Here is a 53,585-nt window from a genome sequence, read left to right on the forward strand (position 1 = left end):
AAACTTCATTTGCTGTGTTCTCAAGAAAAGGCACTTTACTTTCCACTCTCTTGTCGAGAAGGTAAATACATTTTCTGCCGGATTTTTCCAACTCCTGCAAAAGATAATCGAGGAGGATCTTCCCACCACTGTCGTTGATGTAGATTGCGTCAATAAGCAGCATCTTATCCATTTAAAATCTCTTTGTATATTTCTAAATATTGTTCTGCAACATTGTCGACAGAGAATCTCTGTACATTTTCGTAACCTTTTTTAACTAAAGCTGATCTTAGCTCAAAATCATTCATTAAACTCAAAAGATTCGTTTTGATATCTTCTGCATCTAATGGATTTACAAAAACAGCTCCTTCCCCCGCTACAGAAATCATTGGTTCCATCTTAGATGTTATTACAGCACATCCACTTGCCTGAGCTTCAATTACAGGCATTCCAAAACCTTCGTATAGAGATGCAAAACACAAAATATCACTTACGGAATAGATTTTTGCCAAATCTTCATCAGATACAAAATCATACTGAGTGATTTTTGCTTTTAAGTTTGCAAGCTTTTCTGAAATGGCTTCATCTGTTTTACCTAATATTGTGAGCGAGCATTCTGTATCTTTCAGTGCTTCAAGAATTTTCGGGACGTTTTTATTTTCCCGCGTTCCGACAATTAAAATTCTAATATCAGATTCTTTTATATCAGCCGGTTCTCTTTTAAAAACAGAAACCGTGAGTGGATTTGGCACCACCGCTATCTTATCTTTTACTTTAGGAAAAACAGCAACCAATTCGTTTTTTGTCTTTTGAGAAATGACTGTAATGTGTTTTAATTTTCTGAGCGGGAGGTAAAACCAAAGAAACATGTACAGATTTCTTTTTATTCCGGCTTGATACTCCTGAAAGCCGACAACATCATGAATAGTGAGAACTGTTTTTTTTGGATCTAAAAGTAAACAAGCCCAATGAATATCTCCAGTAATATGATTAATCTGTCCCTGATTTTTCTTAAAATAGAACATCGACCTCCCAATTTTAGAAAGGGATTGATAAGGATTCTGAAACGTTTTTACCTGCACACCTTTTGTTGCAAGACTAACTTTAATCACGGAAAAAACTTTTTCAATACTTATTCTGTCTGGTATGAAGTATCGTTCAAAAAAATGCACGTTTATCATAGAATTCTAAATACTTTAGGATTAAATAAAATACCCCTGTAAGGATCAAAAAGTTCCGGATAAGAAATAACTGACTGTTTAACAAAAATAATACAGTATGCAAAGAGTCCTAAAGCCATAAAAAACAATACTCTTCGATCTTTTACCAGAAGAAACAGGCAGGATATCAAAATGGGCTCAAAAATATTAAAGTAGAGACTTCCCCGGCTTATCATCACCAATAATGATTTAGAAAATAAAAAATAAAAACACATCCCGACAAAATAGCCATTAAATAAAAAATTGTATTTTGGAAACATTTCTGAGATTTTATTTCTGTAAATAAAAAACAGAGAAAAGAAAAGCAGTCTTTTAATAAGACCAAAAGTAGAAACTTCTGCTTTTGTAAACTTTGCTTCCTTAAGGTATGCATTTGCCTTAAATGCTGCAGCTTCACTAAATCCTCCGAAAAGAGAAAATACTTTTACCGGTAATGATGTGTAACCTATAATAAAACTGGCTGCCAGAATTACAATAATCATCAGGTTACTGATCTTTTTTTGTAGAAAGACAAAAATTACTAAAATAATGGAAGTAACATGAAACTGAGTTGCCATAAAAAGCATGATAACAAACCACAGCCATCTTTTTTCATATAGATAAATAAGCGACAGCAAACCAAATGCAACTGCTAAGAACTGCCTGTTTGCTCCCCATACTCCTAAGAAAGAAACATAGAAGAGAAGCATAACCAATATTGGAAAAGGACTGAAAAATTCAAAACTTTTCTTCAGCAGTAAAAAGAAAATTGCCGCATGTACCACAAGGAAAAAAGAATAGTGATTGGCAATCTTTTTACACAGATAGACCAATATCACATAAGCTTTCTCATAATCGTAATCTATATAACTAAATACTTCAGTTGTATTTTTTTTAGTGAAATGATAAAAATAAGGCTTCCAATCTGTTGCCATTTCCCATCTCAAACCCATTTGACCGACTAAAACCAAAACAACGAAACCTAAAATTATTTTTTTATAGGGAATTTCTCCCCTCAATCTTGGATAGGATGTTTCTATGAGTGCAGGAATGAATAATAATAATATTGTAAAATAATAAAAATACATTAACCTTTTTTTAATAGTTCCTGCAAAAGTTTTTCAGAAATCTTTTTTATGTTTATCAAAATCTAAATCACCTTAAATAAAATCATTAACCAAAGACTGGGCTCTCGAAATATAGTTATGATCTGAGTCTACAGATTTTCTGAATTCGAGACCACATTTTAGTGCTTCATCATAATTGCTTAAAATTGCTTTTGCTTTTTCTACAAGCTCATTTAGATTTTTAAAATAGTACACATGTTTAGCTTCCTGAAACTGCTCTTCAAACTCGGGTACAAAAGTGGCAATCTGGGGAATTCCAGACAGTGCAATTTCGAAAAACCTAAGATTAGAAGAAGGATAATTCAGGTGATCAATAGCATTCAGTGCAATTTTGCTTTTTGAAGTATAATCTAAAAACTCATTAATATCTACCATCTTATCTAAAATGGTAAGATTATTCCGGTTATGAAAAGAGAGTTTTTTCCATCCCAAACCTACTAAAAGGAATTTACTTTGCGGAAAATTCTTCAGTAATTCATTGATGGCATCGTACCTTTCAGGTCTATATGCTCCGATGAAGGAAAAATCATATTCTGCTGATTTTTTTGAATATGCATCAAAACTTTCTGACAGAAGAGTGTCTCCGGCAAATGGCAGCCATTGTGCTTTGACCCCGTTTTTCGCAAAAATATCCACATTTTCTTTTGAATGGGCATATACCTTTGTGTAATGTTTCAGATTTGAAAAAATATTGTTTGACATATTCACAATAGAATCCGGCCAGTAAAAGGATACGTTTTTACAAAAAGTTTTAAAATACTCTATAGTTCCCGGGTATAATTTCACGTGAGTAAAAACAATTATTGCGTATGGTTTTTCTAAAAAAGCTTTCTTGGCAACAGAATGGTTTGTCTTAACGATTGCCGGTGAAATATCAATATATAATCCTAATCTCTGCAGAAACTTTACCGGAATAAAGGCATTAACCATATTGCTGAAATCTATAATTTCAACTTCAAAACCAAGCTTTTCCAGAGCAGACTTATAACTTCTTTCCATTCCGAACTTACTTGCCGAACCCAGGATATATATTTTCTTCATAGTTTACGTTTAAAGTAAGTGCTTTTTAAGAATCACTTTTATTTTCATTTTGAGCAAAATAATTGTAGGTTAAAGCTAAATTTTCAGCAAAATTGTTTGTGGTAATTACCTTGCTCATGTCAGCCTCAATGCTTTTGATGCTTTTAAATAAATTAATTACCGATATATCAACTGTTTCCTGAAAAAAATCAAAAAGTTCATATCCGTTTTCCTTTCGGTTTTGAATTTTACTGTCAATATTTTTGATCAAATCATTAATAAAGAGTAACTGAAGCATTTTGTCGCCATCAATAATCCTGCTCTCTTTCCCCATTACCACATTGTGACAAAAAGTTGCAACTACCGATACATAATTTGGCTTCATCCCCGGTCCAAAAATGCTGGGAATTCTAAGGCAGAGAAAATGGTTTTTCTTTTCAAAATCCAACTTGCTCAGTAAAAACTCATTGTATCTTTTGCTCACCCCATAGATAGTATCTACATAAAAATGTATCGAAGAAAAGTAGATGTACATCTTTTTTTCAAACCTATTGACGAGCAAAAAAAGTTTCTGCGAATAAAACATATTGTACATGAAAAAATCATTTTCAGATTCTGATCTTGATACTCCGGAGGCATTAATTATAACATCAGCAGCTTCTATTTTGCTGAGTAAGGTAGTTTCATCTTCATCGAGTTTCGCTACATCTACCTGGCTATTCTGCGAATAAAAATTCACCAGATTTTTTCCGATAAAACCGCTTGCTCCAAAAATTAAAATTCTCATGAAATGCTAATGTGTTTATTTTATAATTGGTTTTTTAATTTGTTTAAATATTACTTAGAATTGATAATTTCAATTCTGTACTCCTATAAATCATATATAAAAAACCATAGCCGCAAATTTATAAAATATTTAACTACCCTATCTATATATTAAATACTCAACTGCTGAATTTTCTTCTTAAATTTCTGTAAAAAAAGAGAAGAACATCCCATAAAAAATTATCACTGTTACGAAATGATTTTTTAAGAAAAACAAAAGATTCTCGTTTAGGAAATATTTTATAAAAAAGAATAAAATTAAGTTCGAAAGAATTTTTTCGTATCGTACTCATGATTTCAGTACCGAAGTGATCATTCAAAAATTCGTTGTGCCTTAATAGTCTTTTGATATAATCTACATTATAAGCTTTATTTGTAGCGCTGCCTTGGAATCTTCTGTAGACTGCCATCGGACGCTGCGTAACGAAACAAAACATTCTACCATGTTTGGAAAGCTGTAAAAAAAGAGAAATATCTCCAAACAAAATTCTGTCATCCTTTATAAAAAGATCTGGAAATTTTCTATATACTACACTTACTGTAGGTACAACCCAACCATTTACTAATTCTGTAGAAGTATATTCTCTCTGCTCCAGATGGTCAAAAGCTCTTTCTGTCTTAAAATCTTCAAACTTTTCAGTAACATTATGAAAGCACATAGAATATTCCTGATTTTTTTCCAAAAAATCAACCTGTTTTTGAAGCTTGTCTGGTTCGGTCCAGTAATCGTCACCTTCTAATGCTGCCACGTATTTTCCTTCAATATGCTCATGCAGAACCGAATTATTTCCCGCAGCTCCTACATTTTTATCCTGTAAAATCAGTTTTATAAGAGAAGGATGTTTTTTCTGAAATTCCAGTAACAGCTGTCTAGTATTATCTGTAGAAAAATCATCGGCAAGTACAATTTTGTATGAGTACGCTGTGTTTTGAGACAAGATGCCTTGTAAGGCATCCGTAATATACTTTCCATGATTATAGGTAAGCATGGAAATACATATGTCTGGTGTGCCATCAGGTGTCTGATCAATTATCTGATATGCCATAATTTAGAACAAGCCGCCGTTCAAATCTATTGAAGCACCGTTTAGATATGCGTTATCAATAATAAACTTTACTGTAGACAAAATTTCTTCCGGATTCCCCAATCTTTTTGCAGGAATGGATTCTACTAAAGTGTTCATATAATTTTCCGGAACCTGCTCTATCATTCCGATATTAAAATATCCAAGATTGATATTGTTAATGGTAACATTTTTATTTCCGTTTTCCACTGCTAAAGCTCTGGACATACCCCATAAAGCGGATTTTGATGAGGCATAGGCACTCGTTCCGGGAATACCTTTTTGTCCCACTACAGAAGCAAAATTGATTATTCTTCCAAAATTATCTTCGCGCATAACTCCCAGGAATGTATTAATCATATTAAAACAGCCCACCAGATTAACATCAATTACATTCTTCCATTGTGTGAGATCGGCTTTATGCCCGAAAGAGTTGTATGATATTCCTGCCGTGTTTATGAGTACAATATTTTTAAATTTATCCCTGTTTTCAATAAAAAAAGCTTTCGTCTGTTCTTCATTGGTGATATCCAATCTATAATATCCGTCTGTGATCTCTGGTACAGTATTATTATAAAAACCAATAACTTCTTTCCCTTCATATCTCAATTTTTCAAAAAGAAATTTTCCTATCCCCCTTGATGCACTTGTAATAATAATCATTTTGTTTTTGTTTTTTTAAGACCATTTTATTATTGCTGCGCCATACGTCCATCCTGAGCCTACTGCAGCAAACAGTATAATATTTCCTTTTTTAATCTTGCCTGCTCTGTATAATTCATCCAATAAAATGGGTATGGTGCCTCCACTTGTGTTGGCGTATTTATCCATATTTGTCATCACTTTTGAAAAAGGAAGACCTATTTTTTCTGCTGTTTTCTGCAATATTCTTATTGACGGCTGATGCGGAACCATTAAATCTACATCATCAACGCTCAAACCGCTATCTTCCAAAACCTTTTGAATTGCTATTGGCAAAACTTCTGTTGCTGTTTCATAGACAGCTTTTCCATTCATCTGAAAATAGTGTAGATTGTTTTCAACAGATTCTTTGCTGGCAGGAATTTCTGAGCCACCTGCAGGTACTGTAAAATTCCATTTTCCTCTTCCGTCTGAGTAAAGTTTAAAAGCTAAAAAGCCATTATCTTCATCGGCGTGAGAGAGCACTGCAGCACCAGAACCGTCTCCAAAGAAAACAGCATCTCTTCTTGACCAATCTGTGATTTTTGAAAATGTGTCTGCTCCAATTACCAAGACGTTATCGTAAACTCCTGAGGCAATAAACTGTGAAGCTACCGACATCGCATATAAAAAACCACTGCAAACCGCAGATATATCAAATGCTACCGCATTGTATGCCTGAATTTTATCCTGAACAATTGCAGCTGTAGATGGTGCCAACCGATCGGGTGTTGCCGTGGCAACAATGATCAGATCAATATCTTCTTTTTGTAATCCTGCACTCTGAATTGCCGATAGAGCTGCCTTTGCCGCCAAATCACTTGTAAATTCGTTTTCAGATGCAATTCTCCGTTCTTTAATACCTAAATTCTCTTCGATCCACTCTGGTGTCGTAGGCAGAATTTCAGATAATTCTTCATTGGTGAGAATTTTTTCAGGGGTGTAGGAACCTGTGCCAATAATTTTAACATTTCGAACCAGCTGCTTCATGTATTAAATATTAAAAAGTGTCTTAATCTGAGGATATTCGTCTTTCAGAATGCTTAAAACAAATTGATTATGGTATTTTCCGTTCTTAAAAAGAGAATGTCTCTGAAGAGCTTCCACTTTAAAACCCACTTTCTCCATCAGTTTTTTCGCCACAACATGCTCTTCAAGGCACTGTCCTGTACATCTTTCCATATTCAGTTCTTCAAATACAAACTTTAGAATCAGCAAAACAGTTTGCGTACCATAGCCTTTTCCGTTGTGATCAGAATGAATTTTTATTCCACTCCAAAAGCAAGACTTGTTGACATGGTCGATATCTGAAACTGATGTATATCCTATTATTTTCCCTGATGATTTCTCGCAAATTGCCACATAAAATCTATCCTGATAATCATTCATAATCAAGGACTCAAGCCATTTCTGTTCTCTTGCTACGGCAATAAAACGCTTATTTCCTCCGACGAGATTTTCAAACTCTTCATTTTTACGCAGTGAGCTTATAAACTCGGCATCCGTAAGTTCAAATGCTCTAAAAAAAATATCAAATTCCACGATTTATTATTTTTAAAATTCTATTCATGTCATCAACTGTGTATCTTTGATCGACAGGCAAATATATAACTTCTTCTGTAAGCTTTGCCTCCAATGTTTCGGGATTGCACCATTTCAGGACATTCGGCCAATACGTGGCACAGTATATTCTATTATTTAGCAGCTCTTTTTTTAAAGCTTTATTATCTGTCCAAAAAGGGTAAACCATAGGCACGGAGTCATCACCAATATTGAACGTTAATTTATTTTTGTCTGATAAGTTTGTATGCAGCCATTCGAAATTCTGTCTTCTTACCCATTTTACTTTTTCATAATCAATGGAACACATTATTTTTCTTGTCAGTGCAGACATTGTTTTCACTGCATTTCCGGACAATTCTTGATCGTTTAAACAAAAATCTTGGTACCCATCTTCTGCCTCTTTATCTGCTCTTATCAGCAGGTGAGACATTCTTTCATTAGAAAAATCTGCATCGGGTCTCTCACTTAATTTATGATCTGTTGCCAAATAGGCACCGTCACTCACTCCAAAAAATTTTCTTGGAGAATAGAATGTATGCACATGGTTCAAAGGTTTGGAAAAAAAAGACTGGGCGTTATCTACTATGAGATTTTTTATTGAGGAATAGTTCGATTGTATGTAAGCATCTTTCAACCCGAAATAATTGGTATATAAAAATGCTTGATCATCTTTAATGATATCAAAATCAAAAATTGGTTCAAAATCAGAATTTACACGGTAGAATTCAAAAGCAATATCGAGTTTATAAAATGGTTCTAAAATAACATCACAAGTAAAATAAGGTATGTAGACTTTTTTAAAACCCTGTGCTTTCAACAGATATTCCAAGGCATTTCTTGCTGTATTAAGACGCAATAAATCGTGATGATATTCTTTATCAACACTAATCTCAAGCTCGAAATATCCGCCTATAGCTTTCATTTTAAACTATATAGATTTAACATTCCCAACACTTCTTCACGTGAATTATGCATTAAAACATCTACAATTGAGAGGCCTGCGAAAAACTCATCTGTTCCTTGTTTATACTGAGATAACTGTGATTCTATAAATTGTAAAGAAATTCCTTTATCCAAAAAATCTACTTTTGAATATAGCTCTCTGCCTCCCGGAGCATTAATGTAGTAATCAGCATTTGTAGAGTTGCAGATTTCGATTAATCTTGCAGTTCTTTCAAGCCCAGTAATATCCTTAAATTCTACTGATGATTTTAAAAACAAAGTTGAAATTCCGAGATATTCAGACACATTTTTTATGCTATTAATCGCCATCTCACCAATCCTGTTCTCAGTTCCTGCAAAAGTATCTTCAAGTAACGGAAATACATCTGTGAAGTAGGGACTTTTTTTATAAGACTGATTTATTGTTTTAAGAATATTTTTAAAATCTTTTGAATGAGTGTCTATGTAGATCTCATTGATCAATTTATTGGGAGTTGCTTTAAGTAAAGGAATGGTAAAATACTTTACCTGATTTCCTACAATTATTCTGTTTCTGTTAATCCAACCTCCTTTGATGAACTGAACATCATCATAAAATACAAATGTATCTGAAGCATTGATCATCTGAAAATATCCCAAATAGGGAAAAATATATGGTTGCATTACAGCTGTGACCATCAATCAACTATTTTGAATTTCTAATAAAAGTCCTGATATCCAATCTACCTCATCTAATGTAAGATCATAATACAGTGGCAGACAGAGAATTCTCTTGGAAATATCTTCGGTAAATGGCAGTTCCAGTGAGGGTAAATAAGGTAATGATGAAGCCAGACTCGGGTAGAAATATCTTCTTGTAAATATTTCCTGCTTATCCAGGTCTCCTTTCATTTTCAGCAATAACTCTTCGCTTTCGAGCACTATCGGATAATAAGCATAATTTAAATTAGCTTTTGAATGCCATTCGGGTTTATATGATTTTAGACCTGAAAGTTTACAGTCATATCTTTCGGTAAGCCGTCTTCTTTTGTCGAAAATATCATGTACATAATTAAGATTCACCAACCCCATAGCAGCATGGAATTCTGAGTTTTTTCCATTCAGTCCCAGTTCCGCAAAAGAATCAAATCCTGAAATACCGAAATTTCTGACCAATGCAAGCTTTTTCAGCAAATCAAGTTCAGTGGTGATAATCAGACCGCCTTCTACGGAATGATATAGTTTTGTTGAATGCAGAGAGCATGTTGAGATATCTCCATACTCAAAAATTGATTTACCGTTGACTTCTACACCAAAAGCATGTGCTGCATCATAGATCACTTTCAGATTATGCTTTTTTGCTATCGTTTCGATGAACTCTACATCACAAGGATTTCCATATACATGGGTAGCTAAAATTGCAGATGTTTTTTCGGTGATTGCCGCTTCAATCTTTTCAGCATCAATGCATAGCGTTTTAGGATCAATATCTACAAAAACAGGTGTACACCCTTCCCAGACGATCGAACTTGTTGTTGCCACAAAGGAAAATGGTGTTGTAATAATTTCTCCTGAAAGCTCAAGTACTTTTATTGCCATTTGCAAGGCAACCGTACCGTTGGTTACAAAAAGTAAATGACTGACCTTAAGGTATTTTTTAAGATCATTTTCGAGACGGGTGGCGAGAGGCCCCATATTTGTAAGCCAATTTCTTTGCCAAATACCTTGCAAATATTCGTTGTAATCTTCCTGCGGAGGTAAAAACGGTTTTGTAACTGGAATCATTTTTTTAATAATATTCTTTTAATTTCAAAGAAAGTTGAAAATTTCAATATCGCAGACAGAAAAATATAAAATATCAATCCTGTAACAGTTCCTAACAAAAGTACCCAAAAATCAGGTAAGTTGGTCAAGAAATAATTTTTAACAAAATAAACAACTGCACCCATAATAAGAGCAACCAAAAATAATGGTAAAAGATCCTGTAATTGTTTCCACAAATTATATTTCAAAAATACCCCTGCATAATGTGTATTTATAAATAGACAAAGAACAGAAAATATTACCTGCCCCCAAAGCAAACCGTAGAACCCGAAAAAATAAGAAATTACCAAAGAAACAACTGCCAAGATTTTTTTTATTATTTCAAGATACAGAAAAAGACCAGATTTACCTTTTACCTGTAAAATAATCAAATTATATAAATGCAAAGGATAAAGAATTCCGGTAACGCACAAAATCTGAAATACCGGAACCACAGGAAGCCATTTATCTGTAAATAAAAAGACAACTAAATTTTCGCCTAATACAATCATGATAACCATCACAGGTGTCACTGTGTAAATCACCATCAGCATCATCTTTTTGTAAGTTGAGCGTAATTTTTGCTCATCATTCTGCATTTGTGAAAACGTAGGGAATGCTACCTTATTCAGTGCGCCCGAGATATTAGTCACTGGCAACATCATTAAACTATTGGCTCTGGTATAATAACCCAGTAATGTAGCACTGTATATTTTACCTATGACTATCTGATATAAATTGACAAAAATAATATCTAAAACTGATGAAATCATCATTTTATTTCCATATTCAAAATGAAGTCTGAATTTTTCTTTATTAAATATAAGTTTGGGTTTCCAATCTGCGTTAAACCACAAAATTAATGTTGTAAAGAAAGCATTTATCAATGCAGAATACACCAAACTCCACACTCCAAAATTATTAAATGCCATTAAAACGGCAGACAAACCTGACAAAATTACAGCCGGAAAAGTGATAACTGCAATCTTTCTGAATTTCATTTGTTTAACCAATATTGTATTGTGTACTGCAGCAAATGAGGAAATAATGAATGATATTGAATATACTCTTAAGAGATCTGTAAGAATGGGTTGTTTATAAAAATTTGAAATAAAAGGGGCTATAAAAAACAGTATTATATAAATTATAAAACTGGATAAGACATTAAATATGAATACAGTAGAAAAATCGTCATCTTCAAGATCATTTGAACGAATGAGAGAATTGGTAAGACCACCTTCAAAAAGAGCTGTTCCTACCCCTACAAAAATCATAATCATTCCTATGAGCCCAAAATCAGCCGGAGCAATTATTCTGGCCAATATTACAGTTACTAAAAATTGAACAGCCTGAGTTCCAAACTGCTGTACATACGACCATAATGCTCCTGTAATAACCTTATTTCTCAAATGCATCGACGGTTCGCCACTTTAAACTATAATAAAATATTCCTCATGTATAATTTTAACGCAAAATATACTATCTCAAAGTTGACTGATACTTCTCCAGCTGGCTGTAGATTTTCTTTACATCCTGAGATTTTTCCTTTTGCAAAACTAAGATTGCATCTGTCGTATGAACAAAAATGCAGTCTTTCATCCCTACGAAAGCCGTGAAGATTTCAGTACCAATCACCATATTTCCATTTTCGTCAACAGGATGTCCTGTGGTGCGAAGATAATCATACAATGACTCAAACGATCCGAGGTCATTCCATCTGAAATTTGCAGGAACTACTTTGATTTGCTTCGAGCGCTCCATTACTGCATAATCTATGCTGATAGAAGGTATTTGTCTGCATGATTCTTCATCAAGCAAATTGTTTTCAGATTTTTGCCAAGCCTCCAGAGATTTTTCAAATACTTCAGGTTGGTATTTTTTTAATTCATCTAAAAGAACTCCTGCTTTAAAGCAGAACATACCAGAATTCCAAAGAAAAGTTCCTCTGTCTAAAAACTCCTGAGCAGTTTCGGTATTTGGCTTTTCTCTGAATGAAAGTACATCTTTACCCTCATATTCAATGTATCCATATCCGGTTTCCGGTTTTGTAGGAATAACACCAAAGGTCACTACATAATCTTTTTTGGCAAGCTCCACAGCCTCCAGTAATGATTTCTCATAGGCTTCCTGATTTTGAATCAGATGATCTGAAGGTGTGATAATCAACACATCATCGGGTTGTACTGCCAAAGCGGCAAATCCTATTGCTGCAGCAGTATTTCTCGCGATGGTTTCGGTAACAAACGTTTTGGGAAGGTCTATGTCTTTCAATAAATCTTTACTCCACTCGATGTGATCAGAATTTCCGACTACCATCAATTCATCTACTACCTTTTTATTTCTTTCTGCCGTTAATTCAAACAGAGATTTCCCTTCAAAAACTTTGAGAAACTGTTTTGGATGGTTCTTTCTCGAAAGAGGCCAAAGTCTGCTTCCAACACCACCTGATAATATTACGTTGTAAATTTTCATGCTCGGTTATAATCGTCTTCCACTCTCACAATATCGTCTTCGCCGAAGTAAGTTCCGTACTGTACTTCAATGAAAACAACAGGTTCAGCGGTTTTGTTTTCCATTCTATGGTGTGCTCCCAAAGGAATCTGTGCTACTTCTCCAATGCCGTAATCTCTGATCTCATCATTGATTGTAATTGTTCCGGTACCGGAAACAATCGTCCATACTTCCGCACGGTGGTGGTGGTACTGCAGAGACAATCTTCCCCCAGGATAGACCAAAATTCTTTTTACTTTGTGCGTTTCCGCATCTTCCAAAACCCAGTATTCACCCCAAGGTCTTACGTCATGTTCTAACATGTTTAAATCTAATTGATTATGCAAAGATAATAGATTAAGAATTTAATCAAATTAAAAATTCTTAACTAAAATTTAGTGTTTGTGATTAACTTACAAAGAATTGCTCTGTTGATAAAAGGAAACTTATTCTTCAATTATCTTCCAAACCAGTTTCTCCAGTTTTTTTTCTGTTTTGTTCCGTAGCCATAGCCATATTTATTACCATAACCACTGTTTTGTCTGCTGACATCATTCAGAACAAATGCTACATTTTTGATTTTCTTTTGTTCAATCTGTTCATTAGCAAAGCTGATCAACTCCTTTTCGGTGTAATTGGAACGGGTGACGTACATCGTCATATCTGCCACATCAGCAATCAGGAAAGAATCGGTCACCAACATCAGCGGTGCTGTGTCAAGAATAATGTAATCATAATCAGGTTTTAGAGACTCTATTAATTCTTCATAACGCCCGTTTGATAATAATTCTGTAGGATTTGGTGTGATAGCACCTGAGTAAATAACATCGCAGTACGGATTGAAAGTTGTCTGATGAATGATTATTTCTTTCTGCATGGTTTCATCATACATAAATTCAGAAAGACCTGTAAGCCCTTTTCTTGCTTCGTTATATCTTTGAAGCTGAGGATTTCTGATATCTGAACCTATAATAATTACTTTCTTTCTCGGTGTTGCCAAGGTCAGTGCCAAATTCACTGAAGCAAAAGTTTTACCCTCTCCTTTTACGGTGGAGGTTACAAAAATTACATTGCCTTTTTTATTTTTGGGCAGCATAAAGTTGATATTGGTAATGAGAATCCTAAAGGCTTCTGCCATAGGTGAGAGATCATTCAGCTGTACCAATTCTGGCTCTCCTTTTATAAGGGTCGGAAGTTCTCCAATTACAGGTTTTCCACTGGAAAGCTTTTCAAGATCATGCTTAGACTGTACTTTATCATTAAAAAGTTCAATGAGATAAATGAAGCCCAAAGGGATTAAAACTCCAATAACCAAAGCAGCCATATAGATCATTTGTCTTTTAGGAGATACAGGACTGGGTGAAGTAAGTGCATCATCTACAATTCTTGCTTTTGGCGCTGCAATTGCTAGCGAGATTGCCGCTTCTTCCCTCTTTTGAAGTAAGAGAAGGTATAGCTCTTCCTTAATTGTTTGCTGTCTTTCAATACTTCTGAACAATTTTTCCTGCACCGGAACTCTGGAAATTTTTCCTGAAATCCTGTTTTGTTCGCCTACAATAGCATTCCTGCTGATCTGCAATGCGGCGCGGCTTTTATTTAAACTTTCAGAGATAGAAGAACGTAAGCCAGCTATCTGTTTGGTAACATCCTGCACTACAGGGTTCAACGTTGTAGAGCTTTCCAACAATCTGTTTCTCTCTGCAATAAGCTGGTTGTAAATTCCGATATCACCTGCAGTTTTTGAATCTTGCAGACCAACATTTAAAGGTAAGATCTGGTAAGATCCCTGTCTGTTAAGATAATTTGAAAGACTGTTGACCAACTCCAACTGAGATTCTGTCTCCAATTGTGTCTGTCTTGTATCTACTGCCGTTTTCAGCGAAAGTTCAGCTTCCGATTTAATATCTGTGATATTATTTCTTTCTTTAAAATCTTCTTTTTGATTTTCTACTCTTCCAAGTTCTTCTCCAATAAGTTTTACCCTTCCATCAATAAATTCTGCAGTTTTCTGAGCTTCAGAATTTTTATCGATGATGGCCTCTCTGTTGTAATTTACTGCCAGTCTGTCTAAAATATCTTCTGCTTTTTTGGGTACTGGAGAATCCATTGATACTTTTAGTACTGTGGCTTCTTCCTTTATCAATTCAATACTCAAGCTTCCCAAAAGATCACGTGTTCTATTGATTGCGGATGAGAATGCAAGTCTATAAATGGCACCTTTCCAATCTTTAGGATCGTATTTGGGATTTTTCTGAAACATAATTACCCCAAAAGGCATAGAAACTGCCTTATTGAATTCGGCGACAATATTTTTTTTAAAATCTTCAGATTCCAGAATAATCTTTCCATTTTCAATTTTAGCAAAAACCTCGTGACCTGGATAAGATGGATTAGACTTCTCGCTGATGACCCTCACAATAAAGGGTGCTGAATTTTTATATAGTTCGTACTCCTTGATGCTCCCTTTAGAATAAATACTGGTTTCAAGACCTAGCTCTTTTACTACTGACATCATGAGTTTCTTAGACCTCAGAATTTCAATTTCATTATCTACGGAGTTTGTTCCCATACTTCCCATACCACCAATCTCAGAAACAATAGACATTTCAGGAGTTCCCGCAGCCGATTTATTGACCTCTTTGATGAGCAAGGTTGCTTCTGTATTGTAGATGGTATCAGAATATCTCAAAAAAAACCATGCGGCAAGAACCGCCAGAAAACCTCCAATGACAAGCCAATACCATCTGAACAGGTAAGGCTTAAGAATTTCTCTTAAGTTTATTGAATCTTTTTGAGTATGTTGAGGTAAATTATTTTGATCCACTCTTTATGTTTATATTTAGAATTTATTTTGCTTAATTGATGATTTGCTTAGCCGCTTATTCGGCTGTATGCTGATTTGCGAAAGTTCAGTTAAACTATTTTTATCTTCTCGTTAATGAGATAATTCCTATTACCAGTGATGCAACAACAGATGATACTGAAATGTACAGACCTAAATTCGGGTCTACCCTTGCTGCTTTTTCTCTGTTGGCATTCGGCTGTACATAGATGATATCGTTCTGCTTCAAATAATAGTACGGAGAGTTCATAAAGCCTGCACTTGTAAGATCTATTCTCTGTTTTGTTATCTGACCATCTACATTTCTGATCAGCAAAACATTCTGTCTCACTCCATAGGGTGTGAGATCACCTGCCAATGCCAAAGCACTCCAGACCGTCGCATTGCCTTCCGGAATAACATAAGTTCCGGGTTTTGCCACCTCTCCAGCGAGAGAAACTTTGAAATTCACCAGTTTCACATCCACAATCGGATCTTTGATGTATTTCTCCAATAAACCCGAAAGCTTATCTCTAAATGTCTCAATATTTTCTCCTTTAGTATTAATTTTACCCAGCTGCGGGAAAACAATATTGTAGTCCGTGTCAACAAAATAGGTAGGACCTGAAACCGGTAACTGCTGTGGCATGCTGTTGGAACTGGGCATTGAATACTGAGTCACGGTTGTAGATGATGAATAATTCTGATTAAATGGCTTCACTGCATCCATATCACGGGCAGAGATATTTACAATTAACTGATCACCAGGCTGTAGCGTGCTTCGGCTGTTTTTTACTGCATTGTCCAACGCCATATTGTCTATATCAGTCATGTAATTAATCTCCTGCCTCGCAGTACATGACGTCACTACAAAGGCTAGGAAACCATATAAAAAGAATTTTTTACCATTCATTCTGTCTAAAATTTTCACAAAAATAGGATTATTATTTATAAATTAAAATCTAAGGCTAAAATTAACTGTTAATAATTCTTTAACAGCAAAAAATACTTTCATAACTATCACAATTTTGAATCAGTATAAATAGCGTGCAAAAATATTAATAAATATCTCAATACAACGTACAAAAGGTAAAAATCATATTATATCGAGTGCCAATCGGGACACCTACATATAAAACTTTACATTTTACAGCTCTAATTATGATTGCATATAATTAAAGACATTCTTTTTCAATAAGATACCAACAACTCAATGTTGCAAGAAGCATTGCCCTTTCAGACAAGAAATTTTTAATTCAGCTCTTTTCCAATTGTTTTTTCAAAAATCTTTTCCTACATTTAATCATCCAAAAAATCATTAATATGAACAAATTCATTACTACTTTTTTATGTAGCCTAATGGGTGTAACCACATATTCACAGTGGTCCCCAACTGCATTTGAAGGAAGATCTGAGAAATCTTCTAACGTACGAAGCTTTTACAAGCTTGATCTAAACAAAATTCAAACTCAACTTAAAGATGCTCAGGAAATGGGCAGAAATTCAAAACCTGTAGAAATCTCTCTGCCTACTTTGGATGGTAAAGTAGAAAAGTTTGCTGTCTACAGTTTTCCGGTTGTCGTGAAAACCGTCGCAGACCGTTATCAATTGGGTTCTTACGTTGGTGTCGGCGTTGACGACCCATCAAAATACCTAAGATTTTCAGTAGCTCCCAATGATTTTCAGTCTATGATCATCAAGGATGGTATTTATCAGTTTATTGAACCTGCCAACTCTGACAAAACAGTCTACGGCGTTCATCCAAAAACAGATAAGACTCCCGGTGGCTTTCTTTGCAGCATGAATGAAAGTGCTCTATCTAAAAAGCAGATTGATGCACTGTATGCCAAAGGTAAGACTTTCGATAAAAATCCTACTGACTTTGCTAAATCTTCTGACCGGAAATACAGAACCATGAGACTTGCCATGTCTGTAACAGGCGAATATACTCAGTTTCATGGTGGTACCGTTGCAGGCGCTCTTACAGCAATTAATGCTACCATGACCAGAGTAAACGGTGTCTTTGAGAAAGATTTTGCCCTGCATTTATTTGTACAGGATTATCCGGGCGTCATCTATACAAATGCTGCAACAGATCCATATTCCGCAGCTGCAACCGGAGCCGGCGGCGCATGGAATCTTGAATTACAAAACACCTTAACCACAAACGTTGGAAATGCCAACTATGACATCGGTCATTTATTCGGAGCTTCGGGAGGCGGAGGAAATGCGGGATGTATAGGTTGTGTATGTACCGATCCTACAACAGCAGAACCAGAAGGAAAAGGATCTGGATTTACTTCCCCTGCGGATGCTATTCCACAGGGAGATAATTTTGATATTGATTATGTAGCCCATGAGATGGGTCACCAGTTGGGCGGTAATCATACTTTTTCTATGGATCTTGAAGGTACTGGGGTTAATATGGAACCTGGGTCCGGATCCACAATTATGGGATATGCAGGTATTACCGGAGCTACGGATGTTCAGGCTCATTCTGACGCTTATTTTCATGTGGCAAGTATCATACAAATTGAAGATAATCTGAAGGTTACCACGTGTGATGTTGAAACGAATGTTTCCAATAATGCACCTGTCATTGGTGCTCTTTCTGATTACACAATTCCGAAAGGAACTGCATTTGTTCTTACAGGAACTGCTACAGATCCTGAAAATGACCCTATGACTTATACTTGGGAACAGTTTGACAACGCCAGCACCCCTGTAACCGGAGTTACCGGAAATAACACAACTGGCGCATTATTCAGATCGTTAACGCCTACCTCTACCGGAAATACAAGATATTTCCCCAAATTATCTTCGGTATTAGCAGGCAATCTAACTATCCCAGCAGATTGGGAAACCGTATCCAATGTTGCAAGAACAGCCAATTTTGTGCTTACTGTGAGAGACAACAATCCTGTTTCAACTTCACAACAGACTCAAAGTGATATTGTAACTTTAACCGTAAGCAATCAGGGACCATTCAAAATAAATACTTCTCAGGTTTACCACAATGTTGCGTCTCCTGTTACATGGGATGTTGCAGGTACTGCCGTTGCCCCGTTCAATTCTGCTAATGTGAAAATTGATTACACTACAAACAACGGCACAAGCTGGATTACACTTTCGGCTTCTACTGCAAATGACGGAACAGAATCATTTACATTTCCGGTGTCTTTAAACGGACAGAATATTAAAGTCAGAATTTCATCTATAGGAAATATCTTCTATACAATAAAACAGGTTTTGGTTACTACTGCTGCAGATTGTAACGGAAGTGCTCCTACGGGAGTCGTTGTGAGTAATATCACTTCATCGTCAGCATCTGTCAACTGGAACACTATTGTGGGAGCTACTTACCAGATCAGATATAAAAAACCGACAGACGCAGCATGGCAGCAAACAACTTCTACCACCAATTCTGTAGTTTTAAACAGTCTGGAAGAAGGTGTAAAATATGATGTAGAAGTAGCTGCAGTCTGCTCTGGAACTCCGGGAGCCTATTCTACAAGCATTCAGTTTATTACGGCGTCAGCTGTATCATACTGTGCATTGACCTCCGCTGATGCGTCTGAAGAATATATTTCTAATGTAACACTTGCCAACGTTAACAATACATCCGGATCGAATACCTACACAGATTACGGACCCGATGCTTCAAAATTGATTAACTTAGTTGCAGGTTCTGCCACCAACACGGTTTCTGTAACTAAAACCTGGCCTGCAGATATTTATCCCGAAGGCGTGAGAGTATGGATTGATTTCAACAGAGACGGAACTTTTGACACTGCTGAAATGGTAATGAGCTCGGCAGCAAGTACTGTCGCTACTGTAAGCGGAACGTTTGCCGTACCTTCTACAGCAGTTCAAAATAAAACCCTGAAAATGAGAGTAGCACTGCGATACAATGCTCTCGCTACAGCATGTACTTCTTATACCTATGGTGAAGTGGAAGACTATAATGTAATGGTTACATCCGGAACATTATCTACTAATGATCTAACTTTAAATCAAGACGGAATTCAATTGTATCCAAATCCTGCATCCGATGTTCTCAACATCACAAAAGTGTCTGATAAAGCTGATTATAAAATTTACAGTGCAGCCGGACAATTAGTAGATAGTGGAAATATTAAATCAGGACAAATTAATGTTTCAAGATTGATAAAAGGTGGATATATCATTACAATTGAAGAGAAAGGCAAAGATTTATTTAAATCTAAGTTTATCAAAAAATAGTAAATCATCTAACCAGTAAAATGAATTCTCAGAAAAAAATGGACTAAAAACAGTTTTAATTTCTACTTAGAATTTGTTTTTCGGATATCCTTAAAGAGCTTATCATGTGATTTCAAAATCCTTGATAAGCTCTTTTATTTTAAATAGTTATTTTTAAATGGTCACCTTTTTTCAGCTTAATCAAAGATTCAACAAAGCCAGATGCCTAGGTTTAATATAAAATAAAATAAAAAAATCACTTTGGTTTATAGAAAGAATTTTCAGTATCGAAGTTTTAAGTTTATACTGAATCAAAAAATAGGTTTATTTGATGTACCAAAAACATCTGTAGAATGACAACAGTTAAGATAGATGCTGCAGTTGGGAACTTTGGCTTTTAAGATTGATGCCATTGCCATAATTTCTTCTTCAGTTTCATCTGAATCAATAAATATTTTCAGCAAATTAGTATTATCCAAAAATTCACACAGGTCTGCTAAAGTAATCTCTGTCCTGGTAATATCCAATCGTTTAAGGTTTTGCATTTGATTGAAATATTGAATGCTTTGATTTGTGAGAAATCTGTTTTTGCGCAGAAAAAGTGTATGCAGATTTTTAAAATTCAACATATATTTTATGGACTGATCCGTGATCTGCGAGTCTTTCAAATAAATATCTTCCAGTGAAAACAAACGCAAACTCAGAAAATAGAAATATTCATCACCAAAATCTGAGTCTGCAGAATGTAAACGATACCAGTCAGCAGGAATTCTGTCCGGTTTTTCGATGCGGTAATGCCGCTGCCAGAATTTCTTTTCTTCTTTAGTAAACTTCGCAGGTGTTGTCATGTGATTTTAATCAAAAGCTTTTTTTCTGAAAATTCAAAATTCCCATGGCCTGATATCTTCTGTATCTCTGGCTACCGGCATTCCTTCGGGATCCAGAATCATGGCTTCCTGAACGTTGGTTTGGTGCAATGTTGCTCCGCTTGCAATCATTTTATAACCATTTTCATATTCGGTAAAATAACCAGCCGGAAAAGCGGAATACCCATTCGGAAGAACCACTTTTATTTCATGCTGAAATCCCCATCCAACTACTTTTTGGTTGAGAATATATTTATCAAATGCTTCGTAAAAATTTTCTGTCATGATTTTCTTTCGATTTATTTAATATCATTTTAAATATTCTGTGGCGTCCACATTTTTAAAAATTTAAATTTCTTGGGATATTCTTCCCGTGGGCAGAAAGCAATGCAGACTTCCCTGTGATCGAGTGATGATTCTGTAAGAACAATATGATTTTCTTCGTTTTTAAAATTTTCAAACTCCGCTTCATTCACCACACAAACCACCTTTTTGAATATTCCGCTGATCCATTTTCTCATATTTTCATCGGTTTCAAATTTTAAATAGCAAGACAGCGAAGCATGTGCTGTGATCACGGGAACCAATTTATCGGGAACATTGTCTTTTATCAGAATGTACATTTTCATGATTTAAAACTAATATTTTTTTTCTGCTTCTTTCGCTGCTTTTATTTTCTCGTGATTTGGCGGATCACATTTATAGTGCTCTCTGATGGCATCTTCACGCTGGATTTTTCTGTTGAGCTCTTCATCAGGTTCAAAATCCAGATGATACAGCTGTCCATCATTTCTGGAAATCAGCCAGATATTTCTGCCATCCAGGATAAGCTGGTGTGGTTGCCAGTTAATTAAATAAACATCTCGAAGTACTTTTTCTTTTTTGGTGTCATAATGAACTAAATGATTCTGAAAAACAAACCACAGTTTTTCATTTTCCGAACTTACAATTGCTGACAGAGCTTCGTTTTCATACTCTTCCGGCGGAACAATTGTTTCTAAATTAATCTGTAATTTCACCTTTCCGTTTTTCCCGATAGCGGTTAAATAGTTTTCGCTTAAAAGAAAAGTACAGTTCTGATTTTTTTCGATTTTAAATTCAGAATTCCCCAGTTTATTCGTCTGCAACCATTCTCTGGTGATTGGCGTCTGATCGTGACTGAGAAAATGAAACTTTTTTGCAGCCACCTTTTTTTCGTCTACATACATTGAAATTTCAGATTTATACTTTAAAAAATTTCCGTCGTAATCTATCTCAAACCACAAGTCGTCTTCCACATTGGCTATAATTCTATCATCTGAGAAAACAGGCTGAACCTCAGCTCCGAAGTTGATGTTTTTCTGCCACAGTACTGAATTGGTTTTTAAGTCATAAGCCATAAGTTTTCCGCCGTCTGCCATCACAGTTGTGTACATTACAGAATTCTTAAAGTATGGTTGGGTAGAAATGGACTGAAAATCTAATTCCCTGACTGTTTCCCCAGTAGAAATGTCATATTGATGCACTTTTCGGCCGTTTCCATCATAATTTCCGTAGAAGAATGAATTTTCAAAAATGTACGGAGCTGCATCGGAGCGCCAGCCGATTTTTCTTTCCCACATCACTGTATTTTTTTCTTTATTAATTCCATGAAGGGAATAATTATCAGCGTTGAAAATAACGGTATTGCCTGACATTGCTAACGAACCTTTAAAAGATGTATTTTCCTTTTTATCTAAATCAAAATCAGACCGATAAATCTGTGTCTGCGGAAACACCGACGCTGCGAAAATGATAGGCAGGAATTTTAAACTTTTAAAAATATTGAACATGCGAAAAGGATTATTTAAAGATCAGCGTTTAACTAATAATATTTGTTTATCTAAATTTAAAACTTTGCTATCTGTAATACTATTGAAACTATCAGAACAAAAGTTATTGCGGATTTTACTGAAACAGCTTTTAAAGATTTAAAATCCCAAAACCTTTTAAAAAAGATCACTCAATTGTTAAACTATATAATTACAAATGTTTGAAATTCCGGCACCGTGTTTCAATCCTTTGAAAGAATGGTTAACTGTCGGAATATCAGCAATCCTGTTTCTTACATTTTATAGATCAGGCTCACTTACTCTGTTCCCTTTTTTATCAAAGTAAGATATTACATCGCCAAGTGTAGCTTTGATAATCGTATAATCACTCACGACGTCGATTTTATCATATTTTGGTTCGAGTATGGTGTTTCCTGACAGATCAAGCAATCCGAATTGATCAGCAATAGCTGTGAGCCGGACGTCAAACTGAGGTTCACCTATAAACTGGTATAAAGGTGAAACTATGAAATCACCATTTTTGCTCATGAGTCCGTACTTATTCATGTAGATTACGATAGCTAATCCTGAATTAAAATTTTCGACCATCTGAATATCACTCGATCCTTTGTATGACACTGTTTTTTTGGTACCGGAAGGATACAGAATGTGGAATTTGTTTTCAGAAAAAACCACAGCAACGCCATCACTGAAAGATTTTGCACTGTCAAACTGCGGATGTGCAAGCTCCTTTCCCAAAAGGTCAATAAAGCCATACTTACTGCCCATTTTTGTCATAACAAATCCGTTACCGCCATTTTTTGATATTGAATCATAGACAGGTGCAAGAATTTCATTTTTATCAGCATCATACATTCCGTACTTCCCATCCTTTACAACAATGCTGTTCTCATTGCCTCCGTAAGTAGAATTTACTTCAGAAAATTCGTGGGGAAGCACAGTTTTTCCGTTTTTATCAATAATTCCGTATTTATTATCTTTCTTCGCCCAGTATTTTGTAGATCTATCTATCGTAATGTCATCATACAGCGGCTCAATTACTACTTTGCCGGTTGTCATTTCAATAATACCCATTTTATCATTCAGCCAGACCGGAATTTTTCCATCCATTATGTGTCTTCCCATTTCCTCGTAAGGCAGATCTCTGATTATTTTTCCTGTCCTGTCTATCATTTTCATCTTTTTATCCAACATGATCAGTGCCACACCATTGTGAAAAGAACTTGCCCGTTCATACATAATCGGAATAACAATTTTCCCTGCCTTATCAATATAGCCGTGTTTCCCGTCTAAACTTACTGCCATAAGGCCTTCGGCAAAGATTTTATTTCCGCCATCATAGATATAGGGCGTTATCTCTTCAGATCCCAAACCTATATAAGCTACTTTACCATAATCTTTGTGAGTCATTCCTACACTGTTTCCACGGTAAATGATGTTATCGTATTTAAAATCGATTAAAGTCTTTCCGTTAACGTCAACCACACCAAATTTTTCCTGTCCTTTTAAAGAAGCAACCGCACCTCCGTCTGTAAAAGACGACAGATATCTGTAGTTAAAGATCTTTTCTGTTCCGTTCACATCGATTATCCCATACACTCCATCCTCTCTCTGTGCAGGAGCAATTCCATCTTTAAAATTGTTAATAAATTTATAGATGGGCTTCACCTTGGTTTTTCCTTTAGAATCTATTATTCCGTATTTATCTCCTGTTTTAACTTTGTACAGATTCCCTTCATTTTTCGAGTAAGAATGATAAATGGCTGGTGTAAGTAACTTTCCGGACTGATCCTTAAAGCCAAATTTCCCTTCTGAAGTGTAAGGAATTAAATCCTGCGCTTTCAAAATCTGTAGTACAAGCAGCAGTGTTGAAAAAATAAATTTTCTTTTCATTTTAAATTGTTTAGCCGTTTTTTTTTTAATATTTTACTGAAAGTTAAAGTGAAAATTTCCTCAAAAGAAAAAGGCAAGCCCCGGTTACTATCTGACAAAGCACTATCACCAACTTTCAACGGTGAAATATAGTAAAGTTTAGAATGCAGAAAAATCACCCTTTTGCGGTAGTTTTTAATTTGACTTCAGTTTCTCATTCTGAATTTTTTTTTATATTCTTTAAAAGTTTACAAGAAATAATCTTTATAAAAAAAAAATCCCGTTCAACAAAAGCTTCAGTGCTTTATTAGTTCTTCACCGACACATTTCATCTGTTTACCTCAAAATATTTTTTGCTTAAACAGCAGAAATTATATTTGTTAAGTAAAAATCTAACAATGAAAAATTTCAATTTTTTAAGCTCACTTTTTGCGGTCTGCATGGTGTTGCTCAGCACCTTTTTATTTGGGCAGACCACCGTGAAAGTCACCTATTACACAGGATCGACTCAGGATTATACGATAGCAACCAGCGGGAAATTATACTTCTCGGGAAGCAATCTCCTGCTGAAAACCACCTCAACGGCAACTGATGTCTCAATTCCTACCAATATTATCAGGAAAATAACTTTCGCATCCGGAAATCTTGCCACACAGGAAATAGGAAGAAATACTTCTAATATTAAACTTTACCCCAACCCTTCTGCAGATTTTGTAAAAATTTCTTCTGATAAAAAGCAGAAAATGAATGTTAAAATATATTCTTCTACTGGAAAACTGGTTTTAAAAGGAATTTTCCTACCTGATGAAGACATCAATATTCGCAACCTGAGTGCAGGATTTTATTTGGTACAGGTTGACCAGACAACACTTAAAATGATCAAGAAATGAGAAAGCAGTTTTACATTATCATCGCATTTTTATCAGCATTTGCATTGAAGGCACAGCAGACTATTGTGGTACATAATTCGGGAAACAATATGTTTGCGTCTTCCACTTCAGCTGTAGACAGTATTAAGCTTGATGCCAATTATTCTAAATTCAAATTATCAGGAAACACAACCATTTTAGATATTCCCAAAACAGCAGTCGACAGCATTACATTCACCTCAAACACTGTCAACCTCACAAAAATTTATATTATTTATAAAGGGACAGAAAACGCAACAATCATTAATCCTTATGCTAATCAGGGAGTTAACATTACAGCAACAGGAGGAAATGTACAGGTAGTTTCAACTTCCACCGTCAGCAACCTTGAATACAATTTGTTGGGTACCAGCGCCTCAGGAAATTTAACGATGAGCTCTACTCTTCCTGCACAATTTGTTATGAATAATCTTAATCTGACGAATTCTGCCGGTCCGGCAATCAACATCACCGGAGGTCAGATTCATACTTTTTTATCTCAGGCCAATACAACCAATTCTCTTACCGACGGCTCAACGAGTACCAAAAACGGAACGCTTCAGACGGACGGAAAAATTATTTTTTCCGGTACAGGAATTTTAAATCTTACGGGGATTAAAAAACACGGCGTCTCCACCTCAGCAGGAATTGAAGTGCAAAGCGGAACAGTGAAAGTAATCTCAGCTGCATCAGACGGATTTCATTCTGAAGGATTCACAATGACGAACGGAACATTGAATATCACAGCTACAGCAGATGCAATTGATGCTGGTGACAATGCGGTTTCCATTACGGGAGGAAGTATTATTGCAGCTCTTTCTTCAGCAGATGTAAAAGGTATAAAAACAGGAACTTCCACGATCAATATTTCCGGTGGTACAATCAACCTTACTCTCACGGGAGCTCAGTCTAAAGCCATCAGCGCAAAAGGAAATATCACCTTTGGCGGCGGAATTACAACGGCGAATCTTTCCGGAGCTGCAGTTCTTACAGCATCAGGAAGCGGTTTTGATCCTTCCTACTCTACCGCTATAAAAACAGATACAAATGTCATCATCAACAGCGGGACTTTAAATTTAAATTTAGCTTCCACTGCCAATGGAGGAAAAGGGATTTCTGCAGATCAAAACATTACTATCAGCGGTGGTGCTGTCACGATCACTACAGCTGGAAACGGAGCTACTTTTACCAATACTACAGGCGTTTTAGATTCTTATTCATCATCTGCTGTTTCTGCCGACGGAAATCTTCTGATCAACGCAGGTACAGTGACAACTACCAGCTCAGGAACCGGAGGAAAAGGTTTAAAAGCAGACGGAACCGTAACAATTGGCAGTACGACGGGAAGTCCAACCTTAAATATCACGACAACAGGAGCGAGATTTTTAGTTTCAGGAACAGATTATAGCCATCCGAAAACATTGGTTGCCACGGGAGCCATCACAATCAACAACGGACTGAATAAATTTACATCAACAGATGACGGAATCCATTCAGACACTTCGATCACCGTAAACGGAGGAAATAATACCGTATCGGCTATCTCTGCAACTTCGGGTGTTGGTGAAGGCGTGGAAGCACCGATTATTACTTTTGCGGGCGGTGTGAACAATATAACAGCTTCCAATGACGGCATCAATGCCACATACGGAACAGTTTCCGGCGGAACAGAGGCCAATGACAACAGCCATTTGTACATCACAGGCGGTATTGTAATCGTTGCAGGAAGTGACGCCATCGACAGCAACGGAAATATCACCATCACCGGAGGCACCACCATCGTTAACGGTCCGACGAGTCAGCCGGAAGAAGGCATCGACTATAACGGAACTTTCCTTATGAACGGTGGAATTCTGATTTCAGCGGGATCCAATGCCAATATGACGAAAGCAATGAGTACAGCTTCAACGCAGGTGGGAATGTACCTGAAATCAAGTGCACAACTGGCAGCGACTTCAGTTTTTCACATTGAAAATGCGGCAGGCACAGAAATGGTTACTTTCAAACCAAAGAACAGCGTTTACTATTTCCATTTTTCAAGGCCGAACCTTGCTCAGGGAACGAGCTACAAAGTTTATTTCGGAGGCACTTACACAGGCGGAAGCTATGTTGGCGGAAGCACAGGATGGGGTTTATACACAGGAGGAACTTATTCTACGAGCGGAGGAACTTTAAAAAGTACGTTTACCACTTCATCTACGGCAAAAGTAAATACGGTTTCATTTTAAAAGAAATATTTTTAAACAATTTCAAAAACCTCTCAGTTTGTTAGCTGGGAGGTTTTGTTTTCTTTCGCTTTAAAAGTCAAAAATTCACAAAAGAAAAACACATCAACCATGCTCAGTTTGACGTCTCTAATACTATTTGTTTTACGTATTCGTATTATCTAAATGTACTTTTAATTTAAATTAAACCTGAAAAAGTATCAATGTAAATTGCTTCGAATAAACAGTAATTATTTTCTTAATTATCCTTCGTCAAGCTTAAAATGACATCTCTGTTACCGAGTGTTTTCAACATCTAAATTTTGCAACGTCAGTTTTAGAAAAACAAAAAACTTTTAAAGAATATTTATTTCAATATCTGAATAAAAATAAGAAGAAAACATAACAAGTTTATACATAAAAAACAGGACAGTTTCCAAGCTGTCCTGATCCTAAACCATCCTCAATGAAAAAAAAATCTTCCCAGATTTACTTAATTAACTATAATTTCTCTCTTTTCTGTGAATTCACCTTTAGAATTTTCAATGGTGATTTTAGCTGTATATTTTCCTGAATTCAATTGATTTCCTGATATGATAATATTCTGTTTTCCGGCCGAAAGACGCTGATGATCGATTACAGAGAGCATTTTTCGTCCTTCTTTTTCATAAAGGTCAATACTTACAGATGATTTTTCATCTAGAACAATCGGAAAAACGGTTTCCTGGCGAAAGGGATTATGACTGTTTTTTTTCAATTTAAAACTTATTCAGATTTCAAAAAACAATAACAGAGCATTTTCACTTAGAGCTTCAAACTCCAAGGTTTCAATATCTTCCAGCCAAACAGCATCCCGATTTTCCAGTAATCTGTTCTTAAACTCAAAAGCGCCGTTGATTACGATTCCAAAAACCGATCTGTCTGACTGATTAACTACATACGAATCTTCTTTTCTTCCATCGTATAACCCGATGAAATTCGGATAATCAAAATCTTCAGCCATCGGAATCAACGTGTTTTTACAATCAATATTCAAATCTTTGAGACTGAAAGAATTATCGTGCTTTCTGGATTTCAATTCTATAATTAAGACATCAGCTTTTTCGTTTTCAAGATTATTTTTAATGGTTAAACTGTCGGTTTCCGTAGACTTTAAAGTAAAAACCTTGTGTGCAGACACCTGCTTTTTAAAATCACTGATTAAAATTTCACCATACAAAACCAAAATCATCACTGCGCAGTTTGCCTTGTATTGAAAACAGAATTTCCCATTTTCATCTATCACAATTTCCGATACTTTTCTGAGACTAGAATCCTCATTTTCAGGAAAAATCTCTCTGATCCGGCAAGAATTTTCTACTTTCCAAACGGCAAAATCTGACTTAAATATTTTTGAAGGTGTCTGAATTAACATAATTTAAAAAAATTAAAGCGATAAATGAATTACTTCTGCATCATTCATTTCATCATCATTTACCGCTTATTAAAATGAAATTACCAAATCTAAACTGATACTTTTATGGTGTGCGTCAATGCAAAACCTCCGCTCACTGTTCCTGTAACTGCAGACATTTCGTTGGAAGTTCCGTCACTGAACACATTGTCATTTGAATTGTAAGTATAACCGCTCAGTCCTTTGTATCCGGTGCTTGCAGCTACCAAAGCTACTGCACTGTCATTTCCTTCCGGAAAAGCAATCTGAGTCACCAAAAGCGACTGTCCTGCTGCATTATACACATGAACGTGGATATGAGTAGCCCTGCCATTGTACCATCCAGGAAAAATTGATGTAAAATTCACTTTTCCATTGGCATCTGTGGTTTGTCGGCCTCTCAAAAAATGAGCTGAAGCATAATTGGTTGACTGCATTCCGGTTCCGCCATATTCTGAGTAGTTTCCGTCTTTGTCGCAATGCCAGATGTCTACAATAGCACCCTGCAGATTTGCACAGTTGGCATTGACATTCTGAACTGTAATTGCAATGGTAAAGGGCACTCCTGTACGGTCACTCACAATATTGGTCTGCACCAGTCCTGAAGGTGATTTTGTAGGAAACGGCCCTTCTGTTTCAGAGTTGGTTACGGCACATGCAGTAGAAATGCTGTTATTGATAATACCTGTCACCGCATCTTCATCTTCATCATCTTTTCTGCAAAACATCAAAACGGGTGCAGCCACTGCGGCAACACCTGCCATTCCTAAAGTTTTTAAAAAACTTTTTCTGTCGATTGTTTTCATTTTCCTCATTTTTCTTACATCAAAAGTATTTTCAAATCGTCAGGCAGAAAAATTTATGAGGTGAACGGAAAAAATGTGTCGGTTAATGACGGTAATTTACGAGACGTTAAGAATATTCTCCGTGTTTTCCATTTAATTATTTAGAGGTATTTGCCCGCATGAATACAATTTAAAGACAAATAATTATATACTTTAAGGATAGAAAATGCAAAATCAATGAGTTGCTGAAACGTTTCAAAATTGAAGAAAAAACCAGATATAGAAATGCTTATTTATTCAGAATTTTCATCACTTCCTCTTTATACGTCTCGCCTATCGGTATTATAAAATCTGAAATGTGAATGTTTTTGTTGACAATCGTTTTAATATCACGCACGGGAACGATGAAAGAACGGTGAACACGCACAAAGTCTTTCCCAGAAAGCTTTTCAAGGATACTTTTCATAGACGAGCGGGCGGTAATTTTTGTAGAATCTTTCAAATGGATCTGTATATAATCGTCTAAGCCCTCAATCAGCTGAATGTCGTGAAAATTGATTTTATGAAGCTTATAATCTGCCCGAATAGAAAGATGTTTCACATCATGATTTTCCTGATTTAATTTGATTTTTTCTACTGCCGCTTTAAATCTTTCAAAAGAAAAAGGTTTGAGAAGATAATCTACCGCATTGATACTGAAAGCGTCCACCGCATATTCTGAAAAAGCTGTCGTGAAAATTACTCTTGTATTCTGAGAAATATCTTTATAGAAGTCCAGACCATTTTTTGCAGGCATTTCGATATCCAGAAATATCAAATCTACCGGAAATTTATTCAGATATTTCTGAGCATCACTCTGTCTGTTGAAAGTTTTTTCCAGAGACAGATTTTCAATTTTTTCTGCGTAGTTCTCAATGATTTTCAGGGCAAGAATTTCGTCATCCAAAGCAATGGCTCTAATCATTTTCAATTTAAATTTATAGTTAAATCCACCTTATAAGTAGTTTCGGTTTCATCAATTCTAATACTGTGTTTTCCGGAATATACCTGATTTAACTGGTCGAAAGTGTTTTTTAAACCAACTTTTAAACTGTCTTCACCGGTAATATTTGCTGTGACAATGTTATTAAAAACCGTGAAGTTCAAAATAGATTCCTGCACAATTATTTTCAGTTCTATTTTAGAATTTTCTTCAGCATTAAAACCATACTTAAAGGCATTTTCAACAAAATTAATCAGAATAAATGGGGCTATTTTTAAATCTTTCAGATCACCAATTTCTGTGTAGGAAAAATCTAAACTGCTGTCTGTTCGCAATAACTTGAGTGCGATGTAATCTTTTATGTAATCAATTTCTTTGTTTAAATCTACAAAATCTTTACTGCTTTCCTGAACGACATATCGCATAACATTGGAAAGCTTGAGTATTCCATTAGGTGCATCGTCCGATTTCAGCAGAGAAAGTGAATAAATAGAATTGAGAATATTAAATAAAAAGTGAGGCTGCAGCTGATACTTCAGATTTAAAAGATCAGATTTGGCCTTCAATTTTTCAAGTTCGCGCTGCTCATTGGATTTATAAATAAAAAACGAAGATAAAAATGAAAACAAAAACGGTAGAATTGATGTGAAGATTTTCTTGGGTAAGGTATTGTCTTTTTTAGCCCCCATCTGTTCGGGGTGTGGTCTGTTTTCGGGAAATTGCGGAGGAATGTTATTTCTAAATCTATCGTTCTCAGGAGGTCTCCGCATTTCCATTTCTTTTTGGGGGCTGCCATCATTGGTTCCCTGATGATTCGGAACTAACGAAAATGGTAAAAATACAACCACAGCATAACTCAAAACCACCATTGCTGAAAAAGCAAGAATTTTCTTTCTGCTGAAAAGTTTCGGAAGCAAAACCAGAGAATTCAGATAAAAAAAAGCGATGACCAAGACAAACCTCAAAAAATCTCTCTGAAAAGGTTCGGAATTAAATAATGAAAGCGTGCCATCAAAATCCGGCGATGAGATCACAGGAATTGCCAGTAAAAGTATGATCAGAAATATATTCGTAAAAATCTTTTTACGGTCTGCCCTTTGGTTGAATGTGCTGTTTCTCATATTATAATACAAACTAAAGATAGTTATTTTATCGTTTTAAATACAGGTTTTTTTGACAGCGACTTGTGTGCCGTTGGATTTGAGATTTTGTAAAAGCCGTTGTTGTGTTACATCATTTCTACAAATTGGAGGAACCGAATAGAATTTCGGGGTCATCCCATAAAAAAAACCGATGCCCATTGCTGAACACCGATTTAAAAGTATAAAAAGGCATTGTGTTAGACAGTCTGTCCACTGTGTTTTCCTTCATTCACCTCCTCAACCAATTTGGCATTGAAGGCTGGAAGGTCTTCCGGTGTACGGCTGGTTACCAGACCCTGATCCACAACTACTTCGCTGTCTTCCCAGTTGGCTCCTGCATTTTTCAGGTCTGCACTGATGTTTTTTACTGAAGTCAGTTTTCTTCCTTCCACTACCTCAGCATTGATGAGAATCTGAGGACCATGGCAGATGGCTGCTACCGGTTTGTGCTGCTGAAAGAAATCTTTTACGAAACTTAATGCAGAATCGTTGACCCGCAGTTTATCAGGATTGATCACGCCTCCAGGCAATACCAGTGCATCATAATCAGAAGCTGAAACCTCATCTAAAGTTTTATCTACAGGATATTCCTTACCCCAGTCTTTCTCTGCCCATGCCTTGATGCTTCCACTCTCCGGACTGATGATGTGAGCCGTCCAGCCCTGTTGTTCGATATGTTCTTTAGGAGAACTCAATTCACTTTCCTCGAAACCGTGTGTCGCCAGAATGGCAATTTTCTTTGACATAATATTATTTTTTTGGTGTTAATGCCATTACTTAAGAAAATATAATGCCGAGGAAGTTATTGTGGTATTTAAAAAGTGTTAAAAGAAAGGATGGGTGTGGGAGCAATCTTTAAATTGACTGCCAATTGTTCTGTTAGAAACAAAAGTGTACGATGAGTTTGTATGCATGCTATCTTTCTGAGCTAGTTTCTACATCCAACTTTTATTCAGCTCCTCTCTACTATACTATTTAGCATCGTCGAGGAAACGACATTGAATATGACTATTTAGTTTTAGGTGGTTTTAGATTAGCTGGTGCAACTGTTATTCTGCCTGTAGTTATTGTTCCAATTGGATTTACATCTTTAGGAACAGCTGGCACAATTGGTTTAATATTCTTATCAGTCATATTATTTTGTTTTAGGTGGTTTTACTACTGCTGGTTGTGGGGCAACTCGCCCCTTTTGATCTTGTGAACGTTCAGGATTTCCTTGAGTTGTCTTCGGAGGACTCTGTGGTTTATGATTTTTTTCTGCCAAGGTATTTAAATTTAAAGTTAAAAATAAAATTAATAAAATTGTTCCAACAATTATTGATCTTAAGGACGTCCAGTTTAAATATCCAACATTGCGATTTCTTTTTTTAAAATTAGGCCATAACTTCTCATCTTGCAAATCTATCTCAGTAATTGTTTTATAATTATTTTGAATTGCTACATGATGAGATAAAAGATTTGAAAGCAAACATATAATAAAGAGACAAGTACCCACCACAAGCATCCACTGATGTTTATAGATGATATTCTTTTCTATTAATTTACTCAATAATGTTAAACCTATAAATAAGCCCCCACTTCCAAAAATGTTTAAATATTTTTCAAAATCATCCTCACTTTTCTCTTTAATCTTACAGATATCATTTCTAAAGCTTTTCCAATAATCAGCAGAGTCATCAGGATAGATTAGTTTTCCAAATTTATCAGGATAATAATCGTTAGTCCCATTATATTTTTCAGGAATCATAAAAATATTTTTTTAACGATTACACACTAATCTCCTCACTCTTCTCCAGCTCACTCACAATCTCTCTGAAACTTGCCAATCCTGCCTCAATATTATCAATAATCTCCAGTGCCAGAACATCAGGATCTGGTAAGTTATCCAAATCTGTTAAGCTTTGATCTTTAACCCAAAAGATATCCAGACTGGTTTTATCTCTTGCAATAATTTCGTCATAACTATATTTTCTCCAGCGACCGTCTGGGTTTTCTTCGCTCCAGGTTTCTTTTCTTTTGTTAATGTTGGAAGAATTGTAGCATGCTACAAAATCCGATAAGTCAGATTCTGCCAACGGCTTTTTCTTAAGGGTGTGATGAACGTTGGTTCTGTAATCATAAAACCAAACTTCTTTTGTCCATGCCTCTTTATTTGCGGGTTTGTTATTAAAGAATAAAACATTTGCCTTTACACCATTGGCATAGAAAATACCTGTAGGCAAGCGTAGAATCGTATGTAGTTCTGTTGTTTTTAAAAGTTGCTTTCTGATTTCCTCTCCGGCTCCGCCTTCAAACAAAACATTGTCAGGTAACACAACTGCCGCTTCTCCATCAATCTTCATCAACGATTTAATATGCTGCAAAAAGTTCAGCTGCTTATTGCTCGTTGTTTCCCAAAAATCCTGACGGTTGTAGCTGATATCTTCTTTCTCAATATCTCCATCTTCATTGGTAACCGTCATTCCGCTTTTTTTACCGAATGGTGGATTGGCTAAAATATAATCGTAAGTCTGACTTTCAGCTGCAATCAGTGCATCGTTTGATTTTACCAAAGGCTCTGCATCTATTTCTCCGATACCGTGAAGATACAAATTCATCAGACACATTCTACGAGTGCTGGCTACAATTTCATTGCCGTGAAAAGTACTGTTCTTTAAGAACATCTTTTCGTCTTTATCCAGTTTATTGTTTTCGGTAAGCCAGTCGTAAGCTGCCAAAAAGAAACCGCCAGAACCGCACGCCGGATCTATTACCGTTTTCAAAGGTTTTGGCTGTACACAGGCTACCATTGTTCTGATTAATGCTCTTGGTGTAAAGTATTGCCCTGCACCTGATTTGGTATCTTCGGCATTCTTTTCCAGTAAACCTTCGTAGATGGTTCCTTTCACATCAGCACCCATTAAACTCCAGTCTTCTTTGCCAATCATAGTGATGATGCGCTGCAGATTAGACGGGTCCTGTATTTTATTTTGGCTCTTCACATAGATTTGCCCCAACATCCCTTTTTCTGTACCTAGTGAACGCAATGCCTGGATATAAAAAGACTCCAGTTCAGCACCGTTTTTTGAAACTAAGTTCTCCCACGAACAAACTTCTGCTCCTTCCACTTCTTTACCTTCAACATCTTTTAATCTTGGTAGTTTCAGGTTTCTGTTGTAAGGTGGTTTATTTAATTCATCCACCATTTTAAGAAATAGCAGATAGGTGATTTGTTCAAGATAATCTCCATACCCAACTCCATCGTGGCGCATTACATTCGCCAGGTTCCATATTTTTGATACTATTGCTGCTTCTGTCATTTTAATTTTTTATGCTAACACGTTAAAAGATCCTTTACATTTTGAGACATACACTGGAACATAATAGATTTCCAGTAATTTATACCATAATCATCTGCGAAATTTTTTTCCCTTCTTTGCAACTGGACTTCTATTTGTTGCAAAGTAAGCCCGTCATTAAAATTCCCATCCTTCATAATTTTTATTTCTGTTGAAAGTAATGTGTTACATTTTTGCTCATACTGATCTAATAACTTTAAATCTTCAAAGTGCCAACTTACTATTTGAAAACTATCATCATCTAAATTCTGTGGTTTTACTAAGGACAAATTTATAATTGGTGTACTTTCGATGATTCTTAAACTAGCAAACAAAAATTGCTCTTCAAAAAAATTATCATTGTAAAAATGTATAAATCTTCTCCTGTAACTATCTCTCCACTTAATATCTTTTATATTATTGCAGCTATAACAACACGGTATTAAATTTTTCACTAAAAAAGAATATTCTGGAAATTCATCTTTCCCAATATAATGATCCAAAGTTTTGGGAGCTTCTAGCAAGCAATATGGGCACAAAGTTTTTAAAACATCTGGTTGACTGGACAAAATAGATGATTTAATCGGAATTCCTGTTTTAGTTAAACTAGAATAACACCCCTGCAGATGTTTTTTTTCTTCAACTTCCGCAGCAGAAAACTCTGAAAATTGTTTGGCCTCTAATTCATCAAATCTAAATAAATATTGATTATAGCAAGATTCAACTCTTGTTTTAATCGTTGTCAAAACAGCTTTACTAGGATTATACTTTTCCGTAACTATTGTTGCAAAAGTATCATATTCATTCTCCCCTATGTACACACACTTCATCATAAGTTTGATCCCATTTTAGATAAAAGATAAATACGAGCATTTAAACTCAAACCATGCTGAAATAAATCATTTATTTCATCGAAGGATTTATTTTGTTCAATAAATTGGTCTAGCTGAGTTTTGTACAATTCTTTTTCTTCATCTACTTTAAAAATAGTGTTACTTATTTCTGATAAATTTTCACCGAAACATTCGATTACTGGAGCATAAATTAGTGGACTATTTTCAATACGGTCGAAAATTCTAATATATTTTGATTGCATTTCTTGAACCACTATTGGAGAGTGGGTAGCAAGTATGCAAAAAGACTTATATTCATCTAAAATAAAATTAATCGTACGAATTAAACGACCCGTTATATTAGGATGTAAATGCGTTTCGGGTTCATCAAATATTAAAATTGAATTATTTTCAATACATTCTATTAATCGTGTGACAAACTGGAATATGATGTTTTGACCTGAACTGAATATACTCTCCGTCTGAGCAATAAATTTTTTTCGTTGACTTACATTTTTCAGATCACTTAGTGAAAAATCTAAATAATCTGTTTCTAAAGAACTTTTTATACACTTATACCATAATTCACTTTTAATCGGATCTTTTGCAATTTGTTTATACGATTGCCAAATTTTTGATGAATTGAAATCTTGATTAATAGTTCCATTATCATCTTTAATCCCAATAAATTCGTAATTCGTATCCTGCTTTTCTGGAAGTTTAAATTTATCAAAATAACTAAAGGATGCTGCAATAACTTTTACGAAATTTGGTCGGTTAGGAATAAATTCTCCAACTTCATTGTTGTCCGCTAATTTATTTGCTAGATAAGACAAATATTTTGTTTTCCCTGTCGCATTTTTTCCAACGATGCAATAAAATCTACTGCTGGTTGATTTAGAATCTTCGATTATAAATTTGACTTCGTGGTCATTAAATGCATTTCCCACTCTACATTTAAATGTAAAATCATAACTAATGTCTCTAATTCTATCAGTTAAAATTTTTGATAAATTTTCAAGAATGTATTCTGACTCCGAGCTTCTTAAGAAAGATTTCTGAAAAATTTCTAACTCATAATATTTATTTAGAATCGACCTATCATTAGCAACATCGTTAAGTGCTTTTAAAATATCTCGAAATATTACTGGGAAGATCTCAGTTAATTTCTCATAATAATCAATGTCAGCACCTAAAGAAAAGTAATTACCTTCTAACATTTCGAAGTTAACTGGAAGGTCAATACTTTTGTCTATATCATTTCCAATTTTTATGGTACCAATATCAATTTTAAAATTTGGACTGTAGTAGAGATCAAAACTAAATGTTGTTGAGTAACCATAATCATCCCAATTATTTTTATGGAAAGTTATAACTGGATATTTAGTAGAATAGGTTAATTTGTCAAATCCTCGCGGAGCAATTCTAAAATGGATTTCTTCAATTACAACATTTCGATTATTCCATACATTTTCAGTGCGTATTTGAATAGGAAAACTTTGTATTTTTATAATCTGTTGTGCTACCTCATAGTTAAATCTTTGTGATGTATTAAGTTCATAAAACTCCACTTCCATCATATAAAAATCTCTCGTTAATAATGCATGGTCAAGCATCAAATCCCTGATTTGACTATCTCCATTTGCCGCATTAATTAGCTGGTCACTTTTTATTTTTCCTATTGCTCGTACAACAAAACCTTCGATAATCAATATCAAGTCATTTTTTTTATATTGACCATCTTTTTTGAAACCGTAAACGATCTTTTTTTTCTTCAATAGATCATAAGAGTTTTTATTAGTATATGGAACATTACATGATAATTTCCATATGTCGTTACGTCGCTCTACAATAAACTCAAGCCTTTCAAAAAGTTCGATAACATCTATTATATCATATAAAAAATCCACATCATGATATTCATTTCTTATAGCTTCTAGTGCTATAGCTCTAAGAGGATAAAAGTTATTTTCGTGTACTACATCATACATCCCCTCATCGTCTTCAATAAATTTGATACTATTATATCGTTTTATTGCTTTAAGAATATGATCTCTTTTTATACTATCAAATTGAAGCATAATCTATTTTTTTTATTTTGTCCGCTTTTATTCGCTCCAGCAATACACTCGCAGGTTCATAGTCTGCAGCTTGTTTACATTCTGCCAATTCCTGTGCGGTTAGTAAATTACCTTCAAATGCTTTTTTAAGAATGCTTTGGCGCAAAGCTTCTGCTTTTTCTAAACTTTCTTTGATGTTTTGTTCTATGGAATCACAAACAGATAAACGGGATTCGATTTGTTTGACTATTTGTGATTGCTCTAAAAATGAACAATAAGGAATTGGCCAATTTCTCAATTCTGTAAGCCCAATAAAAGGTTGTGCTCCTCCTTTTGACTTTTTTAATATTATTTCTAGTCCACCAGTAAACTGAAAGAAGTAAAGAAAATATTTATTTACCTGTATTTGTTCAAAAAATTTAAAGAGTGCTACATTTTTAATGCTAAAAACAATATCAGTTTTTACAATGGTACAAGTTCCCCTATTATGACCAATCATAGCCATAATTATATCATTTCTTTTCACATTGGAACGTGCAAAAAACTTTTGATGGTCTAAATTTGAAATAAATTGAATATTATCAAATGTTATGTCATCGTTTTTAATATTCTTTTGCGTAACAAACGGAATACCTTTCTCTTGATACTTAGGTGTGTCGTGTGTACCATCCTTAACTTCGAATATCAAATTTTCTAATCTATCCCAAATCCAATTAGTTGGAATTTCAAACAAATCATCTATAAACTCTTCCTTCGTAATTTGATTTAATAGTTTTGATAGTTTTGGCTTTACAGGCTTTCTTTCTGAATCTCCATTTTTTTCCCAATCAGAGATTGCCATTTGCCATTCCTCCAATTGAATTTGATAATAATTTTCTCGTTCATTATTAATTAATTTTAATAATTCATTATTACCTGGGAGATTATTCTGTTTATTTCTCCACTCCTTCGTCAACTCCCCTTCAAAAGCCTTTTTCAAAACCGCTTGCCTGTAAATTTTTAATTGCTGTTGTGCTTTTTTTAAATCGGCAATACCGGCATCTAAACTGCCAAATAAACTTTCTAATTTTTTAACAATGGCTCGTTGTTCGGGAAGTGGTGGTAAGGGAATTTTTTGATTTCTTAAAATATCACCTGAAATAGCTCTAAATGTAGTCCCAGTACCTTTGCTATCGAGTTCTTGTTCAATAGCTTTTAAATAAAAAAGTATGAAATCTTGACACAAATCATATTCAAGTGCTGCAAGACCTCTACCAATACCACATTTTTCAAATGCAACGTTTGTTGAACCTACGGGAGCTCTTACTGATAATAAAATCGAATCAGCATTTGCAATCTTTTTAGGCTTTGCACACCAAACTCTTGGAATGGGATATTTACTTGTAAATTCAGCTTTACCTTGGAAAAAAGGCAATCCTATTTTTTGATTATTACAATCAGTTGATAACGGAGATTGACCTAATGTTATCTTGCAAACCTCACCTAAACTTGATTCTATCCAATCTTCTCTCATTATGCAGCTAATGCTTCATTTAATTCATTAATAATACTATCCATTTCGTTACCAAATAATTGGTACATCTTTCCTCTTCCGCCTTTGCTGTCAAACGGATTATAATCTAAATCATCTAGTTCAATATGGTAAGAACTTACAATGTGGTCTTTTATCATTCGCAGCCATTCCATTTGCTCAGTGCTAAAGCGGTTGTGCTGTCCGGCATTTTGTGCAAAAATCCAACGCTTAAAATTCTCGTCTATGGTTTTATCAAAGGGTTTCAGTTCTTCATCTATGCCACACACTTTTCTAATCAAAGAAACCAATGCCGTCAGTTCATCTTTCGGGCAATCGCTTTTCACTTCTTCTATACCCGCATAGGCATTCCAAACGTGAGCCGGAGCCAACAGCGGTTTTTCCAGTTTCAGTTTGTCCATAACTTCTTTTATCATTTTAAAAGTAATGTTGCGGCGGTTATAAGGCTGGTCGTAGAAAATACTCAGCGCCTGTATCTCGTCTTTATTGGCTTTCAGGTATTCACTGAAATCGTTAATCAGGGCTTTGGCTTTGTCCACCGATTCTGTGTCCCATTCTGCTTTGGTCACTTCATCCAGATTAATGTGGTCAATAATCTGGTCGTGCTGTTTGCGCACATTATCAATATGGTCGTTCAGTTTACCGTTAAAGGTGAGTGATGCCGTTTTCAGCAAAGCTTCCTGCGCTTCTGCTCTGGCCTCTGCTTCTTTGGCAGGCGTACGTTCATCAACCTGGATCTGTGCAATAATGGCATTTGCTTTATCGGCAATGACATCGTCATCAAAAGCCTCAATTAATTCACGGGTCATCTGCTTTAGACTTTTCCCTTTTGCCAGTTCCTGTATCTTCTCTTTTTCAGCATCGGTTAGTTGTTTTTCCAGACGGATAAGTCGGTTTGCCAATGAAAGATACACGTCTTCTTCCTGCACACCCATTGTTACGGCCTGCAACAAATCTTTCAAGGGAATAGTTGGCTGTCGCTCCAACGGTCGGCTGTCGGTTTTTTTAGATTTGGTGGCACCTACTGCATCCACAATCACGAAGTGTGTTTTAGCATCGGCAGTTTTGGTTACCAGTTTTAATTTATCGGCAGGAATGGTACGCGTACCACGTCCTTTCATCTGTTCAAAATAATTGATGCTTCTCACATCCCGCATAAACAGCAACACTTCCAGAGGTTTCACATCGGTTCCGGTCGCAATCATATCTACCGTTACGGCAATACGCGGATAGTAGTCGTTTCTAAAACGGTTCAGCACCGATTTCGGGTCTTCTTCTATTTTATAGGTTACCTTTTTGCAGAAGTCATTGCCTTCGTCAAATACTTCTCTGATCATGTTGATGATGTCATCGGCGTGGCTGTCGGTTTTGGCAAAGACCAAAGTTTTAGGCACTTCATATTCACCGTTTTCATCAAAACGATTCGGGAAAATATCCTTTCTCAAGGCATCTCTATAAGCCGTAATAATCGTTCTGATTTGGCTGATGTTGACAACCTTCTTATCTAAATCATTTCGCAGATAAGTGGTGTCTTCATCTTCCTGTTGCCAGCGTTTGGCTCTTGATAATTTATCTCTTCTGTCCACAAACCAACCTTTCTCTATCAAAGCTCCTTTGGTGGAAATATCGGTTTCTATTAAATAAACATCGTAAGGAACGTTCACGCCGTCAATCACCGATTCTTCGTATGTATATTGGCTGACTACATTTTCATTAAAGAAACCAAAGGTTCTTTTATCGGGCGTTGCAGTTAAGCCCACCAAAAAAGCATCATAATAATCTAATACCTGTTTCCAAAGATTGTAGATAGAACGGTGACATTCATCAATAATAATAAAATCAAACTGCTCAATAGGAACTTTTGGATTGTAGGCAACCGGAATGGCATCTTTTTTTGCCAACTGTTTTTCTATCCACGATGAATTTTCATTGGGATTGATTACATCTTCATCCTCCTCCATTTCTTCACCCTGCAAAATAGAATACATCCGCTGAATAGTAGAAATACAAACCTGACTTTCATCGGCGATATAGCTCGACGTCAATCTTTGTACGTTATACAACTCTGTAAACTTCCGGTTATCATCCTGTGGCTGATACGCTCTGAACTCCTGCTCAGCTTGCTCTCCTAAGTTTTTGGTATCCACTAAAAACAGGATGCGTTTAGCCTTTGCAAATTTAAGCAAGCGGTAAATAAAAGTGGCTGCTGTAAAGGTTTTACCTGCACCGGTCGCCATTTGAATTAATGCTTTTGGTCGGTTGCCTTTAAAAGATTTCTCCAAATTATTAATGGCAATAATCTGCGCCGGACGCAAATTCGTCTCATCCAACACCGGATAATCAGCAAACCTTCCTCTTAAACTTTTTTCTCTCTTTGACCATTCCAATAAAGTCTCCGGCTTATGAAAACTGAAAACATTTCTGCCCCGAGGCTTTGGGTCGGTATAATCGGTAAATCGGGTAACAACACCCGTGCTTTCGTAAATGTATTTTAATCCTTCTGTATTCTTGAAAAACTTCAGGTCAGCCGTTGCATATTCTTTTGACTGCTCTTCAACAACGGTAAGCCGATGTCCTTCATCTTCCTTTTTGGCTTCTATCAATCCCAAAGGTTTTTGATTGACAAACAGAACATAATCTGCAGGGCCGACACTGGTTTGGTATTCACGAATAGCTACACCCATTCCAACACTGAAATCAATATTATTCTTTGATTGTACATGCCAACCAGCCTGTTGCAACATTGCATCGATCTGGTCGCGGGCTTTTTGCTCTGGGTTTTGATTAGGTTGAGTCAAAGTTTTTTTTAGTTTTTTCAAATATAAACAAAATTCTATTGTCCCCTTTACGGGAATCCCCATATTTGGAAATATCAGATTATATTTTAAATCTAAAAAAAATCTCCACCTTTTCAGATGGAGAAATTTCTTACAGCAATGTCACCGTACCGAGATACGGACTGTTGCTCGCGGTGGTCTGCGCTTCATTGGTGAAGAAGACCCAGACCTGGACGTCTTTGCCGGAATAGAAAGACGAGAGGGTAACCGAGGCGGTGCCTGATGTGCGGGTAGCGACATTTTCGAAGATCTCAAAAGCGGCGGTCTCCTCGCACCAGCATACTACAGAAGCCTGATCCGTGGCACTGGCATTGCCCTGACTTGAATTGTCGTCCCACGTAAATTCAATAACCTGATTGGGCTCTGCAGAACTCAGAACATTCTGAAAACCTGCCAGCTCACCTTTGGTAATCATCACCTTCGTGTACACAAGCGATGGAATACCTGCGTTGACGCTGATGCACTCTTTCATGGTGTACGACTGTGCCATGTTGGTGCGTGATTTTGTTCCCTGCTTGCTTCCGAAAAACTGGTTCTGAATGCCTTTCAGCGGCTGCAGAAATGCCGTCACCAGTTTGAAAATCATCTGCTGCTGCAGCTGTTTTTCTGTAGGCGGTTTAGATGACTTTTTCGGCAGGCTTCGGATGACGTCCATACCTCTGTAGGTAGTTCCTACTACTGTTCCCACTTTTCCTCTGTATCCTCCAAGGATACCTTTGTTAAATGTAGCCATTTTTATCTGTTTTTAATGGTTAATGACCCAAAGTTAAAACACAATACCTTCACTGCAACCGCCTCCGACAAAAGTAAACTGTTCTGAAAGGTATTGAATGATTTTGAACGGTTAGAAGAGTTTTAGCTTCGGAATGATTTGGGTTTTGTTCGGGTTTCGTTCGGGAAAACGGTACTTTTTCCGAACCAAACCCAAAGCGATCCCGAAGAAAAGCAAAAGACGGGGCACAAAAAAAGCCTTCAGGAATTGAAGGCATTGTTGAAGAATGATTTCGGGTAGTAAATTTTTCCGCCAATTTTTCTGTAGGGAATTTTACCGCTTATCCGCAGCCGGTACAGAGCGGTATCTCCTAGTTTTAGAATTCTCTTTGCATCAGCCTGATCAATGAGTTCTTCATCCCGGGATGCTTTTTGTTTGAGCGCATCCCTGATTTCACAAAGGGTCTGCAGGATGGCGGCCAAATAATCAATCACAATCGCCATCGGATTTTGTTCTTTTTTCATAAAATAAATGTTTTTGTGTTTTTTTTTGACTGGTGTGAAATCAATCCTTAACTGTAAATATAAAACACAAAAACAACAGAACGCCTCCGTAAAAATACGGAAATTGCCCCGTATTTTTACGGAGGCAATTCCTGATATTTCCAAACTTCTACCCTCCTACCGGCAGATGTGTAGAGATCGCAATCCTGTTCCACATATTGATAGAGACTGCTGCCATAATAATATCGGCAATCTGGCTTTCACTGAACAAAGCTTTTGCTTTCTGATAAGTTTCTTCTGAAAGTCCTTTCTGGCTGATCAAAGTAATTTCTTCGGCAATAGCGATGATGATCTGCTCTTCTTCGGTGTAAAGTTCAGTTGCCTCTCTCCAAGCGTTGAGAAGGAAGATACGCTGTGGTGTTTCACCGTATTTCAGGGCATCTTTGGTGTGCATGTCGAGACAGAAGGCACATCCGTTGATCTGTGATGCTCTGATTTTAATCAGTTCTTTCTGAATAGGACTTAAAAAAGAGTTCTGAAGGGCAGCCTCCATTCCTATTCCTGCTTTGTAAGCGGCACTGTGTACAGTTGCCATGTTGAATCTTGCGCTCATAACTGTTATGATTTTTTAATTAATGTATCTACTGAATATTTATAATCTGACTGTACTGCGAGTATAAAAGCGGCCGCAGAACCTATCCATACTGAATAATCCAATGGTGCTTTTACTCCCAAAGCTACGCTCATTGAGAGAGCGAAAATCAAAAGCAGAAAACCTGTTCCCAGAGCTGCCCATTTTGTTTTAAATCCGAAAATCAGCATCAGCGGAAAAAGTATTTCTAAAAATGTAGCTGCGTAAGCTGAAAAACCTCCCACGCTTTCAGGAAGAAAAGAGGTCAACTGCCGTGTGTATTTTTCAAAGTTTTCCCAGTTGCCCCATGCGGAATTTTCACCCCAAAAACCGAAACGGTCTGCGACTGCTGAAAGCATAGTTATCGACAAAGCAAGTCTTAACAATAACTGTGGAAGATAATTGAACGTATTATTCATTGTTTTTATTTACAGGACAAAGGTCAGAATATCTCAACTTAAAAATCTTAAACTGGTTTAAGAAAGCGTAGAATCTTTAAATTTGGTTGAAAGCTTTAGTATAACTTGGAACCATTAAGTTAATTAAATGGTTAAGTTTTTTTACGAATCTGCAAGGCTGATTTATGGTAGCGCAATGCGTAATTAAATTTTCATTAAGATCATGTTAGCATTTGAAATTTGTTTTCCCCAGCCTTAAAGGGCGCAAATTTCAATTCACTGGAATTTCTCCAGTCAAAAATCCGGTTTTGGAGACGTTTCAAGTTTTTGAGCAATCAAGGTGTTTCGTTGGTAATTTTCCTAAGAATATTCAAAGCATATTAAAAAAGCATAAAAACTTCATGATCCAGTGTTTAATAAAATCGATTCGCTCTTTTTTCCTCCTTTTAGGACCGGGGTAAAGCAAAAAGACAGCAAAAATCTCTTTTAATCTGCAATTTAAAAGCGGGGCTTCAACACAGCTGAGACTGACATCGGCACATGAATATTTGCATTTAGATTTAGTAAGATATCAAACCACAATCACAGCTTTAACTTTGCTCTTATTTCACTGAGATATTCCGGTGTGAAGCCTAAAAACGAGGCTATCAGATATTGAGGAATTCTTTGGATAAACCAGGGATATTTGGTGCTGAAATGCTGATACAGTTCTTCTCTGGAAAATTCATAAAGATAACGGATTCGTCTTTCTGACGCTGCATAAGCTCTCTGATACACCATCCTGAAATATCTTTCAAGTTGTGGATGTCTTTCAAAAAGCAATTGCTGGCTGTGATGATCCAAAACCAAAACCAAAGATTTTTCAACCGCCTGAACAGTAAATTCTGATGCAATCTGTCTTTCGAAAGCAAAAGTATCGGTGATCCACCAGTTTTCTATGGCAAATTCTGTGGTCTGCTCAATACCTTTTCCGTTGATAAAGAATTTTCTAAGACAACCGGAAACCACAAAGTAAATGGATCTGCAGGTTTCCCCACCGATCATTAAATTCTGTTTTTTCTTTACTTCAATGGTCTTAAAATAAGACATCATTGAAGAAAAGTCTTCCTCAGAAAGTGTAATAAATTTATCTAAATGTGTTTTAAAATGATCCATTTTCAGATTTACAGGATCAAACATAAGTTTATTTTTTTAGTTTTACATCAACAAAAATTAAACCTCATGGAAATTGTCGCAAAAATACTGATCGGATTCGTGGCACTGGAACATCTGTACATTCTATGGATGGAAATGTTTGCCTGGGAAACAAAAGGTAAAGAGGTTTTTAAATCTGCCCTTCCGCCGGAAATGTTTAAACCAACGAAAGGTTTAGCAGCTAACCAAGGACTTTACAACGGATTTCTTGCTGCAGGACTTATCTGGTCACTCGTCATCTGTGATGAGAAATGGCAGGTGAATGTTTCGCTGTTCTTTTTGGGATGTGTAGCAATTGCCGGAATTTACGGCGCTATTTCAGCAACGAAAAAAATATTTTTTGTACAGGCTCTGCCCGCTCTTTTGGGAATTATTGCGGTTTTGCTAAGTGATTACCTTTAAAGTACCGTACCCATCACATACATATTCTCCATTGTAGGAGCTGCGCTTCCACCTTCCTGCTCAAGAGTAATAGCAAAAGCCTGAGCCTTTGGAATTTCTGATAAAGCAATTCGGGTATCCTTGTCTTTGGTGTACATTCCCGCACTTACAGGTTTGCCGTCAGCGATTGCCCATAGCTGATATTGTTTACCTGATGGAGCGTCCGGTAAATTCTGTACATTAAGATACACTTTTGTATTGGTTTTATCCCAAAAAACAACTGCCTTAGAATCCGGATGGGTTTCAACGCCTGCAAGAACAATTTTCTGTAAATCGGGATTGGTAATCAGACCTAATTTATCGTTGATATTTTTGATTTTTTTATCAGTATCATTCTGTTGATTTCTCATGGCAATAATCTGATCATCCTTTTCAGATGATTTTGTCATCCAAAAAAGATTGGCACCTAAACTTATAACCAACAGTACTGATGCCGCTACAGACAGCTTACTCCATAATGATTTTGAAGTAGCGTCAGACTCTATGTGAAGTTCAGCTGGCAACGGTATGGTTTTTGTCTGCTGATTATCAACAGATAAGGGTATCACTTCTTTTTCAGTCTGTGATATTTTGAGCCATATTTTGTCTTTCAGCTCATCAGCTGGCTTTACAGCCTGAGCAGTGGCAAGATCTTCGAGGATTTTCTGAGTTTCCTCAAAAGCCTCCCGAACCTGGGCATTATGAGACATCACGCATTCTAAAATGCCTGATTCCTCTTGAGTTGCCGTGCCTAAAATATATGCCTCAAGTATGCCGGATGATATGTATTCCTGAGTATTCACTTTACCTGTAATCTTTTAACAAATCCTTTAATTTCATTAACGCATTCCGCATTTTTGTTTTCACCGTACCAAGTGGTATACTGAGCTTTTCTGCAATTTCAGACTGACTGAAACCTTTGTAGTAAGCTAAGTCGATAAGCTCTCTTTTGTCATTTTCCAGATTATCCAGAATTTTATTAAATCCAATAAAGTCCTGATTATCTGATACTGACAGCTTGCTGTCGTTATATACGAAATCCGGAAGAGATTGGTTTTTAAGTTCGTTCTGAAAACTTTTTGATTTTAAATAATCCAGTGCTGTGTTTCTGGCGATATTAATCATCCATGTATACAGTCTTCCTTTACCTTTATCATACTGCGAAATAGAATTCCAAACCTTTACAAAGGTATCCTGGATAATTTCTTCGGCAGCTTCTCTGGAATGTACAATCTTCAAAATTACTCCATACAGCGCAGACGAATAGTTTTCATATAAGTAATGAAATCCATTTTCGTCATGCCGTGTAATCATGCTGACTATCTCTTCTTCGGAGTACTTTGTTTTGATGACCTGGTGTTTTAAGATGTTCAAATGTAGTTAAATTCTCGCTTTAAATTTTATGTTTAAAGTGGTTTGTTTTTGTAACAATTACAAATTTATCAAGAATTACACCATTAATCAAATTTCCATTATCAAAAAACAGAAATATAAAAGTGATATTAAAAATAAAACGAAATATTTTGTACTGAAAATCAAATAGTTATAAATTATTTTACATTATTTAAAACTGATAAATATCATACTGTCGTACATCACCATAAGATCACCACATGACAGATCAAAAATCAAGATTCAAATAATTTAAAAATCAGAACAATGAACTTCACATCAAAAATCGCAGTAGCAGGAATGGTAGCTTTATCATTTGCCTTTAGCGGAAACGCAGCTGCACAGAACATGAAAGAAAAAACAGTAATGGTAGGGGGTGCTGCCATGTATCCTTCTAAAAATATTGTAGAAAATGCAATGAACTCTAAAGATCATACTACTTTGGTAGCAGCTGTAAAAGCAGCAGATCTTGTAGAAACTTTACAGGGAGCCGGACCGTTCACGGTATTTGCACCTACAAATGCTGCATTTGCAAAACTTCCAAAGTCCGCTGTAGACAACTTATTGAAGCCAGAAAATAAATCTATGCTTCAGGGAGTTCTTACATACCATGTATTACCCGGGAAATATTCATCAAAACAGGTTTGGGAAGCAGTGAAAACCGGAGGAGGTAAAGCAGAAATGAAAACAGTTCAGGGAGAAGCCCTTACTTTCTGGACAAAAGGAAAAGATCTTTATGTAACAGACGCGAAAGCAAATAAAGCTAAAGTTACAATAGCAGATGTAAATCAGTCAAATGGTGTAATACATGTTATCGACACAGTGTTAATGCCTTAGTTTAGTGTTTTTTCTGCATCAGTTTTTCAGACTGATGCAGAATTTCTTTAGATATGAACCCATTAAATTATTAATATTATGAAAAAAACAATCACTGTTTTCGGCAAGCCCACTCTGGACTCCGGAAGAAGAAATTTCTTAAAAATGAGCGGCGTCGGTGCCATGGTTGCCGGTCTTGCGCTTGTAGGATGTAACGATGATTTCGACGATGTAAACACAGGAATCTTTGACCTTGGAACGGGAGATGTCGGTGTTTTAAACTATGCCTATGCTCTTGAACAGCTTGAAGCTGACTTCTATACTAAAGTAGTCAACAGTTTTTATACGAATGCTTCAACAGCAGAAAAAACTGTACTTACGGATATTTATCATCATGAGGTGATTCACAGAGACTTTTTCAAAGCTGCATTGAGCGGAGTGACAAGTCAGGTTTTACCAACACTTGAATTCCAGTATCCAAACGTTAATTTTAGCGACAGAACTTCTGTTTTAGCAACAGCAAAAGCTTTGGAAGATACTGGTGTAGCTGCTTATAATGCTGCAGGAAAATTCATTACAAATCCGGATTATCTGGTAATCGCAGGAAAGATTGTTTCAGTAGAAGCAAGACATGCCAGTGCGATTCGAGATATGATTAACCCAGGCACAGCAGCATTTTCGGGTGATGATGTGATAGACGCCAATGGTCTTGACGTTGCAAAAGATCCAAAAGACGTGGTAGCCGCAGCAGGCGGATTCTTTAAAACACCGTTTACCTGGAAAGAAAGAGGTATCGGATAAACAACAATCATCATTAACCGCAAAATCAAAAATTATGAATATTCTAAAAATACTAGATACATTATCAGATGACGCTTTATTTACAAAATCATTATCAAGAAATGAAAATCTGAGCCAACTGTCATCTTTCGGAAAAAGAACCGCAGCAGCCGCAATTCCATTAGGACTTGGAGCTTTTCTTTCAGGAAACGCAAAAGCTGAAACAAAAAAAGTGGAGACTGCAGAAACACTTGCATTTAAAAAAGATGCTTTAACAGATGCATTACAGCTAGCGCTGATTTTAGAGTACCTCGAAGATGAATATTACGCGATGGGGCTTGCCGCAGGAACTCTTATCCCGACAGCAGACCGTGTAGTATTTCAGCAAATTGCAAAGCATGAGAAGGCTCACGTAGCATTCTTAAAAGCAGCCCTTACTTCTTTAGGAGTTACACCAGGTGCAAAACCTACATTTGACTTTACTGCGAACGGTGCATTTTCACCGATGACCAACTATCAGCAGTTCTTAATTCTTGCTCAGGCATTTGAAGATACCGGAGTAAGAGCTTATAAAGGACAGGCAGGAAATGTGATGGGTAACAAAGCGATTCTTCAGGCAGCATTACAAATTCACTCTGTTGAAGCAAGACACGCTTCACAAGTGAGAAGAATGAGAATGAACAAAGGCTGGATCGAGCTTAACAATGGTGGAAGTATGCCAGCCGCTACAGATCCGGTATATGCAGGTGAGCAGGTAACTACGCAGGCAGGATTTAATACTGCTACAGCGTTTGGTGCAGAGGCAGGATCTGCGTCTTTCGATGAAATCCTTACAGGAGCACAAGCTACAGCTATTGCAACTTTATTTATTGATTAGTTTTCTCTGTTTAATATTTTAATTTTAGGAACAGTAAGCATTTCTCATGCTTACTGTTTTTTATGATAAAAGAACTTCAAAATTCTGGTCTGAAACAGATAGAGTACCTTCAGAGATATTTTGCGGATGCATATTGAAACCTTTTAATTTAGATGTTTTTCCTTTCAGAATAAGATCCATCAGTTGCTTTTCAGTAATTTTCTTCCCGAAAATTTCGAAGGAAACTTTAAATCCGCAATTTTTAAAATCAGAACATCCAATAGCAGTTTTTCCTTTCATCAAATGGTTCTGCTTGCATTTCGGGCATTGAATTTCTTCCCAGGACTGTAATTCTTTCTTTACGGCAGGTTCGGTTTTCTTTTTTTCCTTTGGCTTCTCCTCTTCAAAAACAAAAGATTTCCCCTTACTTTTAATCACTTTACTCGTTAAATCAGAAACCATAGCGATGAGTTCATCTTTGAAAGTATTGGCCTCATATTCCCCACTTTCAATTTTCCTGAGTTTAAATTCCCATTCTCCGGTAAGTTCCGGACTTTTAAGCACTTCATCTTCAATTACGTCAATAAGCTGAATTCCGGTTTGCGTTGCAATCAGATTTTTCCTTTTCTTTTCAATATATTTTCTCTTGAATAAAGTTTCAATGATATTTGCTCTGGTAGACGGTCTTCCAATGCCATTGTTCTTCAGCATTTCACGTAGTTCTTCATCATCAATCTGTCTTCCGGCAGTCTCCATAGCACGAAGTAAAGTTGCTTCAGTATAATATTTCGGTGGTGAAGTTTTTCCCTGATGAATAAATGGATCATGCGGTCCACTCTCTCCTGCCTTGAATTCAGGAATCAACTGTTCTTCTTCGCCGTTTTTGTCTTTATCGGACGGCTCTTCTTTATCTTTCGGCTCTTTAGCATAAACAGCTCTCCATCCCGGCTCCAGAATTTGTTTTCCACTTGTTTTAAACGGAATTGTGCCGACTTTAGCTTCTACCAAAGTATTGGAAATTTTACACTCCGGATAAAAAACGGAAATAAATCTTTTGGCAATTAAATCATAAATTAACTTCTCTTCTTTGCTTAAATTCTGTGAAGGCGAGACCTCTGTGGGAATAATGGCGTGGTGATCCGTTACTTTCGTATCATCAAAAACTGTCTTCGATTTAGGAATAGGCTGTTCAAGCAAAGGAGCAATCAGCTCTCTGTAAAAGTTCATGCTTTTTAAAATCCCTCCGATCTTAGGATATAAACTTTCAGAAAGGTAAGTGGTATCCACACGCGGATATGTCACATGCTTCTTCTCATAAAGACTTTGAATGTAGTTCAATGTATTTTCGGCAGAGTAACCATACTTCTTATTCGCTTCAACCTGAAGACCTGTCAAATCAAAAAGTCTTGGATTTTTTTCCTTGCCTTCTTTTATTTCGAATGAAACAATTTCAAATATATTTTCTTTCAAGTAGGCTAGACCTTTTTCTGCGCGGTCCAAAGTTTTAAGACGGTCAATGGCTGCACTGAAAACCACATCCCTGTATTTCGTCTTCAGTTCCCAGTATTCTTCGGTACTGAAACTGTCGATTTCTTTTTGTCTTTGTACTAGCATTGCCAGAGTGGGCGTCTGAACTCTTCCAATGGAGAGAACTGCCTTGTTTCCACCAAACTTTTTGGTAAAAAGACGGGTAGCATTGATCCCTAAAAGCCAGTCACCAATGGCTCTCGCATTTCCCGCCAGATAAAGATTTTTGTAATCATCAGCAGGTTTCAGTTTTTCAAAACCTTCTTTAATGGCTTCTTCGGTTAACGAAGAAATCCACAAACGTTTAATAGGCTTATCACATTTAGCTTTTTGCAGTACCCATCTTTGGATCAGTTCACCTTCCTGCCCGGCATCACCGCAGTTAATTACTTCATCGCATTCTCCTACCAGTTTTTCAATAACTCTGAATTGATTTTCAACCCCTTTATTCGGAATCAGTTTTATACCGAAGTTTTTTGGGATAATCGGAAGAAAAATCAGATTCCACGACTTGAGTTCCGGACCGTAATCGTGCGGTTCTTTTAAGGTACAAAGATGTCCGAAAGTCCATGTAACACAATATCCGTTTCCTTCCATATAGCCTTGTTTAGGCATAGTAGCGCCTAATACTTTAGCTATATCCCGTGCTACACTTGGCTTTTCTGCGATACAAAGTTTCATCTGAAAAATTAAATTATAATCTGCAAAAATCGACAATTAAAAGTCTAAAAAAAAATTGCAGGTCGGGTTTTTTACAAAATCAAAATCCGGTAATGGAATCTCCTGTTGTAATTTTCAGGAGCTGTTTCCCGCTATCCGCTGTATCTTTTTTGTCGCCGGCTGTCTTGGCTAATTTACCTAATCATCCAAGACAAAAAAGGATGCCGCTTCTATCGGGGCTAGGGGATTTCGCATAAAAGCATAGTTGATTACTAATGGGCAAGAACATCAAATCAGAACTGACTTAAACAACAAAATACATTTTAAAGACCTTTGTTATAGTTTTCATCATCATCATCATCTCTATTCCATATTTCTAAGCACGGACAGTATTCTTTCCAAACACATTCTGGGGCATAGCCGGTGCAGAAATCAAAATGTATCATGCCACTGCTAATGATTGTAGTCTGAGTATCTAAAGTTTCAATTAATGCATTATAAATTAGGGAAATTGGCAGTTTCTCTGGGTAATCATATGCCAAATTCCAAGTGTACATCATTTTCTCAAACTCTTTGCAAATCAGGGACAATTCTTCTTCACTGAAATAGTCTGCAGGTGGAAAATATTTTGATTCAAGACCACAGTATTCACCAAAAGTTAGATTGGAAGACATTCCATTTAAATATTTTTCAACATCATCGAAATGTTGCTCAATTGTCTGTACAGTTTCTTCGACCTCAAATCCATTATCATGATGCGCATTCAAAATATCGTTTATCAAATAAGACACTATTTCTCTCATATTTCATTTGTACTTATTCAACAAATATAATGATTGAGGAGCGATAAGTAATGAGTGTTAGCCATGGGACATGAAAAAATGATAACCCAGATCTCGCGACCTTAACCTTAACCTTAACCTCTTATTCCGCATCCCGTACCGAATGTTAAATCTTGAATTTTGGTTTTTGAATATTGAATCTTGAATCTTAAATTTTGAATCTTGAATCTTAAATTTTGGTCACAAAAAAAAATCCTCAATCAATTAAATGATTGAGGATTTGAATAAAAACTGGCGGCGACCTACTCTCCCGCTTTCGCAGTACCATCGGCGCTGGTGGGCTTAACTTCTGTGTTCGGAATGGGAACAGGTGAGCCCCACCGCTAAAACCACCCTAAAGGCTGTATATAACGTAGGGATGTATTGTTGTATAATGTATAAAGTATTTTAGCGTTTCGCTTTACTCTGTACATTGTACTTTCGTACATTCTACATAATTTTATCGATAAAAACATTCACAAAGAGAGAACCTGAGCGGCGCAGTTCTGCTGCCAATTAGGCTATAAATCTACGGGTAATTAGTACTACTCGGCTATGCTGTTACCAGCTTTACACCTGTA

At 36.2% G+C, this 53,585-nt stretch carries 51 protein-coding genes and 1 rRNA gene (1 of these 52 running past the window's edge); 7 read left to right on the forward strand and 45 right to left on the reverse strand.

Going from position 1 to position 53,585, the window contains the following annotated elements; translation table 11 throughout:
* The 17 genes from IC610_RS07775 to IC610_RS07855 all read right to left on the reverse strand — a co-directional run.
* Positions 1–163, reverse strand: partial view of a glycosyltransferase gene (locus IC610_RS07775; RefSeq protein WP_191736057.1) — the 5' portion only. Its footprint begins 845 nt before the window's first position; the window shows 163 of its 1,008 coding nt (coding positions 1–163); it begins with the start codon at positions 161–163; its stop codon lies beyond the left edge, outside the window.
* Between the two features lies 1 nt (position 164).
* The gene (locus IC610_RS07780; protein ID WP_191736059.1) at positions 165–1,091 is read right to left on the reverse strand and encodes a glycosyltransferase family 4 protein; all 927 of its coding nucleotides are present in this window, start codon (positions 1,089–1,091) and stop codon (positions 165–167) included.
* A 65-nt stretch (positions 1,092–1,156) separates the two neighbouring features.
* Positions 1,157–2,266 carry an EpsG family protein gene (locus IC610_RS07785; protein ID WP_191736061.1) on the reverse strand — a complete coding sequence of 370 codons (1,110 nt, stop codon included), beginning with the start codon at positions 2,264–2,266 and terminating at the stop codon, positions 1,157–1,159.
* Between the two features lie 72 nt (positions 2,267–2,338).
* Complete coding sequence (locus IC610_RS07790; RefSeq protein ID WP_191736063.1) at positions 2,339–3,346, reverse strand: glycosyltransferase family protein; 1,008 nt, start codon at positions 3,344–3,346, stop codon at positions 2,339–2,341.
* A gap of 25 nt (positions 3,347–3,371) precedes the next feature.
* Positions 3,372–4,112: an NAD-dependent epimerase/dehydratase family protein gene (locus IC610_RS07795; RefSeq protein ID WP_191736065.1), complete on the reverse strand. Its 741-nt coding sequence runs from the start codon at positions 4,110–4,112 to the stop codon at positions 3,372–3,374.
* Between the two features lie 157 nt (positions 4,113–4,269).
* Complete coding sequence (locus IC610_RS07800; protein WP_191736067.1) at positions 4,270–5,196, reverse strand: glycosyltransferase family 2 protein; 927 nt, start codon at positions 5,194–5,196, stop codon at positions 4,270–4,272.
* Between the two features lie 3 nt (positions 5,197–5,199).
* Complete coding sequence (locus tag IC610_RS07805; RefSeq protein ID WP_191736069.1) at positions 5,200–5,877, reverse strand: SDR family NAD(P)-dependent oxidoreductase; 678 nt, start codon at positions 5,875–5,877, stop codon at positions 5,200–5,202.
* Between the two features lie 15 nt (positions 5,878–5,892).
* On the reverse strand, positions 5,893–6,885 hold the full coding sequence (locus IC610_RS07810; RefSeq protein WP_191736071.1) for a 3-oxoacyl-ACP synthase III family protein: 993 nt from the start codon (positions 6,883–6,885) through the stop codon (positions 5,893–5,895).
* 3 nt (positions 6,886–6,888) lie between these two features.
* Complete coding sequence (locus tag IC610_RS07815) at positions 6,889–7,437, reverse strand: GNAT family N-acetyltransferase (RefSeq protein ID WP_191736073.1); 549 nt, start codon at positions 7,435–7,437, stop codon at positions 6,889–6,891.
* Positions 7,427–8,380: a hypothetical protein gene (locus IC610_RS07820; protein ID WP_191736076.1), complete on the reverse strand. Its 954-nt coding sequence runs from the start codon at positions 8,378–8,380 to the stop codon at positions 7,427–7,429. Before IC610_RS07820 ends, IC610_RS07815 begins: the two co-directional genes overlap by 11 nt.
* On the reverse strand, positions 8,377–9,078 hold the full coding sequence (locus tag IC610_RS07825; protein WP_191736078.1) for a WbqC family protein: 702 nt from the start codon (positions 9,076–9,078) through the stop codon (positions 8,377–8,379). The genes IC610_RS07820 and IC610_RS07825 overlap by 4 nt, the downstream gene beginning before the upstream one ends.
* Positions 9,079–9,081: 3 nt before the next feature.
* A complete protein-coding gene (locus IC610_RS07830) occupies positions 9,082–10,164 on the reverse strand; it encodes a DegT/DnrJ/EryC1/StrS family aminotransferase (RefSeq protein ID WP_191736080.1) in 1,083 nt (360 codons plus the stop codon).
* Positions 10,161–11,597 carry a lipopolysaccharide biosynthesis protein gene (locus tag IC610_RS07835; RefSeq protein WP_228462863.1) on the reverse strand — a complete coding sequence of 479 codons (1,437 nt, stop codon included), beginning with the start codon at positions 11,595–11,597 and terminating at the stop codon, positions 10,161–10,163. The genes IC610_RS07830 and IC610_RS07835 overlap by 4 nt, the downstream gene beginning before the upstream one ends.
* Before the next feature lie 64 nt (positions 11,598–11,661).
* Positions 11,662–12,654: a mannose-1-phosphate guanylyltransferase gene (locus IC610_RS07840; RefSeq protein WP_191736083.1), complete on the reverse strand. Its 993-nt coding sequence runs from the start codon at positions 12,652–12,654 to the stop codon at positions 11,662–11,664.
* On the reverse strand, positions 12,651–12,995 hold the full coding sequence (locus tag IC610_RS07845) for a phosphomannose isomerase type II C-terminal cupin domain (RefSeq protein WP_191736085.1): 345 nt from the start codon (positions 12,993–12,995) through the stop codon (positions 12,651–12,653). Before IC610_RS07845 ends, IC610_RS07840 begins: the two co-directional genes overlap by 4 nt.
* A gap of 134 nt (positions 12,996–13,129) precedes the next feature.
* Positions 13,130–15,496, reverse strand: coding sequence for a GumC family protein (locus tag IC610_RS07850; RefSeq protein ID WP_191736087.1), 2,367 nt, complete (start codon positions 15,494–15,496; stop codon positions 13,130–13,132).
* 100 nt (positions 15,497–15,596) lie between these two features.
* Positions 15,597–16,424 carry a polysaccharide biosynthesis/export family protein gene (locus IC610_RS07855; RefSeq protein ID WP_191736089.1) on the reverse strand — a complete coding sequence of 276 codons (828 nt, stop codon included), beginning with the start codon at positions 16,422–16,424 and terminating at the stop codon, positions 15,597–15,599.
* Positions 16,425–16,816: 392 nt separating this feature from the next.
* On the opposite strand from IC610_RS07855, the gene IC610_RS07860 reads away from it, so the two are divergent.
* Positions 16,817–19,735 carry a reprolysin-like metallopeptidase gene (locus IC610_RS07860; RefSeq protein WP_191736091.1) on the forward strand — a complete coding sequence of 973 codons (2,919 nt, stop codon included), beginning with the start codon at positions 16,817–16,819 and terminating at the stop codon, positions 19,733–19,735.
* Positions 19,736–20,025: 290 nt separating this feature from the next.
* Here the strand turns inward: IC610_RS07860 and IC610_RS07865 are convergent, their stop codons facing one another.
* The 5 genes from IC610_RS07865 to IC610_RS07885 all read right to left on the reverse strand — a co-directional run bounded on the left by IC610_RS07865 (position 20,026) and on the right by IC610_RS07885 (position 24,284).
* Positions 20,026–20,562 carry a hypothetical protein gene (locus tag IC610_RS07865; RefSeq protein WP_191736093.1) on the reverse strand — a complete coding sequence of 179 codons (537 nt, stop codon included), beginning with the start codon at positions 20,560–20,562 and terminating at the stop codon, positions 20,026–20,028.
* A gap of 33 nt (positions 20,563–20,595) precedes the next feature.
* A complete protein-coding gene (locus IC610_RS07870) occupies positions 20,596–20,865 on the reverse strand; it encodes a hypothetical protein (RefSeq protein ID WP_191736095.1) in 270 nt (89 codons plus the stop codon).
* A gap of 29 nt (positions 20,866–20,894) precedes the next feature.
* A complete protein-coding gene (locus tag IC610_RS07875; RefSeq protein WP_228462865.1) occupies positions 20,895–21,203 on the reverse strand; it encodes an aminoacyl-tRNA hydrolase in 309 nt (102 codons plus the stop codon).
* Positions 21,204–21,218: 15 nt separating this feature from the next.
* A complete protein-coding gene (locus IC610_RS07880; protein ID WP_191736099.1) occupies positions 21,219–22,391 on the reverse strand; it encodes an outer membrane protein assembly factor BamB family protein in 1,173 nt (390 codons plus the stop codon).
* A gap of 279 nt (positions 22,392–22,670) precedes the next feature.
* A complete protein-coding gene (locus IC610_RS07885; protein WP_191736101.1) occupies positions 22,671–24,284 on the reverse strand; it encodes a WG repeat-containing protein in 1,614 nt (537 codons plus the stop codon).
* Between the two features lie 377 nt (positions 24,285–24,661).
* Between IC610_RS07885 and IC610_RS07890 the strand changes: the two genes are divergently transcribed.
* Together IC610_RS07890 and IC610_RS07895 are read left to right on the forward strand one after the other, a co-directional pair.
* Positions 24,662–25,153: a T9SS type A sorting domain-containing protein gene (locus IC610_RS07890; RefSeq protein WP_191736103.1), complete on the forward strand. Its 492-nt coding sequence runs from the start codon at positions 24,662–24,664 to the stop codon at positions 25,151–25,153.
* Entirely contained in the window at positions 25,150–27,399 is a 2,250-nt protein-coding gene (locus tag IC610_RS07895) for a carbohydrate-binding domain-containing protein (RefSeq protein ID WP_191736105.1), read from the forward strand. The genes IC610_RS07890 and IC610_RS07895 overlap by 4 nt, the downstream gene beginning before the upstream one ends.
* A gap of 469 nt (positions 27,400–27,868) precedes the next feature.
* Here the strand turns inward: IC610_RS07895 and IC610_RS07900 are convergent, their stop codons facing one another.
* The 18 genes from IC610_RS07900 to IC610_RS07980 form a co-directional block, all read right to left on the reverse strand.
* Positions 27,869–28,132, reverse strand: coding sequence for a hypothetical protein (locus tag IC610_RS07900; protein ID WP_191736107.1), 264 nt, complete (start codon positions 28,130–28,132; stop codon positions 27,869–27,871).
* Positions 28,133–28,144: 12 nt separating this feature from the next.
* A complete protein-coding gene (locus tag IC610_RS07905; RefSeq protein ID WP_191736109.1) occupies positions 28,145–28,789 on the reverse strand; it encodes a pirin family protein in 645 nt (214 codons plus the stop codon).
* A gap of 89 nt (positions 28,790–28,878) precedes the next feature.
* Positions 28,879–29,613 (reverse strand): dioxygenase family protein, encoded by a 735-nt coding sequence (locus IC610_RS07910; protein ID WP_194698889.1) that lies wholly within the window; start codon positions 29,611–29,613, stop codon positions 28,879–28,881.
* A 268-nt stretch (positions 29,614–29,881) separates the two neighbouring features.
* The gene (locus tag IC610_RS07915; RefSeq protein WP_191736111.1) at positions 29,882–30,556 is read right to left on the reverse strand and encodes a LytR/AlgR family response regulator transcription factor; all 675 of its coding nucleotides are present in this window, start codon (positions 30,554–30,556) and stop codon (positions 29,882–29,884) included.
* 2 nt (positions 30,557–30,558) lie between these two features.
* Positions 30,559–31,695, reverse strand: a complete 1,137-nt coding sequence (locus IC610_RS07920; protein ID WP_191736113.1) for a sensor histidine kinase — start codon at positions 31,693–31,695, stop codon at positions 30,559–30,561.
* Positions 31,696–31,913: 218 nt separating this feature from the next.
* On the reverse strand, positions 31,914–32,462 hold the full coding sequence (locus IC610_RS07925) for a type 1 glutamine amidotransferase domain-containing protein (protein WP_191736115.1): 549 nt from the start codon (positions 32,460–32,462) through the stop codon (positions 31,914–31,916).
* Positions 32,463–32,724: 262 nt separating this feature from the next.
* A complete protein-coding gene (locus tag IC610_RS20140) occupies positions 32,725–32,850 on the reverse strand; it encodes a hypothetical protein (RefSeq protein WP_262891679.1) in 126 nt (41 codons plus the stop codon).
* Position 32,851: 1 nt separating this feature from the next.
* Complete coding sequence (locus tag IC610_RS07930; protein ID WP_191736116.1) at positions 32,852–33,463, reverse strand: hypothetical protein; 612 nt, start codon at positions 33,461–33,463, stop codon at positions 32,852–32,854.
* Positions 33,464–33,482: 19 nt separating this feature from the next.
* The gene (locus tag IC610_RS07935) at positions 33,483–35,015 is read right to left on the reverse strand and encodes a class I SAM-dependent DNA methyltransferase (RefSeq protein WP_191736118.1); all 1,533 of its coding nucleotides are present in this window, start codon (positions 35,013–35,015) and stop codon (positions 33,483–33,485) included.
* Between the two features lie 14 nt (positions 35,016–35,029).
* Complete coding sequence (locus tag IC610_RS07940; protein ID WP_191736120.1) at positions 35,030–35,866, reverse strand: HNH endonuclease; 837 nt, start codon at positions 35,864–35,866, stop codon at positions 35,030–35,032.
* On the reverse strand, positions 35,863–37,947 hold the full coding sequence (locus tag IC610_RS07945) for an AAA family ATPase (protein WP_191736122.1): 2,085 nt from the start codon (positions 37,945–37,947) through the stop codon (positions 35,863–35,865). Before IC610_RS07945 ends, IC610_RS07940 begins: the two co-directional genes overlap by 4 nt.
* Entirely contained in the window at positions 37,934–39,439 is a 1,506-nt protein-coding gene (locus IC610_RS07950; RefSeq protein WP_191736124.1) for a restriction endonuclease subunit S, read from the reverse strand. Before IC610_RS07950 ends, IC610_RS07945 begins: the two co-directional genes overlap by 14 nt.
* Positions 39,439–42,276 carry a type I restriction endonuclease subunit R gene (locus IC610_RS07955; protein ID WP_228462866.1) on the reverse strand — a complete coding sequence of 946 codons (2,838 nt, stop codon included), beginning with the start codon at positions 42,274–42,276 and terminating at the stop codon, positions 39,439–39,441. The genes IC610_RS07950 and IC610_RS07955 overlap by 1 nt, the downstream gene beginning before the upstream one ends.
* 109 nt (positions 42,277–42,385) lie before the next feature.
* Entirely contained in the window at positions 42,386–43,027 is a 642-nt protein-coding gene (locus IC610_RS07960; protein WP_191736127.1) for a DUF6266 family protein, read from the reverse strand.
* A 239-nt stretch (positions 43,028–43,266) separates the two neighbouring features.
* A complete protein-coding gene (locus IC610_RS07965; RefSeq protein WP_191736129.1) occupies positions 43,267–43,530 on the reverse strand; it encodes a helix-turn-helix domain-containing protein in 264 nt (87 codons plus the stop codon).
* 148 nt (positions 43,531–43,678) lie between these two features.
* Entirely contained in the window at positions 43,679–44,122 is a 444-nt protein-coding gene (locus tag IC610_RS07970; protein WP_191736131.1) for a carboxymuconolactone decarboxylase family protein, read from the reverse strand.
* Positions 44,123–44,127: 5 nt separating this feature from the next.
* Entirely contained in the window at positions 44,128–44,559 is a 432-nt protein-coding gene (locus IC610_RS07975) for a DoxX family protein (protein WP_191736133.1), read from the reverse strand.
* A gap of 561 nt (positions 44,560–45,120) precedes the next feature.
* Positions 45,121–45,693, reverse strand: a complete 573-nt coding sequence (locus tag IC610_RS07980; RefSeq protein ID WP_191736240.1) for a Crp/Fnr family transcriptional regulator — start codon at positions 45,691–45,693, stop codon at positions 45,121–45,123.
* A 66-nt stretch (positions 45,694–45,759) separates the two neighbouring features.
* On the opposite strand from IC610_RS07980, the gene IC610_RS07985 reads away from it, so the two are divergent.
* A complete protein-coding gene (locus IC610_RS07985) occupies positions 45,760–46,134 on the forward strand; it encodes a DUF1304 domain-containing protein (RefSeq protein WP_191736135.1) in 375 nt (124 codons plus the stop codon).
* Here IC610_RS07985 and IC610_RS07990 read toward each other — a convergent pair.
* Together IC610_RS07990 and IC610_RS07995 are read right to left on the reverse strand one after the other, a co-directional pair.
* On the reverse strand, positions 46,131–46,955 hold the full coding sequence (locus IC610_RS07990; protein WP_191736137.1) for an anti-sigma factor: 825 nt from the start codon (positions 46,953–46,955) through the stop codon (positions 46,131–46,133). The genes IC610_RS07985 and IC610_RS07990 overlap by 4 nt on opposite strands.
* A gap of 1 nt (position 46,956) precedes the next feature.
* Positions 46,957–47,466 carry an RNA polymerase sigma factor gene (locus tag IC610_RS07995; RefSeq protein ID WP_191736139.1) on the reverse strand — a complete coding sequence of 170 codons (510 nt, stop codon included), beginning with the start codon at positions 47,464–47,466 and terminating at the stop codon, positions 46,957–46,959.
* A 345-nt stretch (positions 47,467–47,811) separates the two neighbouring features.
* Here IC610_RS07995 and IC610_RS08000 point away from each other — a divergent pair, with 345 nt between their 5' ends.
* The 3 genes from IC610_RS08000 (at position 47,812) to IC610_RS08010 (ending at position 50,017) form a co-directional block, all read left to right on the forward strand.
* A complete protein-coding gene (locus tag IC610_RS08000) occupies positions 47,812–48,381 on the forward strand; it encodes a fasciclin domain-containing protein (RefSeq protein WP_191736141.1) in 570 nt (189 codons plus the stop codon).
* Between the two features lie 78 nt (positions 48,382–48,459).
* Positions 48,460–49,161, forward strand: a complete 702-nt coding sequence (locus tag IC610_RS08005; protein ID WP_191736143.1) for a ferritin-like domain-containing protein — start codon at positions 48,460–48,462, stop codon at positions 49,159–49,161.
* A 34-nt stretch (positions 49,162–49,195) separates the two neighbouring features.
* Positions 49,196–50,017 carry a ferritin-like domain-containing protein gene (locus tag IC610_RS08010; RefSeq protein WP_191736144.1) on the forward strand — a complete coding sequence of 274 codons (822 nt, stop codon included), beginning with the start codon at positions 49,196–49,198 and terminating at the stop codon, positions 50,015–50,017.
* 60 nt (positions 50,018–50,077) lie between these two features.
* On the opposite strand, the gene IC610_RS08015 is transcribed toward IC610_RS08010, so the two are convergent.
* The 3 genes from IC610_RS08015 to rrf form a co-directional block, all read right to left on the reverse strand.
* Entirely contained in the window at positions 50,078–52,204 is a 2,127-nt protein-coding gene (locus tag IC610_RS08015) for a type IA DNA topoisomerase (RefSeq protein WP_191736146.1), read from the reverse strand.
* A gap of 302 nt (positions 52,205–52,506) precedes the next feature.
* Positions 52,507–52,986: a hypothetical protein gene (locus tag IC610_RS08020; protein WP_191736148.1), complete on the reverse strand. Its 480-nt coding sequence runs from the start codon at positions 52,984–52,986 to the stop codon at positions 52,507–52,509.
* 268 nt (positions 52,987–53,254) lie between these two features.
* Positions 53,255–53,362 (reverse strand): 5S ribosomal RNA (gene rrf, locus IC610_RS08025).
* Positions 53,363–53,585: the final 223 nt, after the last annotated feature.

This window comes from Chryseobacterium caseinilyticum (genome assembly GCF_014837145.1).
In the GTDB taxonomy this organism is placed as follows: Bacteria; Bacteroidota; Bacteroidia; order Flavobacteriales; family Weeksellaceae; genus Chryseobacterium; species Chryseobacterium caseinilyticum.

What these genes read in the sequence shown, in the direction of transcription:
- IC610_RS07890 (WP_191736103.1), top strand. Translation starts at nt 24,662, where the DNA reads ATGAAAAATTTCAATTTTTTAAGCTCACTTTTTGCGGTCTGCATGGTG.
- IC610_RS07835 (WP_228462863.1), bottom strand. Translation starts at nt 11,597, where the DNA reads ATGCATTTGAGAAATAAGGTTATTACAGGAGCATTATGGTCGTATGTA.
- IC610_RS07865 (WP_191736093.1), bottom strand. Translation starts at nt 20,562, where the DNA reads ATGACAACACCTGCGAAGTTTACTAAAGAAGAAAAGAAATTCTGGCAG.
- IC610_RS08015 (WP_191736146.1), bottom strand. Translation starts at nt 52,204, where the DNA reads ATGAAACTTTGTATCGCAGAAAAGCCAAGTGTAGCACGGGATATAGCT.
- IC610_RS07825 (WP_191736078.1), bottom strand. Translation starts at nt 9,078, where the DNA reads ATGGTCACAGCTGTAATGCAACCATATATTTTTCCCTATTTGGGATAT.
- IC610_RS07795 (WP_191736065.1), bottom strand. Translation starts at nt 4,112, where the DNA reads ATGAGAATTTTAATTTTTGGAGCAAGCGGTTTTATCGGAAAAAATCTG.
- IC610_RS07970 (WP_191736131.1), bottom strand. Translation starts at nt 44,122, where the DNA reads ATGAGCGCAAGATTCAACATGGCAACTGTACACAGTGCCGCTTACAAA.
- IC610_RS07910 (WP_194698889.1), bottom strand. Translation starts at nt 29,613, where the DNA reads ATGAAAACAATCGACAGAAAAAGTTTTTTAAAAACTTTAGGAATGGCA.
- IC610_RS07805 (WP_191736069.1), bottom strand. Translation starts at nt 5,877, where the DNA reads ATGATTATTATTACAAGTGCATCAAGGGGGATAGGAAAATTTCTTTTT.
- IC610_RS07945 (WP_191736122.1), bottom strand. Translation starts at nt 37,947, where the DNA reads ATGCTTCAATTTGATAGTATAAAAAGAGATCATATTCTTAAAGCAATA.
- IC610_RS07995 (WP_191736139.1), bottom strand. Translation starts at nt 47,466, where the DNA reads ATGATTACACGGCATGACGAAAATGGATTTCATTACTTATATGAAAAC.
- IC610_RS07845 (WP_191736085.1), bottom strand. Translation starts at nt 12,995, where the DNA reads ATGTTAGAACATGACGTAAGACCTTGGGGTGAATACTGGGTTTTGGAA.
- IC610_RS07870 (WP_191736095.1), bottom strand. Translation starts at nt 20,865, where the DNA reads ATGACAGAAAATTTTTACGAAGCATTTGATAAATATATTCTCAACCAA.
- IC610_RS07975 (WP_191736133.1), bottom strand. Translation starts at nt 44,559, where the DNA reads ATGAATAATACGTTCAATTATCTTCCACAGTTATTGTTAAGACTTGCT.
- IC610_RS07965 (WP_191736129.1), bottom strand. Translation starts at nt 43,530, where the DNA reads ATGAAAAAAGAACAAAATCCGATGGCGATTGTGATTGATTATTTGGCC.
- IC610_RS07950 (WP_191736124.1), bottom strand. Translation starts at nt 39,439, where the DNA reads ATGAGAGAAGATTGGATAGAATCAAGTTTAGGTGAGGTTTGCAAGATA.
- IC610_RS08020 (WP_191736148.1), bottom strand. Translation starts at nt 52,986, where the DNA reads ATGAGAGAAATAGTGTCTTATTTGATAAACGATATTTTGAATGCGCAT.
- IC610_RS07875 (WP_228462865.1), bottom strand. Translation starts at nt 21,203, where the DNA reads ATGTACATTCTGATAAAAGACAATGTTCCCGATAAATTGGTTCCCGTG.
- IC610_RS07810 (WP_191736071.1), bottom strand. Translation starts at nt 6,885, where the DNA reads ATGAAGCAGCTGGTTCGAAATGTTAAAATTATTGGCACAGGTTCCTAC.
- IC610_RS07860 (WP_191736091.1), top strand. Translation starts at nt 16,817, where the DNA reads ATGAACAAATTCATTACTACTTTTTTATGTAGCCTAATGGGTGTAACC.
- IC610_RS07985 (WP_191736135.1), top strand. Translation starts at nt 45,760, where the DNA reads ATGGAAATTGTCGCAAAAATACTGATCGGATTCGTGGCACTGGAACAT.
- IC610_RS07800 (WP_191736067.1), bottom strand. Translation starts at nt 5,196, where the DNA reads ATGGCATATCAGATAATTGATCAGACACCTGATGGCACACCAGACATA.
- IC610_RS07820 (WP_191736076.1), bottom strand. Translation starts at nt 8,380, where the DNA reads ATGAAAGCTATAGGCGGATATTTCGAGCTTGAGATTAGTGTTGATAAA.
- IC610_RS20140 (WP_262891679.1), bottom strand. Translation starts at nt 32,850, where the DNA reads ATGACTGATAAGAATATTAAACCAATTGTGCCAGCTGTTCCTAAAGAT.
- IC610_RS07930 (WP_191736116.1), bottom strand. Translation starts at nt 33,463, where the DNA reads ATGATTCCTGAAAAATATAATGGGACTAACGATTATTATCCTGATAAA.
- IC610_RS07840 (WP_191736083.1), bottom strand. Translation starts at nt 12,654, where the DNA reads ATGAAAATTTACAACGTAATATTATCAGGTGGTGTTGGAAGCAGACTT.
- IC610_RS07925 (WP_191736115.1), bottom strand. Translation starts at nt 32,462, where the DNA reads ATGTCAAAGAAAATTGCCATTCTGGCGACACACGGTTTCGAGGAAAGT.
- IC610_RS08000 (WP_191736141.1), top strand. Translation starts at nt 47,812, where the DNA reads ATGAACTTCACATCAAAAATCGCAGTAGCAGGAATGGTAGCTTTATCA.
- IC610_RS07905 (WP_191736109.1), bottom strand. Translation starts at nt 28,789, where the DNA reads ATGTTAATTCAGACACCTTCAAAAATATTTAAGTCAGATTTTGCCGTT.
- IC610_RS07980 (WP_191736240.1), bottom strand. Translation starts at nt 45,693, where the DNA reads ATGGATCATTTTAAAACACATTTAGATAAATTTATTACACTTTCTGAG.
- IC610_RS07885 (WP_191736101.1), bottom strand. Translation starts at nt 24,284, where the DNA reads ATGAAAAGAAAATTTATTTTTTCAACACTGCTGCTTGTACTACAGATT.
- IC610_RS08010 (WP_191736144.1), top strand. Translation starts at nt 49,196, where the DNA reads ATGAATATTCTAAAAATACTAGATACATTATCAGATGACGCTTTATTT.
- IC610_RS07940 (WP_191736120.1), bottom strand. Translation starts at nt 35,866, where the DNA reads ATGATGAAGTGTGTGTACATAGGGGAGAATGAATATGATACTTTTGCA.
- IC610_RS07935 (WP_191736118.1), bottom strand. Translation starts at nt 35,015, where the DNA reads ATGACAGAAGCAGCAATAGTATCAAAAATATGGAACCTGGCGAATGTA.
- IC610_RS07895 (WP_191736105.1), top strand. Translation starts at nt 25,150, where the DNA reads ATGAGAAAGCAGTTTTACATTATCATCGCATTTTTATCAGCATTTGCA.
- IC610_RS07880 (WP_191736099.1), bottom strand. Translation starts at nt 22,391, where the DNA reads ATGTTCAATATTTTTAAAAGTTTAAAATTCCTGCCTATCATTTTCGCA.
- IC610_RS07915 (WP_191736111.1), bottom strand. Translation starts at nt 30,556, where the DNA reads ATGATTAGAGCCATTGCTTTGGATGACGAAATTCTTGCCCTGAAAATC.
- IC610_RS07920 (WP_191736113.1), bottom strand. Translation starts at nt 31,695, where the DNA reads ATGAGAAACAGCACATTCAACCAAAGGGCAGACCGTAAAAAGATTTTT.
- IC610_RS07790 (WP_191736063.1), bottom strand. Translation starts at nt 3,346, where the DNA reads ATGAAGAAAATATATATCCTGGGTTCGGCAAGTAAGTTCGGAATGGAA.
- IC610_RS08005 (WP_191736143.1), top strand. Translation starts at nt 48,460, where the DNA reads ATGAAAAAAACAATCACTGTTTTCGGCAAGCCCACTCTGGACTCCGGA.
- IC610_RS07830 (WP_191736080.1), bottom strand. Translation starts at nt 10,164, where the DNA reads ATGATTCCAGTTACAAAACCGTTTTTACCTCCGCAGGAAGATTACAAC.
- IC610_RS07785 (WP_191736061.1), bottom strand. Translation starts at nt 2,266, where the DNA reads ATGTATTTTTATTATTTTACAATATTATTATTATTCATTCCTGCACTC.
- IC610_RS07960 (WP_191736127.1), bottom strand. Translation starts at nt 43,027, where the DNA reads ATGGCTACATTTAACAAAGGTATCCTTGGAGGATACAGAGGAAAAGTG.